Genomic DNA, 57,671 nt, shown 5'->3' with positions numbered 1-57,671 from the left:
TTAGGTTTAGAATATACAGACCTAGATTATACTAAATCTTTTGACTTCTCTCTGATGACAATAAATAGCATAAAAGAAAACGAGGAAAAATAACTTCACAACCGCTAAAGGTATTCGTAAGGGCTTCGCCGTTCGTATGCAGCGGATAGATAAATTTAGTCGAACTTACATCACATAAATATTAGTTTTAACTTACAATAGTTCAGTGAACTTTTTGGTGTATTTTAGTGACTTGGTGATTTTGTGGCTATTTTAAAATTATTGCCACCAATATACTAAAAAACAAAATATTACAAAAACACAATAATTAAACTTTAACGAACTATTAAACTTATTAATCATAAATTTTATAGCATGAAAAAATTATTATCAACCATCATAATTATAATGGTTTCTACAATTCTGAATGCTCAGCATTTCCCCGATAATAGCCTTGGTACGCTTAAAAAGTATAGCAAATCCGAAAACACTTTTACTTTCGAAACTACCAACGGGACTGCAATTCTAATGGTTTATAATCCTGAAATTATTCGACTCAGAGTTGTGAAAGATAAGATGGTGGGTGATGATTTTTCTTATGCGGTTATCGAATCTCAACAGCATTGTGCTATAAAAACATCTGAAACAAAAGAGTTTATAACTTTACAAACCGATTCCCTTCGAATAGAAGTAACAAAAAACCCCATACGCTTTAAATTTCTGACCTCCAAAGGTAAACTCCTGAATGAGGACGAACCAGCATTTGGAACAACTTGGGTTGGCGAAGAAGTTACAACCTTTAAGAAACTTCAGGATGGCGAAAAATTCATTGGCCTAGGTGAAAAAACTGGTAACTTGGATAGGCGTGGCGAAGGTTATTCCAATTGGAACAGCGATGTACCCGGATATCCCGTTTCACAAGATCCTCTATACGCAACATTTCCGTTTTACATTGGCATTCACCATGATGTTGCCTATGGAATTTTCTTTGATAACACCTTCAAAAGCCATTTCAGCTTTGGTGCATCAAATAACCGATTCTCAACTTTTGGAGCCGATGCTGGCGAAATGAACTACTACTTTATTGGAGGAAATAGCGTTGCCAAAATTATCGAAAACTATACTTGGCTTACAGGACGCATACCAATGCCTCCTGTTTGGGGCTTAGGATACCAGCAAAGTCGTTGGAGCTATTTCCCCGATAGTAATGTTTTGAACCTTGCGCATACTTTTCGTGATAAGAAAATACCTATCGACGTTATCTATCTTGATATTCACTATATGGATGCTTATAAGGTTTTTACATGGCATCCTCAACGCTTTAGCAAACCTAGTGCAATGATAAGCGAACTGAAAAACTTAGGGATTCATACAGCTGTAATCATCGATCCTGGAATTAAAGTGGAGAAAGGCTATACGGCTTATGAAGAAGGTATTAAGCAAAATATGTTTATTAAATATCCCGATGGCACTGACTACACAGCTCAAGTATGGCCCGGTTGGTGCAATTTCCCCGATTTCACTAAACCAGAAGCTCGCAAATGGTGGGGTAATCTTTTCAGTGGTAATGTATCGAATGGCGTTGAAGGTTTTTGGAACGATATGAATGAAATAGCCTCCTGGGGCGGTGGAAGAACTTCATCAATAGTAAGGTTCAATTGGGAAGGCAAAGGCGCATCGTATCGAGAAGGGAAAAATGCTTATGGATTGTTAATGTCTCGAAGCACTTATGAGGGTACACGGTCCCTTATGGGCAAACGCCCTTTAATCCTCACCCGCGCAGCATACTCTGGCGCACAACGCTATACAGCAATTTGGACAGGCGATAATGTTGCAAGCGATGAGCACATGATGCTTGGTTGTAGGCTTGTAAATTCACTTGGAATCAGCGGAATGGCCTTCTCAGGTGTTGATGTTGGCGGATTCTTTGGCAATGCCTCATCCAACCTCTTTGGTCGCTGGTTAAGTATCGGAACTTTTACCCCATTTTTCAGAGTGCATAAGCACTACGACTACAACATGTCCGAACCATGGTCGTATGGCTCTGAAATAGAAAACATTTCACGTAATTATATCTCACTTCGATACAGACTCCTACCCTACCTCTACTCTGCATTTTACGAAGCGCACAAATCAGGATTACCCGTTAGCAGATCGCTTGTAATCGACAATACTTTTGATGAAAAATGCTGGAACACGAACTATCAGCACCAATACATGTTTGGTTCCTCATTACTAATTGCTCCAGTTGAAAGCACAAAAGAGTTAACCAGTGTATATCTACCCAAAGGTACTTGGTTTGATTTTTTCACAGGTAAAAAATATCAAGGAAATCAAGAACATAAAGTTGAATGCCCTATTGATAAGTTGCCCGTTTTTGCAAAAGGGGGAAGTTTTATTCCAATGCAATCTATAATTCAAAATACATCAGAAAAATCGGATACTCTTTACTTACACGTTTTTAATGGTACAGATCATTCTGAATTTATCTATTACGAAGATGATGGTACTTCTTTCAACTATGAAAAAGGGAATTTCCTTACACGTACATTCCGATTTGACCCAATTGGAAATCAAATCATAATCGAAAAGCCTGAAGGATTATTTACAAGCAGATTCTCTAAAATTATTTTGATGATGCATGGATTTACAGGCCTAAATGATAACCTGAAAGTGAATGGTAAAATTACCAGCGTTCAAACAATAACAACAGATATATTAACCTCGCTAACGGATAAAGATCCTCTTTCTACTGGCAATGGTAAAAAATATCAACAAGAAGTGAAACGAATCGCACTTGAAAATACTTTGGATAAAGTAGTTATTACTTGGTAATTTTTAATGATTTTATTTATACAATTGGTCAAACTATTTGGTGTATTTTGGTGACTTGGTGATTTTGTGGCTATTTTAAAATTTTTGCCACCAATACACGAAAACACAAAATGTCTCAAAAACTATATGTTACAAATCAATAAAAATACTTTAACGAACTATTGTTATACGAACCTTAATTTAATACAACCCCAAGCATGATATCCAATAGAATAAAACTAGCAAATGATTTTGAATTATCACGAATAGTTCATGGGCATTGGAGATTAGTAAGTTGGAAGATGTCTAATCAGGAAATACTAAAACTTACCCAGCAAGCAATCGAGCTAGGAATAACCTCTTTTGATCATGCTGATATTTATGGCGATTACACCTGCGAGCAATTATTTGGTGATGCTTTAAACCTCAAAACCAATCTTCGTAAGGATATTCAAATTATCACAAAATGTGGTATAAATCTGATATCCAATAAATTCCCAGAGAGAAAAATAAATTACTACGATTATAGCTTCGACCATATCATCACATCAACTGAAAAATCATTATCCAACTTTAGAACTGATTATATCGACCTGCTCCTACTCCACCGTCCAGCACCCTTCTTTAACCCCGAAGAGGTTGCTAAAGCCTTTTCAACCCTAAAAAAGAGTGGAAAAGTACTTCACTTTGGAGTTTCAAATTTCACCCCCATTCAGTTCGAAATGCTTAATTCATATACTGATGAAAAACTCTTAACCAACCAAGTTGAGATTTCGCCTTACTGTTTGGAGCACTTCCAAAACGGGAATATCGATTTTTTCCTGAAAGAGAGAATTAAACCCATGGCATGGTCGCCCCTGGCTACTGGCAAACTAATTATCGCTCAGGATGAAAAGGGAAAACGACTTTTCAAGACTCTATCCGAAGTAGCCATAGAACTTAATGTAGATAAAGTAGATAAGGTAATTTACAGCTGGTTATTAAATCACCCTGTTTCCATTATCCCAATTGCAGGAACAAGCAAAATAGAGCGCATTAAACTGGCAATTGAGGCCTTAAATATTAAAATGAGTACTGAACAGTGGTATAAGATTTATAATGCTTCAACAGGGGTAGAAGTTCCATAAAATCATCAACATGAATTAATTCATCACTCTAATTTTATAATCAGATTTTTCATCAGCAATTGCAAAACCTTAGAAAAATATGATTTCAAAAGACCCATTTATCAACAATTTTGGGAAAATGCCCGATGGCAAACCTGTTCATATTTTTACACTACAAAATAACAATGGTGTAAAGGTTCAGATTACAGATTATGGGGCAAGGATTGTTTCATCGTGGGTACCTGATCGAAATGGGAAATTTGATGATGTTATACTAGGTTATTCGTGCTTGGATCACTATTTGAAGGGTCATCCTTACCTTGGGGCAACTATAGGAAGAGTAGCAAATAAAATAGGCAACGCCAAATTTGATATTGATGGAGAAACCTATTTTTTATCAAAAAACTTAGGAAATCACCATTTGCATGGGGGTAAAGTTGGTTTCGAATCCAATTTATGGGATATAGTTAATTATAATGATGGTGATATTCCTCATGTAGAATTTCAACTCATTAGCCCTCATGGTGATCAGGGTTATCCAGGAACATTAACTGCTAGAGTTAGATATTCACTGCTACAGAATAATTCCATTGAAATAAAAATGAGCGCTTTTGCAGATAGAACGACAATGGTAAATATGACAAATCATGCCTATTTCAACCTCAATGGAAGAGTTACTAATGATATTTACAAGCATAGAATTAAATTGTGGTCAAGCAATTTTCTCGAATCCGATAAGGATTTAATTCCAACTGGAAAAATTCTTAGTGTTAAGAATACAGTATTAGATTACAGAAAACTAACTGAAATAGGTCTTGGAATAAATCAAAATGTAGAACCTGTTTCAAACACCAAAGGTTATGACCATTTTCTTATCACCGAAAATTACAAAAAGGGAAGTACAAATATAATGGCTGAAATTCACCAATCTGATACTGGAAGGGCACTACAAGTCTTGTCAACTTTACCGGGTATGCAATTTTACACCTCCAACTTTCTAAACACTATATACCCCATTAGCAATGGAAAAGTTTATGGAAGACATTCCGCTTTTTGCATTGAACCTTCATATTTTGTTGATGCACCAAACCATCCCAACTTTCAAAGTATCAAATTAAACTCAGATGAATCCTACAATGAAACAATAGTATATAAATTCTCAACTATTTAATTCTCAAATCTAGAATACTCCCATGAATTGTGTAACATGCCTCGTTACAAGCACTTTTCTCTAATTTAATTTTTAACTCTCTTCCATCTACGGCATAAATTACTCTACCATTATGCACGTATCTTGCAACTGCTGAATAGTATTCGCCCGCTACTACACTCTTATAATAACTACTCAACGAGGTAGTATCTTCTAGAATAATCTCTCCATTATCAATTTTCCCACGATATAAAGTAATTGGAACATTTTGGTTGGATACATCGATTGTTATTTTTAACTCCAAATTAATATCTTGAGATAATGCTTCATAGCATTTATCGCAATCGACAATAAAAGTTGAATCCTCACAGGAGTAAGGTATCAACACTGAAATAAGAATAATAAATATCAAAATTCCACTTTTCATCCTAATCTAGCCAATTAATTCTCTTGTTATTGATTATTTTTTTGTACGTTGGAATAGTCATTATTAGCTGTAAACTAAATCGATTAAAATCTTTTACTTGAGTATTGTAATTGGCTATCTCCCACTTCCCAATCATCGTAAACAATTCTCTTTGATAGAAAAGACCTAAGCTTGGAGCAATAACCCATTTAGCCCCAGACCCTTTTTCTAATCCCCTATAGTAACTCCAGGTTAACTCATTGCTTAGTCCAGGTGTAATACCAACATTACCTTTTAAATAATTTCTTTTAAGCACAAAAAGATGTTGTAAAGAAAGGTAGAAAGCATATCTTTTCTCCCAAAGTTGGTAGAATGATGAATTTCTATATTCAAGTACTCTGCTTGAGAATGGTCTATATTTATACCCAAAATTAACCATCATCTTCGAAATCGACTCATATACACCACACCCAAAATCGACCATAAAATCATAACTACTTGATGAAAAACCAGTATAAAAATTAATTCTACTGATATTAGGTTTCAACTTTGTATTCAAACCTTTACCCTTAAGAAATGTTGATATATCATAATCACTCGATTCAACCGACTGCTGGTATAAACTCTTTGTTAAAATGGAATCTTTAGCTTTAGCCCCGAAATTAACAAGCATCTTAAACGCATCAATCGAGTTGTTTTTTATTGCAACTGATAATGCATTCGCTTTTCTAGAATTGACTTTATCAAGATCTGCTCCAGTATTATAAAGCATACGAATAAGTGTGGTATCATTAAATTGTGAGGCAACCATTAATGGAGTAATTCCAGTTTTATCAGGAAAGTTTATATCAGCACCTGAATTAATTAAAGTTTCAGTCACGCTATATGCACCAGCATAGGCTGAGGTCATTAGTGGTGTATTACCATCTGAATCTATAACATTGGGCTCTGCTCCATAATATAAAAGTAAATCCGTCATTACTGGATATCCTAAGCCCGCAGCATAGTGTAATGGATATAACCCATTTTTGTTTTGAATATCTATTTTGGCATTATTTTGAATTAGAAGTTCCGCAATACTATCGCTATTAGATCTAACAGCAGCAAACAGAGCAGTATTTCCATCATTAGGCTTACTGTTTACATCGACTCCCTTTTCAATTAGTAGCTTCGCTATTTTATAAGATCCGTTATCAGAAGCATACATTAATGCATTAACACCTTCTTCATTTGAGTAGTTTGGATTGGCACCATGCTCTATTAAATAGCTAACCGACTCATATTTTCCTGAATCGGAATTTATTACTAATAACTCATCTGGCGATGGTAAAAGATACAAATTACCCTCTATAGAAAAATAGTTTACATGAGCTCCATTTTTAAAAAGTATTCTAGCAATTTCAGAATAATTCATACTAGTAGCATACATCAAAGGTGTAACTCTATCGAATGAGGCCAAATTAGGATCTGCACCTGCCGTACATAGTGTTTTAACAAGTTCTAAATTATTAAGTTGTGTGGCAACCAATAAAGGTGTAAAACCATAAATATCCTTAACATTTAAATCTGCGCCAGCATTAATAAGCATTTCACTAATTTTATTAGCTTTAGTATGATGAATAAAAGTATCTATTTCTTCATCTATATTATTTTCTCCATTTAGCTTAAAATAGAGAAGATTATAACCAGTTGAGTATTGCAAAGGTGTTAGGTTAAATCGATTATTAACATTGACTTGTGCCTTATTCACTAACAAAAGATTAGTTATACTATCATTAAGTTGTTTAACTGCTTCAAATAATGCTGAACTCTTGTTTATTGTTCTATTATTGACATTTGATCCATTTTTTATTAATAATTCAGCTATATTATAATATCCTCTTTTAGCAGCAACAATTAAAGCATTAGTTCCATCGGAGTTTTTATAATTAACATCCGCTCCCTTTTTTATCAGTAAACTAGCAATATCAAAGTCTCCATGAAACGTAGCTAACATTAGGGCTGAATACTCAAACTGAATTGAATCTTTTTTATTAAAATAATTTGGATCTGCTCCTTTAAGCAATAAATATGAAACCAGTTGGTAATTTCCAGAATCAATACTTGAAAGAAAAAGTTCGTTTAGATTTGGACTATTTGCTAGGTTTAGCGAATTATTCTGTGAAAAAGAATAAAAAGGGTAAATGGCAAGGAAAAATAGAACCAATAAAAGGTATTTTTTAATGATCATGCTATGGTTTTTCTATAAAAAATTCAACAAAATTTATGCCATATAGCCAATTTATATCTTCATTATCATCTACTAAAGATATCCACTGTTTTTTATAGAAAGCATTTTTGTAATAATTTGTGGTTTTGAACAATTCTCTCCTTTTTTTTGTATCTTTACCGTTATAGAATTGTTTCACCTTAAAAACGATTTTATGTCATCACTTACAGGATTATATATAAAGGGAACGACCAAAACACCCGAAGTTGATTTTTCATCTGGTGTAATACAGCTTTCGGGCAGATCTATACCCGAAGATGCAGTTTCTTTTTATCAACCGTTAATTCGTTGGATCAGTAATTATATTGAAAATCCAGAAAAATTCACAAAAGTGAATTTTAGGATTGAATATATAAATAGTGGATCTAACCGTTTTATCTTTGCAATCTTTAAACTACTTGATGAGTGCTATATTAAAGGCCATGATATTTCTATTACTTGGTACTACGAAGAAGACGATGATACTATTAGGGGATTAGGAAAAGATTTTCAATCATTACTTAAGGTTCCAATAAAACTAATTGAATCTGTATAGGACTCCTATTGAATATGCTTAATTTAACAAAAAAGAAAATTGCCTTTCTAAAACCTTTCTGATAATTCCCAAGATGTAATTATGTATAAATGTTTGATATGTGGTTATCTCTATAACCCTGAGGATGGTGATCCTTTGCATGGAATTGAACCCAATACTAGATTTGAAGATATTCCAGATTCTTGGGTATGTCCAGTTTGTGGTGTATCAAAAGAACATTTTGAAAGGATAATGTAATTTAGGATATAGGATTAAACAAAAAAACTGCCATCAGGCAGTTTTTGTTTAGTTTATTGTTGGTATTTTAGATAAGACCTCTAATAGAAGATCCCAATATTTTTGTGTAGTTTGAATATTCAGTCGCTCATCAGGTGAGTGTGCACCTTTTATGGTTGGTCCAAATGAAATCATATCAAGATAGGGGTATTTCTCTAAAAACAAACCGCATTCCAAACCAGCATGAATAGCTCGAACAACAGGTTCTACCCCAAATAACTTTTTATATGCTGTTCTTGTAATTTTCAGTATCTCTGAGTTTGTATTGGGAGCCCATCCAGGGTAGCCTTCAGAGTGTTGTACATTTGCATTGGCCAATCTAAAAACACTTTCAACCATATTTGAAATATCGTGCTTTAATGACTCAACCGAACTTCTTTGGCTAGTTGTTACCAGTATTTGATGATCTTGAATAAACTTAACCGATGCAAGATTGGTTGAGGTCTCAACCAACCCTTTAAGCTGTCTACTCATTGAAATTACTCCATGAGGGCAAGCATATAAGGAATTTAATAAATCAAAATGAGTTGGCTCATCAATAACGAACTCAGGTAAATCATGATCTTCAATTGACACAATAATACCTGGTTCAACATCTTGAATCTCATTGATTATTTCTGATTTGTATAAATCAAAATCTTTTAAGAGAAGTGCTTTGTCATCAATATGAACCACAATAACCGCCCATGCTTCTCTTGGAATAGCGTTTCGTAAATTACCACCGTCAAGAACTGATAGTCTTAAATCAAATTTATTTGTACTCTTCCAAAGGAATCGAGTAATAATTTTTATTGAATTTCCTAATCCCTTTTCAATATCATCCCCGGAATGCCCCCCTTTCAAACCTTTAACAGTCACTTTAAAGGCAGTAAAGTTGCTAGGAACCTTCTCTTCATCATAGGCAAATGTTGCAACGGTATCGAGCCCTCCTGCACATCCTATAAAAAGTTCACCCTCATCCTCAGAATCAAGATTTAATAAAATCTTAGAATTAAAAAAGCCAGGTTTCATCTCAAAAGCACCCGTTAATCCTGTTTCTTCATCAACAGTAAAGAGGCACTCAATCGGTCCATGATTAATAGTTATTGAGGATAGTATTGCTAGCTGCGATGCGATACCAATACCATCATCGGCACCAAGAGTAGTTCCTTTTGCTTTAACCCATTCTCCATCAATAAAAGGAGTGATTGGATCTGTATTAAAATCAAAAACAGTATCACTATTTTTCTCGCATACCATATCTATATGGCTCTGCAATACTACAGGTTGTATGTTTTCAAAACCAGCTGTTGCTGGCTTTCTAATTACAACGCTTCCAGCCTCATCCTGGAAAGCCTCTAGGTTATGTTCGTTCGCAAAATCCATTAGATATTTTGCAATCCTCTCTTCTTTTTTTGATGGTCGTGGAATCTTGCAAATTTCAAGAAAGTACTTCCATATTTCCGCTGGTTGTAATTGTTCGATACGATTCATAGTATTACAAATTATAATGGGGTAAACTTAGTATTTTATTTTTCCTATTGAAAATTAGGATGGATTATTTTTATCTTTTTAAAGTTTTTTAAGATATATAAGGTCTCAATACACAATCATTAACCTGTATTTCAATTGCTTAAAATACAACACATATGATTTTAGTAATAATAATTGATAAAAAACTAATATACCATAAATATACTCTTCATTTTAAAAAAAGAAATATAATTTTGTGTCCAATTAGCAAAGTATTCTTAGATGATAGATCAAACAGAACTTAGGAATCTGCTTTCTACAGCAATTAATGCTTCGGTAAAAGCAGGTAAGTTAATTATGGATGTTTACAATTCAAATGATTTTCATGTAAATCTTAAGTCCGACAAGACCCCACTAACATTAGCTGATAGACTGGCTCATACAGAAATAGCAAATTCGCTCACCCAAACAAGAATTCCAACTTTAAGCGAAGAGGGTCGAAATATTTTATACGAAGAAAGAAAGGGCTGGGAATATTTTTGGTTGGTTGATCCTTTAGATGGCACGAAAGAATTTATTAAGCGTAATGGCGAATTTACCGTTAATATTGCTCTAATAATTAATGGATTTCCTATACTTGGTGTAATTTACGCTCCCGTTCTTGGCGATTTATACTTTTCTTTAAAATCAGAGGGTTCTTATAAAGCTACTTCGATTAAACCAATATCAAATTCCAATTTAAAATACGAAGAACTTAAACTTTCATCTGCTAAACTCCCAATAAATCAAAAACGTGATAAATTAACTGTTTTAGTAAGTCGTTCCCATATGAATCAAGAAACAGAGGAGTATATTAAATCTCTCGAAAAAAAATATGGTGAAATTAGCTACACTAATTGCGGTTCATCGCTAAAAATGTGCATGATTGCAGAAGGAGCTGCTGATCTTTATCCTCGTTTTGGTCCAACTTGGGAATGGGATACAGCTGCTGGACAGGCAATAGTTGAAGAGTCAGGATGTCATATAGTCTCGATGGATACAAACCATAGACTCCACTACAATAAGGAGGAAATTAATAATCCATGGTTTATTGTTAAGGCTAAGCAGGAAATTGGTTAACATTGTATAGATTAAACTTCAATACACATTACAAGTACATCATCTATCTGCTCATAGTCTCCCTTCCAATCATCAAAGAATTCTTCGATTTTTTGTTTTTGTTCGTTAATGTCCAAATTTCCTGAACTTTGAAGTAAATTCTTAAAATTTAAACTTCCAATCTTCGTTTTCCTATTTTTATTTAACTGATCCATATAACCATCTGTATAGAATACTATTCTATCACCAGCCTGAAGCTTTAGCTGTTTTTGAGTAAACGAATTTGTTTGATTTATTCGACTTCCGATTGAATATCTATCAGTTTTATAACGAACTAATGAATTGTCTCGAATATGATAGAAAGAACTGTGAGCCCCGCTATATTCAATAATATTATCTATCTTATTGTAGCAACAAACAATAATATCCAAACCATCTTTAATATCATGGCTAGCCATATTTCTATATAGGTTATTATCAAACTCATTTCGAATAAAAGATAAAATGTCTTTAGGATTTGATAACCCCTTAGTAATAATTGAATCTTTTAAGTAATTATAAGCAAGTATACTCATGAAAGCACCTGAAACACCATGACCAGTGCAATCGGCTACTGAAAAATAGATTTTATCCTGTTGTGGCCACATCCAATAAAAATCTCCACTCACAATATCCTTTGGTTTATAAACTATATAATGTTTTGAAAAGCATTGGCTAATTTGATCTAGATCAGGTAATAAAGCCTTCTGAATTCTTGATGCATACTCAATATTTTCAGTTAAACGCCTATTTGAGGCAAAAATTATTCTGTTTTTTGAATCAATCTGATCACGTTGATCTAATATTTCCTCATTCTGATTATTTAGGGTTATATTCAGATCTTCAAGTAAATCACGTTGTGCCTCAATTTCTTCCTTCTGGGTATTGATTTCTGTATTCTTAAGATGTAACTTTTGATTATCTTTCTTTATTGTTAGCCAAGCAAAACCAAGTAAGCATAATACTAAAAGAAGTAATCCTGAGATAGAAACAAAAAGTTTCTTTATTGATTTTTGTCTTTCCTTTTCAAATTTCTCGATAAGATTATTCTTGTTAAGTAGAGCTATTTCAGTTTCTTTAAGATCAGATTCATATTTAATCTTTAGTTCATCTAATTTATTAAGATTTTCAATACTCTTTAAAGAGTCACTGAAATTTGAATAACATTCGTAGTAAGTTAGAGCTAGGTTAATATTCCCACTTTTTTTATACAATTCATAAAGATGCTGGTAAGTTTCTTTAATCAGCTCAGCGGAATGAATTTTTTTGGCCATTGACAAACCTTGTTCAAAAAAACTTAAGGCAAAATTATAGTTCCTCAATTTTAAATGTGCACAGCCCATATTTATTACCGATGCTGTTTCACCGTTCAAATTATCGTTCTTATGAAAAATCTCTCTTGCTGTATTAAAATAGTTTAATGAAGAAGCAGTCTCATTAATGTTAATATAAAGTTGACCTATATTATTTAATGTTTTACCCTGATCATCAATATTTCCTAATTCTTTGTCTATCTCAAGAGATCTTAAAAGCATTTCAATAGCCTCTCCGTACCTATTTAGATTCTTAAGTACTATTGCAATATTGTTACACGCTTTACTAATTCCTCTTTTGCTTCCTTTCTTTTTATATATTTCATATGATTTGTTATACATTTCGAGTGCTTCAGGTAGTTTTTGCTGCGAATCATAAAGAATTCCAATATTGTTGTATGTATTGGCAACACCTAAACTATCACCAATTCTCACTTTTATATCAAGGCTCTTAAAGAATGCCTCGGCTGCATTAGAAAAATTACCTTTAGACCAATAAATACCTCCTAAAGTATTGTACCCCGATGCAAGATTTTTTAATTCATTTCGATATTTATATGATTTTATTACCTTAGAACAGAATAGAATAGCACTATCTTGTTTTCCCATATTGAAATAAGAACTCGCTAAAGATTGATTGGTTACTATTATATTTGTGCTATCATCAAGTTTTTCGAATATGCTTAATGATTTTTTAAAAAAAGTAGAAGAACTTTTGTAATCTCCATTTTTCAGACTCTTTAAACCAAAATAGTGATAGGACAATGCAATACCACGAGAGAATTTATTTCGTTGAGATTGGTATAGAATAATTTGAACCAACGAATCTGCTTTTTTTGAACCTATCAATGATGATTTTTGAAGTTCAGCTAATGATACCCTTAAAACTGATGTATCTGTTTTATGTCTTAAAATACGAGCATTAATGCTATCAATTACCTGAGGGTTAGTGCTTAATGGTAAAAGTATGTTGATTAGAATTATTGGTGCTATAACGAATTTGAGTATTGATTCCTTTAACATAGTATACGATTTCATAGAATAGGGAATAAAAATTATGTTTCTAAAAGTAGTATAAATAAAAAACTAGACAATGATATGATAACAGAGAAAAAACAAATTCATTAATGAATTTTGAAAACAAAAAAAAGGGTATATATGCCAAAAATAGTTGTTAAAAACTCATACACCTCTTGTTCTTATTGAGTTTACTGATACTCTATTGGAGGGTGTTTCAATATATGATGAAAAAAATTTCTTTATAAACCTCTCCACCCATTTGTGAGAGAGGATTTCTAAAGAAATTTTTATGAGATAAAAACAAAATCACCAACTAATTTTGGCATTATTACCAAAAAAAGAGTTGAAATACAATTGTATAACAACTCTTAATAAAGAAGAAACTAGAATTATATTTTTAAACGTTTTTCAATATCATCAATCTGACTCTTAAAACGTTTATCGGTATCCATTAAGTTGTTTACAGTTTTGCAGGCATGTAGCACCGTTGCATGATCTTTCCCTCCTATTATACTTCCAATAGTTGAAAGCGATGATTTTGTCATACTTTTTGAAAAGAACATAGCAATTTGGCGAGCCTGAACAATTTCCCGCTTTCTAGTTTTGGTTTGTAAAACATCAGACGGTAAGCCAAAATACTCACAAACAATTTTTTGAATATAATCGATTGATATCTCTTTTCGTGTGCTTTTTACCAGTTTATCAATCATCTCGGAGGTTAATTCCAGGGTAATCTCCTTTCGATTTAAAGTTGATTGAGCTAGTAATGAGATTAGTGCACCTTCAAGCTCTCTTATATTATTTGTTATATTTGAAGCAATGTATTCAATCACTTCCTCGGGAACAATTATTCCATCGTTATATATCTTCTTTTTAAGGATTGCAATTCGTGTTTCAAAATCTGGTGCTTGCAAATCTGCTGATAAACCCCATTTAAATCTTGATAGTAATCTTTGCTCAAGTCCTTGTAACTCAACAGGTGGTTTATCTGATGTAAATATTAACTGCTTTCCTGATTGGTGTAAATGGTTAAATATATGGAAGAAGGTATCCTGCGTTTTCTCCTTTCCAGCAAATTCATGAACATCATCGATTATCAAAATATCGATCATCTGATAGAAATGAAGAAAATCATTCTTATTATTATTTCGAATTGCTTCAACAAACTGAGTTTGAAATTTAGCAGCATTTACATAAAGAACAGTTTTTTCAGGGAATTTTTCTTTAGCCTCAATCCCTATTGCTTGGGCTAAATGAGTTTTACCTAAACCTGAGTTACCATATAATAATAAAGGGTTGAAAGCAGTTTTTCCTGGAGCATGAGAAACTGCTAATCCAGCCGAACGTGCGAGTCTATTACATTCACCTTCAACAAAATTTGCAAATGTATTGTCGGGGTTGAGTTGAGGATCAACATACAACTTTTTAATACCAGGAATAACAAATGGGTTCTTTATCTGATAATCTTGATTATTAGCAGGAATAGATACAGGCTTATTTTTAAGATCTGTTTTATTCTGTGTTGGAAATTTTACTGTATAAGGTTTGCTATTTGCAAAACTATTGTTCTCCATCACAACGCTGTACTCAAGCTTAGCATCTGAACCTAACTCTTTACGCAATGTTTTTCTAAGAATATCAATATACTGTTCTTCAAGGTACTCGTAAAAGAATGGACTCGGAACTTGAATTGTGAGTATACTTTTCTCCAATTTTACTGGAACGATTGGTTCGAACCAAGTTTTAAAGCTTACTGGAGAAACATTATCTTTAATTATTTGAAGGCAGCTATGCCAAACTTGCTGAAAATCTCGGATCATGCTAAGTATGAATTAAAAGAATTTGAAAGTTGTTTTTTTTGTTGTACAACAAATTTGTGAATAAAAAAATGAAAAAAAAAGTCCAAAACCTATTGCAAAAATGATTTTGAGTTTAATGAATTAGGTATCACCAAAATAATTTAATCAAAAAAATAAATATTTTTTATTACACTGATATACAGGTATTTATCATGTTGATAATGTAATTTTTTGGCTGTTAATGAATTGTAATTTTTCTTTATTTAAGAAATAAAAATCACAAAAAATAGAACTTTTTAATTTCTGTTTATGAATTTCATCAAAATTTTTAATCATTTGATTTTATGACACTTAACCTATCTTGGTTTTTTTGATTCAACATACTTAGTTCTACTCAAGTCTATTACGGAAAAGTTGATGTATCTTTTTGGGTTTTCTTTTACATCCTTTATTAGAAGCTCAAGACTTTTGGAAGCATTCTCGAGATTAAAGAAGAGAGTATCGTTATTTATGAGATTACCCAAAGTTCCTTTTCCTGAGTTTATTTTTGTTACAACAGCATTAAACTGCCGCATTGCAGAATCAACCTGTATCATCGTTGAAGCTATTTTTATTTTTGCCATTGTATCGCTTATAGCGGAAAAATTCTTAACAATTTTTGAAATATCCTTATTACTATTCTTAAGGTTCGAAGAAATAGATTCAACATTTGAAAGAATCCTACGCATAGTCCCATTGGGACTCATTGTAGTATCGAATTCAGCCGCTGTTTGATTTATACTGTAAAGAGCCTTGTTTAAATTCGCAAAACTTTGACTTAGCTGCACTCTATTTTCTTCGTTAAAAACCTCTGACATTATCTTTAAAGTTTTTTCTAATTCAACCATTAAATTTTCTGCCTTTTGTTTAACGGGTGCAATCTGATGTCCCAATTGATCTATTAATCCAGTTTCAATTTGCCCAGGTAAGGTATCCCCAGGGTTATGCAATTTGCCACCAGATATTACTTCGAGTTTAATGGCTTTGCCTCCAATAATACTCGTACTTATCATCTTAGCGATTGTATTTTCAGGGATTTTATACTTTTTTCCAACCAAAAGAGTAACCAGAAACCTTCCAGTATTACCTTCCTCAAATTTGATATTTTTAACCAACCCAACTTTAAAGCCATTAATAAGTACTGGGTTAGTATTCTCTAATCCATCAACTTGATTGAAAATTGTATAATAAATATTGTTGGGGCTAAAAATATTCTTACCCTTTAGAAAATTTATTCCCCAAAACATTGCAGCCAAACATAAAATAGCAAAAAATCCAATTTTTGCCTCGCGGGTTATTTTAATTTTCATCTGTACAAAATTTCATAAATAATTAATATAGAACTAGTTATTATTTCTCTTCGAATAATATTAATTACCTAGGCTCAGATGGAATGTCCATGTTTTGATCATTGCGCTTGGTGTTCTTTATCAACATGGACATTTCATATTAAATTGATATTTCTTTTAATGCGATATCGAGAGGAATGATTTTATTTCCTTTAACAGCTATTATAAACGCATCGGGAAATTGTTTCCTAATTTGCTGACAGTACTCAACAATTTCGGTATACTTCTTTTTACTACCAACAGTATACTTATATATACCATCAAAACCAATTTCATTAACCCCTTTAATATCTTTGAAAATTTTAGATGTTACTGGTATTTTCTTTCTGGATGAGGTGATTTGAACTTTAAAAATTATTTCTGCCTGATTGTTTTGTTCGTTTAATCTTAAGTTTGAGGTATCTTTTTCCTTTGTAAATTGTATACTTGAAGACATTAAACTTTGGTTATCAATACTCTTCTTATAATCACCAAATGCTTTAAAAATAGATGAAGCTATTAATTCTTGACCTGATTCGGTAGCAAGAAATGCTTCCTCCTTTATGTTGCTTAAAAAACCCGTTTCGATTAATACACTTGGCATTGATGATTTCCAAAGCACAAGGAATCCTGCTTGTTTTACACCTCTATCATGCCTAGTTGTGTGCTCTCTAAATTCCGTTTCAACAAGATTAGCAAATCGTAAGCTTTGATCTAAATGTGCATTTTGCATTAAGGTAAATATAATATATGATTCGGTTGACTTGGGATCATAGCCCTCGTATTTTGATGAGTAATCTTGCTCGTATGTAATAACTGCATTCTCTCGCATTGCTACATCAAGATTATCTTCTGACTTATGCAACCCAAGTACATATGTTTCAGTTCCATACGGACTCTTGCTTGGGTTAGAATTACAATGAATAGATATGAATAAATCGGCTTTGGAAGCATTCGCAATTGTTGTTCGCTCGTCAAGTGCAACAAATTTATCATCTTTTCGAGTGAAAATTACTTCTACATCCGGATAATTATTTCTTATAAAATTTCCTAATTTTAAGGCTATTGAAAGAGCTATATCTTTTTCACGCGTTCTGCTACCAAGTGTTCCAGGATCGCTACCTCCATGACCTGGATCGATAACAATTTTATGAATCCCATTGCTTTCTGGAGTTTGACCATTGGCATGAAAATTGAATAAAAAAGCTAACAAAGTAACATATACAAGTGTATATGTTCTAAAAAATGTTGATTTAAAAACAAAAAGCATTAACAACCTTTATAGTTTTTTGACTAGTTTTGAACCCTATTTCAAATTAATTAAACACAAAAATACTACATAAATTGCATTTGAGGCTAATTGTACTTTTTTTTCTTTTTAATTCATTGATTGGTTTCTCATTCGAAAAAACCGATCACGAAGTTTTTTATCATTCTGAACTTCAGCAAAAAGATTCTATTCCAATAAAAGATACTTCCGTAATAGCCAAGAAACAACCTTTAGAAGACCCCATTTTCTATAATGCCAAAGATTCAACCATTTACTCCCTTGACGGCAAAAAAATTTATTTGTTTGGTGATGGTGTTGTTAACTATCAAAAAATTGAGCTAAAAGCTCAATACATTGAATTTGATATGGAAAAAAAGGAGGTTTTTGCAAAAGGAATTCAAGATAGTACTGGTAAAGTACTAGGTAGTCCCGTTTTCAAAGATGGTGGACAAACGTATACAATGAGTGACATCTTCTATAACTTTAATTCAAAAAAGGCAAAAATAAATGGCGTAATTACTGAACAAAATGGAGGATTTTTACATAGTGATATTACAAAGAAAATGGAAGATAACTCTGTTAACCTTAAAAATGGAAAGTTTACATCTTGTAATCTCCCCCACCCTCACTTCTATATAGCGATGACAAAGGGAAAAGTAATTCCTAATGATAAAATTATTTTTGGCCCTTCATATTTAGTAATCGAAGATGTACCATTTCCTTTGGTTATACCCTTTGGTTATTTTCCAAATACAAGGGAACGTTCATCCGGAATAATAATACCTGAATATGGAGAGGAAATAATTAGGGGTGTATTCTTAAGGGGCGGGGGATTCTACTTTGGTATTAGTGATTATTTTGATTTAAAATTAACAACGGATATTTACTCTTTTGGATCATGGGCTGTTCGTTCTCAATCGACATACAAAAAACGTTATCGTTTTTCAGGTAATTTAGGTATTGATGTTTCAAAAAATATTCTAAACGATTCTACCCAATCAAATTCTTATAATATTGTATGGACACATTCACAGGATTCCAAAGCTAGTCCGAATTCAAACTTTTCAGCAAGTGTTAATTTTGGTTCAACTGACTACAACCATTTCAACTCATCAAACCTTACAGACTACTTAAGTAATCAGGTAAATTCAAGTATTAACTACTCTAAAACATTCGTTGGTACACCATTTCGAATGACTACTGCGTTTACTCACTCGCAGAATAATCGATCTAAAGTTGTAAGTATTGATTTTCCAAGAGTTTCACTTAGTATGGATAAGATTTACCCATTTAAAAGAGATTTAGAAGTTGGGGCACCTGCATGGTATGAAAAAATTGGATTTAGCGTAAATACTAGCATTGATAATAAAGTATCCGTAAAAGAAAAAAATCTGTTTAAACGAAGTGTTATTGATAGCATGAGTAATGGGATTAAACATGAAATTCCATTAATGACATCATTTAATTTACTTAAGTTCATTCAAGTAAGTCCAAGTGTAAATTACTCTGAATTTTGGTATGCTAGCACAATTAGAAAAAACTGGGTGGATGGTTCAGGTTCAATCCCAGGTAAAGTTGTAGAAGATACTGTTCCTGGATTTAGAAGGGCGTGGCAGTATAGTACAGGTGTATCCATGAGCACTAAGATTTATGGTATGTTTAATTTTGGAAAGGATAAAGCGATTCAAGCCATCCGGCATGTTTTAACCCCTACCTTTTCGCTCAGCTACAGACCTGATTTTAGCGATCCTAGCTATGGTTTTTACAAAACTTACCAAACTGATCAAAAGGGAAATACTGCAAAGTATTCAATTTTCGAAAGGGGGGTTTACGGTAGTCCTGGTGCAGGGAAATCTGGTATGATATCTTTTGGATTAGGGAATAATCTTGAAATGAAAGTTCGATCAACCAAGGATACGGTAAACAATTTTAAAAAAATTAAAATATTCGAAAATCTATCTTTCAATTCGAGCTATAACCTTCTTGCTGATTCGATGAAACTTCAGCCTATATCATTTGCAGGTAGTACACGACTTTTAGATAAAATTAATATAAACTTCAACGGAGTTCTTAACCCCTACGCTTTAAATGATAAAGGTGTGGCTTATAACACTTATGAACTCAAAACCAACGGAAAATTTGCTCGTTTAACATCCTTTTCTATTGGTGTAGATTTTTCATTAAATAGTGCAAAAAAGGATAAAAATTCGAATAAACAAACGCCTCCAGTAGATCTTCCACTTAATGGAGAACGGGATAATTCTTCGTTTGGGCAATCGATGAGCAGTAACAATATAACCACGCAAAGTGTTGATTTTGAAATCCCTTGGAATTTACGGATTAACTATAACTTTAACTACTCAAAACCAGCGTTTGAAAAGTCAACAAATCAAACATTAGGTTTTAGCGGTGATTTAAGTCTAACCCCAAAATGGAAAATTGGATTTTCTTCAGGATACGATTTTCAGATTAGAAAATTATCCACTACTTCAATCAACATTTATCGTGATTTACACTGCTGGGAAATGCGCTTGACCTTAATTCCATTAGGTTTCAGAAAAATGTATAGTTTTCAGATTAACGTAAAATCTGGAATGCTTCAAGATTTAAAGTGGACTAAGCGTGATAGTTATCTCGATAATCTGTAGATAATTAAATTGATTTAACCCAATTATTTAGTATTTGAAATCCGTAATTGGTTAGAATTGATTCCGGATGAAATTGAATACCCTTAATATTATACTTGCGGTGGCTTATTCCCATTATATCTCCATCTTTATCAACCGCAGTAATTTTTAACGGTGAATATTCGTCCGGGGAACTAACAACCCATGAGTGGTATCTTGCGCTTAAAAATTCTAGAGGTAACCCATTAAATAAAATCTCATTTTCATCAATCACGGAGGTTAATCTACTAATTCCATGATGTACATGAGGCATATTAATTAACTCCAAACCGAAAAACGCTCCTATTGCTTGATGACCTAAACAAATTCCTAAGATTGGTTTTATTGAACCCCATGTAGTCAAAATTTCATAAAGATTATGAGTTTCAATAGGTAAACCCGGCCCCGGAGAAAGCACAACACCATCATATGAACCTAAACTTGCAATATCAACCTTGTTACACCTAATGCATTCAACACTATTGCACATCTGTTCAAGGTAGTGGACAAGATTGAAAGTAAAGGAATCAAAGAAATCTATTACAACCACGTTCATAATTAAAAAAATCAGAATACAAATGAATATCTTTTTTATTAATTTCGTAAATTATTGTAATAAACAATTCATCATAAAATATCCATTTAAAACGGATTATTTTTGCGAACCGAAGTTAACTGAAGTTAACAGTTCATCTAAATCAATAAAACATGGATATTCAATTGTTGTTAAAAGTATTCACCTAGAAATCTATAAAAAACAACCAATTATATTCTTAACGTAAATTTTATTTTCATGAAAAAGATTATTAGTACCGATAAAGCACCTAAAGCAATTGGCCCTTACAGCCAAGCTGTTGAAGTAAATGGGACTCTTTATATTTCTGGTCAAGTTCCTATCGATCCTGCCATAGGAAAACTGATTGAAGGGGGCATCAAAGAACAAACTGAACAAGTAATGAAAAACATTGGAGCCATACTAAACGCTGCAGGTTTAAACTACTCAAATGTTGTAAAATCGACCTGTTTGTTAAGTGATATGGATAACTTTGCCGCTATGAACGAAGTGTATTCACGTTACTACACATCCGAAATGCCAGCACGTGCTGCTTATGGCGTAGTAAAACTTCCTCTGGGAGCGTTAATAGAGATTGAGACAATTGCTGTTAAGTAAAAAATAAGCCCATAAAAAAAGCCATCCTAAAAACGAAGGATGGCTTTCTTTTAAAATTAAAACTGGAATTATTCGGCAATAACATCAAAGTCAATTTTCACTTTTACTTCACGATGAAGCTTAATCTCTGCTGTGTAACTACCAATTTCTTTCAGTTGATCGTCCTGAATGCTAATTATTCTACGATCAATATCAAAGCCCTTTTGAGAGAGTGCTTCAGCAATTTGGATTGTGTTAACTGAACCAAATATCTTACCAGTTGAGCTTGTTTTAGCACCAATAGTAAGTTTAACACCTTCAAGTTTCTTAGCAATAACTTCAGCATCAGCTTTAATCTTAGACTCCTTATGAGCACGCTGTTTAATATTCTCAGCAAGAATCTTTTTTGCGGATTCGGTGGCTGTAATTGCAAATCCTTGTGGGATTAAATAATTACGAGCGTATCCGTTTTTAACCTTAACAACCTCGTCCTTGTTACCCAGGTTTTGAACGTCCTGTTTAAGAATGATTTCCATCTAAAAGTCCTCCTACTTAAATTATTTCAATAAATCAGTTACGAATGGCAATATTGCCAAATGACGAGCTCTTTTAACAGCAGTAGCAACCTTTCGTTGGAACTTAAGAGATGTACCAGTTAAACGACGTGGTAAAATTCTGCCTTGCTCGTTGAGGAATTTTTTTAGAAATTCGGGATCCTTATAATCAACGTATTTAATCTTATTTTTCTTGAAACGGCAGTATTTTTTCTTCTTTACCTCAACAGTTGGGGGTGTGAGATATCTGATTTCTGATTGATTCTGATTCATGATTTATACCTCCTTAGCTTTAGATTCAACTTTAGCGCTACGCTTCTTAATTGCGTATTCAACTGCATATTTATCCATCCTAAACGTTAAAAAACGGATAATACGCTCGTCACGACGGTACTGTATTTCCAGTTTATCAATCAAAGATCCTTCGGCTTTAAACTCAACTAAATGGTAAAAGCCAGTAGTTTTCTTTTGTATGGGGTAGGCCAATTTACGTAATCCCCAGTTTTCTTCGTGTACAACCTCACCTCCATTGTCGGTGATTACACTTTTGAATTTGGTAACCGCTTCCTTCATCTGGGCCTCAGACAAAACGGGAGTTGCAATGAAAACGGTTTCGTAATGATTTAACATAGATTAATGTAATTAGTTTGTAAAATAATGAGGCGGCAAAAGTAGGTATTTTTCCCTTAAGTAGCAATAATTGGATACAATTTTATTACGCATGAACTTTTCTGATTATGATACTATCTTCATAATCAAACTTAAATCATGGATTTTTTCACTATCTCCTAATTTTTCATATGAATAGATTAAACCCGAAACCAACTGGGCAATTGTTACCCGGTTTGAACAAGGCAGAAAGAATTCCTCTTTTATTTCAATATTCTGTTGATTAAGAAAGTGTTCAATTTCTCTTCGACCCAAAACAGAACCCTTATTAAACGGGTTAATATAAAAAAGAATTCTTTCTTGAGGGCTTTGTGATTGTGTTTCCTTAAATCTATCCCTATACGCTAGGATAAAGTTTTTGGGCAGATTAACAGTATAAATTGGTAAACCCAAACGTTGAGCAATGGTTGAATATAAAATTGCTAAAGTGATTGGTCCTCCTTTTTTGGTCTCAATCACCTGATTAATAAATTGGTTTTGAGGAGCAAAAAAATTAGATAGATTACTCGTAAAACCGTGAATATCGTATATAATATGATTAAGTATTTTTACCTTTTCTAAAGCCGTTAAATTCTCATTGAATTCTAACCAAATATCTTTCTTGATTCTCTCAATAGCATTTTCAATTTCATCAAATTCAGAATCTGGGTATTGGTATAACGAAAGGTAATAAGCTCCTTCTAATATGTCGGTTGCGCCTTCAGAAACCCATTTCGTGAGATTTGCTATCGTGCTATTAAGCTGAATTGTGTGTATTAACGTCTCAATTCTTTTCTGAACAAATTCACTAGACGAGGATTCCCATGCCTCTTCGAGTGCACCAACTATGGCGATTCCTTGATTAATTATGTTTGCAGAAATAACATTAAATACCTCCTTATCGGGATCATCAAGTAATACAATAAGTGCATTTAATTCTTTTGCATCCATAAATAATTGTTCAAAACACTATTATTCAGAAATCTTATTTAAGGTTTGCTCAATTAAATTTTTTATAGCGGGCTTGTAATCTTTGGTTGCATCTTTAATAACCCTATTTGCAATAATAGTGCAAATTGTAACCGATTCGTGTCCCATTAACTTTGATAGGCCATTAATTGCAGAGCTTTCCATTTCAAAATTGGCGATTTTTTTGCCATTATAGCGAAAAGATTCTATTTTTTCGTTTAAGGTTGCATCTGCAAGAGGTAATCTTAATACTCTTCCTTGTGGACCATAAAACCCTGGTGCAGAAATTGTAAGTCCCTTAATCGTAAACGATTCAAAAAGTTTTACTAGTCTCTCAGAAGATTTTGTAAAATAGGGTTTGGCGCACTGGGAATTCCAATTTGTATGCTTAAGAAATACCTGTTCCATTTCCAATTCACATACTTTATCCCTATTGGCATAAAAGTTAAGTAGTCCATCAAAACCAACACTAATTTCAGTTAACACATTACTAGCAAGGGGTATATCGGGTTGTAGTGCACCTGATGTTCCCAATCTAATTAGTGTGAGTTTTTTATGAGTTTCTTTAACTGTTCTAGTTTTCAAATCAATATTAGCCAGCGCATCAAGTTCATTTACTACTATATCAATATTATCAGTCCCTATTCCTGTTGAAACTACTGTGATACGCTTATTGTTGTAAAGTCCAGTTGTTGTATTGAATTCTCTGTTTGACACTGTAAACTCTTTTTTACTAAAAAAAGATGAAACAGTTTCAACCCTACCTGGATCACCAACCATTATTATGGTATCTGATATTTGTTCTGGGTGTAAATGGAGGTGAAAGATGCTCCCATCAGGATTAATTATAAGTTCGGATGGTTCAATTATTCTCATCGAATTGGTTTTTTATGATAATCTGCAAATGTAAAAAATTAATAGATTGCAGAGTGTAAATGTACTATAAATGCTTTAATTCAGTATTTTATTCTATTTTATCATCACCAATGAATCAGATTGAAAAATTGAGACTAAAAATTCTATCTTTGCAGAAAAAAAGCAATAAGATGATTCAAAGAACTCAAACCATATACTTATTGGTAGCAACAATTCTGATAAGTTTATATTTTTTCTTCCCATTTGCATCATTTATTCTTGAACAGGATATGTCGGTTTATCACTTGTCGATAAAAGGGCTTATTCCAGATGTTGGATGTCAAAAGGTATTGATTAGAGTAATTCCCTTAATTATTATATTATCTGTTATTATTGCCATATATATTGCCTCAGTGTTATTCTATAAACATAGAATGATTCAGATAAGATTATGTATACTTAACATTATCCTAATTATAGGTTTCCAGTGTTGTTTATACTATTTTACTAGAGTCTCTGCTCAACTCATTGGTAGTAAAACTTCTTATGGTATAATCTTTATTTTTCCTGTTATTTGCGCTATCCTAACTTACCTAGCAATCAGAGGAATTGCAAAGGATGAAGCATTAGTAAGATCCATTGATAGGTTAAGATAAACTAGCAAAAAAAACACCGATTAAGTCGGTGTTTTTTTTGCTAGTTCCATTATCGTTATTCATATCTTAGAACATCTGCCGGATTTCTCCGTGTAGCTTTTATTACCTCAAAACTTATAGTAACAAAAGAAATTATAGTAATAATTGCAGGTACTGCAACAAATAGATACGGGTTAATCTTTGTGTGGTAGGCAAAATTCTGTAGCCATTTATTCAGAGCAAACCATGAAATAACCCAAGCAATAATTGTTGAGAATACTATCAAACGTAATGTTTCAGAAGAGAGTACAGAGATAATGCTCTTTTCTTCAGCTCCTAAAGTTTTACGAATTGCTATCTCCTTTGTTCTTAATGATGTGGTAAAAGATACCATTCCCAACAAACCAAGACATGAAATAATAATTGCAAGGATAGAAAATGAAATAAGGATTATTCCTGTTCGTCTCTCTCCTTTATACATATTCGCAAGGCTGTCATCGAGGAAATAATACTCAAATGGGTACTCCGACATTTTTTCCCAAATTGCCCGAAGACCATTTATTGCATTCTGCACATTGTCAGGTTGAATATCGGCAATTACAACTCCCTCCCAGTTCCCAGGCATAATCGTTAGGGTAATCGGTGAAATACTAGCTTTTAACGATGCTATATGGAAATCCTTTACAACACCGACTATCCGCCAGTAATATTTTACCGAATTATCACCTCTAGAAGATATTAACCTCCGCTGTAAGGGATTTTCGAGCCCAAGCACCTTTGCTGTAGCCTGGCTTATTACAATAGCACTTGAATCGGTGGCTATGTCTGGGTTAAGAAATCTTCCTTCTACCAGCTGAAGTCCAAGCGTTTTTTCGTACCCGAATGAAATATAACCTCTAGGGCAAATATAGAGAGTTTCAGTATTTTCATCGCCCTCAAGGTTAAAACCGGTAAGGGAAAAATTACTGCCTGGTATTACATCACTATTAGCAATGCTGACAACTCCTGGTATTTTTAGAGCTTCTGCCTTAAAAGCATCTATGTTTTTCTTAAGTCCATCGGAGCGCTTTACTACCAGCTTATTCTCCTTGCTGAAACCAAGATTATAACTCTGCATAAACCGTAACTGCTTGAATATCACAGTGGTGGCTAGGAGTATGACTATACACACTGTAAACTGAGAGATAACCAGAATACTCCGAAGTAACCCACTTTTAGCCCCAGCCTTAACTCTCCCCTTGAGTACGCTAATAGGTTTGAACGATGCAAGAAATAGTGATGGGTAGAAACCCGATATAAGCCCTACAAGTACTGAAAAGCTGATTAAGCTTGGTATTATATACCATTTTGACAGGTATCCCATGGAAAGCTTAATCCCCAACAGGTTATTAAAGGATGGCAGCAAAAGCTCTACTATTAGCAATGCAATTGCCAGAGCTATAAAACTTACTAGAATCGATTCAGATAGGAATTGTATCACTAATCTTTTTGCATCAGAGCCAACCACTTTACGCAATCCAACCTCTTTAGCTCGTGTAGCCGAACGGGCTGTTGCTAGATTCATGAAATTGATACAGGCAATCAGAAGAATTAGGACTGCAGCTACCGATAAAATATAAACGTAAAGGCTATCCCCATTGGATTCAAACTCATCTGTTAAATTAGATGTTAAATGGATGCCTTTTAGTGGTTGGATAAAGTAACCATAATAGCTACCACTTTTCTCAAAAGCATCAAAGGTAATCTTTAGAAACATTTGAACCCGTGGCCCAATATATTTTGCTGCAAAATGGTGTAGTTTTTGCTCAAACATTTCGGGACTAGCCCCCTTCCTAAGTTTTACATAACTGTAAAATTCATTTACCGTCCATACCTGATTTTCACTTCGAAGGGGGTATGAGTTTATGGAGCAAAGGATTAAAAAGTGGAAATGGCTATTTGGTGGTACATCCTCCATAATACCCGTAATTTCATATAGGGTGGTATCCTGTCCCACTCGAATACTTTTACCAAAAGGATCCTCGCTTCCAAAATACTTTTTTACCGCAGTTTGGGTCATCACCATGGTTCTGGGGCGGGATAGAACCTTTTTAGGATCACCCTTAATGAGCTTAAAGCTGAACATCCCAAAAAGGCTTGAATCTGCAAAAAGGACTTGCTCCTCATTGAATTTTCTATCACCAGAACCTATTAGCCAATCACCCATCCTAGATAACCGAGTAACGCTTTCAATCTCAGGGCATTCGTTCATTATTGCGTTTGCCATTGGAGCACAAGTCAATGCAGATCTAATTGGATCTCCTTTAATCTTAGCTTTACGCGCTATTCTATATATTCGATCATAATCATTATTGAACCTATCGTAGTTAAATTCATTCAAGACATACAGGGTTATCATTAAACTCCCTGCAATCCCAATAGCAAGCCCTAAAATATTAATTATTGAATAAAATTTGTATTTAATAAGGTTTCGAAAACCAGTCTTTAAATAGCTATCAATTATGGTCATTACATTTTGATTTTCAGTTCAGAGTTCAAAACTTTTTGCTTTAACAATTTTAGAAATAAAAATTTAACGAAAAACAAAAACTCATTCTTTTTTTTACCTAATTGTTTTTCCTGTGTTTTACATACTCCAAATGATGGGTTGTAATAAGGTTTTCAAGCAGCTAAAGCTAGTTTCTAGAAGTTGAACGTAACTTGCTAGTTGACATAAAATGTCATCTTGAGCAGAACGAAGGATTTAATTATCCAATAGTTAAATGGTTGTTTTCTGCGTATCCATTGAAATTCAACTCGTTCAGCGTGGCAAAGTAACAATCTAACACAATGCCTCCTGTTATTCCTTTTTACCATAAAAAAACACTCCAAAAGTTAGACACAAAACTTTTGGAGTGCATATCAACTTTTTGAGACACCCTATTTTATTCGTACTTCCTCATGAGAAATTTTCCAAATATTCAAATTTTGAAACAGTCACTTTTTTAAGTTTATTTCTATAATTATTCATACTTTAGAACATCTGCCGGATTTCTACGTGTAGCTTTTATTACCTCAAAACTTATAGTAATAAAAGAAATTATAGTAATAATTATAGGTACTACAAAGAATAGGTATGGGCTAATCTTTGTATGGTATGCAAAATTCTGAAGCCATTTATTCAAAGCAAACCATGAAATAATCCAAGCAAAAACTGTCGAAAATACTATCAAAAGTAATGTCTCCGAAGATAGAATTGAGATAATACTTGTTTCTTCTGCACCTAATGTTTTGCGAATGGCTATCTCCTTTGTCCTTAGTGATGTGATAAAAGATACCATTCCCAACAAACCAAGGCATGAAATAATAATTGCTAAAATTGAGAATGAAATCAGTATTATACCAGTTCTTTGCTCGCCTTTATACATTTTGTTTAAGCTATCATCAAGAAAGTAGTATTCAAAGGGGAATTCTGATAATTTTGTCCAAATATCTTTCATACCATTAATTGCACTCTGTTCCCTTCCTGGTTCAATGTTTGCGATAACGATACCCTCAAAATTACCTGGCATAAAAGTTAATGCAACAGGCGAAATATTGGAACGAAGAGATTCAATGTGAAAATCCTTTACAACTCCCACTATTTGCCAATAACGGGGTGGTTGACCTGGTGACATTAACCTATGATTTAAAGGATCTTTAAGTTCAAGAACCTTAACTGTTGATTGGCTTATAATTACAGCATTTGAATCGGTAGGAATATCTGAACTCAGAAAACGACCTTCAACAAGCTGTAATCCAAGTGTTTTTTCAAGCCCTGGAGAAACAAAGGCTTGCTGAATTGTGTAAGTTGTTCCAGTATTAGCATCATTCTCGAGAAGGAATCCATTTAGGCTAAAGTTTTTTCCAGGCATTGCATTACTATTTGCGATACTAATAACTCCAGGTACTTTTAATGCTTCTTGTTTAAAAATATCCATATTTTTTTTCAAGCCATCTGAACGCTTTATTACCAACCTATTCTCTTTACTAAAGCCAAGATTATAGTTCTGAACATATCGCAATTGTTGATATAAAACAGCCGTAGCTAGGAGAATGCTTATACTTACAGTAAATTGTGAAACTACCAAAATTTTTCTCAACATACCGCTTTTAGCACCTGCCTTAACTTTTCCCTTAAGCACATTTATAGGGTTAAAAGCAGCAAGAAATAGTGATGGATATAAACCTGATATAAGTCCAACTATTAAAGAAAAGGATATTAATCCAGGCAATATATACCATTTTGCAAAATAACCCATGGTTAGCTTAATTTCAAGCAGGTTATTAAAGGCAGGGAGGGCAAGTTCTACGATTAGCAATCCAAGTATTAAGGCCAAAAAACTCACTAGTATGGATTCGGATAAAAACTGAAAAATCAGCCTATTTTTCCCAGAACCCACAACTTTTCGAAGACCTACCTCTTTTGCTCTTGTTGCCGATCTAGCAGTTGCTAAATTCATAAAATTAATACAAGCAATAAGCAAAATAAGAATTGCTACGACTGAGAAAATATAAACATATAGTATATTCCCATTCGTTTCTAGCTCTCCTGTTAATTTGGATGTTAAATGTATATCTTTTAAAGGTTGAATAAAATAGCCATAAGAATTCCCGCTTTTTTCAAAATCTTCAATTGAAAGATTTAGAATCTGTTTTAGCTGTGGTCCAATATATTTAACCACTAGATTTCTTAATTTTTGTTGAAATTCCTTTGGATCGGTACCTTTTTTAAGCTTTACATAATTGTAAAAATTATTTGATAGCCAGATAGGATTTTCGCTCTGCCTTGGATATGAATTCAATGAACCAAGAAGTAAAAAATGAAAATGACTATTAATAGGAACATCCTCCATAATTCCAGTGATTTCGAAAAGAGTAGTATCGTTCTCTACTCTAATACTTTTACCAATAGGATCTTCGTTGCCAAAATATTTCCGCACTGCTGTTTGAGTCATCACCATTGTCCTTGGGCGACTAAGAACCTTTTTTGGATCTCCTTTTAATAATTTATAGCTAAACATTTCGAAGAAGGAAGAATCTGTAAAAAGAAATTCTTCCTCATTGAATTTCCTATCGCCAGAACCTATCAGCCAATCCCCCATTCTACTTATTCTTGCAGTACTTTCAACATCAGGGATTTCATTCTTCAATGCCCTAGCCATAGGAGCACAAGAAACAGCCATATTAACTGGTTCACCCTTAACTTGACCTTTAAGTACTATTCTATAAATCTGCTCATAATCTTTATTGAACTTATCGTAACTAAGTTCATTTGAAACATATAGGACTATTAGCAAACTTCCTGCAATCCCAATAGCAAGTCCTAGTATGTTAATAAAAGAATAGAACCTATATTTACTTAGATTACGAAATCCCGTTTTTAAATAGCTATCAATAATCGACATAGTTTTAGTATTTTGGTATTTCGCTTGTTTATTCAACTAAAATGCCATCAATGCTATTTAATTGATAAACAATCACTATAAATAACCAATTAGTTAGTTTTAGTATACTAATTCGAACAGTTGATGTTCGCTATCGAACAATTGAAAATAGGTTATTAAGAACTAGTAGTATTAAAATAACACCTTGAATCAATTAGCTGTTGGGTTACTACTTTTCATTGCCAAAGTAAAGTAAACAGCAACTATTAAAGCACCCATACCTGCAATTGTAAACATTAATAATGGGCTAGCTCCATACCATATTAATCCTGCAAGGCTACTAGCAATTAAAGTGGCTAAACTCTGAAAACTCGTATAAAATCCAATAGCTGTAGCTGTATGTTCCTTGCTTGCTAAATTACTTATCCAAGCTTTGGATACACCCTCGGTTGCTGCAGCATAGAATGAATATAGTCCAAAAAGTAACGCAAAATGATATAGGGTCGATGCAAAACCAAACATCATGTAAACCAACGAGAATAAGAATAACCCAGTAATCATTATCCTTTTCATACCTAATTTATCTGCAAGCCAACCAGCAGGATAGGAAAGCAATGCATAAAGAAGATTATAGAATATATATAGACCTATCATCTGGGTATCGCTGAAACCCTGATGTTTAACCATCAACAAAAGAAATACATCTGAACTATTGAACAGGGCAAAAACCAGTAGACCGATTATAAGTAGTTTGTACTGGCTACTCCCAACCTTCCAGTATCCTAAAAACGAGAAAAAACCTTGTTTGATTTTAACTGGTGATTCTTTTTTTGGTTTAACTTTCTCCTTTAATAGCCATGTGAGGCTAATTGCAATTATACCTGGCAAAAAAGCAATAACAAATAACCAACGGTACTGCTCAGGGTAAAAGTAAAGGAAAATCAAAGCTATAAATGGCCCAATGGCAGCACCAAGGGTATCCATCCCTCGGTGAAAGCCGAATACCTTCCCTTTTGTCTCAGGAGTAGACTCATCGCTAAGTAAAGCATCACGAGAGCTGTTTCTTACTCCTTTTCCCAGTCTATCAAGGGTTCGGGAAAAGAAAATCCATATCGGGAATTGAAAGATTGCCATCATTGGCTTTGAAAATGCGCTCATGGTATAGCCCCAACGAACAAAGGGGACTCTTTTGCCAATTTTGTCAGATAAGTGTCCAAAATATCCTTTACTTATTCCTGCCGTTGCCTCTGCAAGTCCTTCGAGTATTCCTATTAGGATAACAGAAAAGCCTATTGATTTTAGGAAAACAGGCATAATTGGGTAAAGCATCTCGCTAGCGACATCAGTAAAAAGGCTCACAAATGAAAGGAGGATAATTGCTTTGGTTAAAAATTTTGGCATGATTATCAGGTAATTAAATAAATTGTAAATAGTTAATAATTAATGTGCTAAATCAATTTAGGAATTATTATTTTTATCACCTAATATTAAATATTTCTAAAGTGAAATTTAAAAAATGAATTGAAATGAAAAGAACTTGTTTTCAAATAATTTCGATTTTATTTCTGTTGGGCACATGGAATCATCTTATTGCTCAAGATAATCAAACTAAAAAAAGGACTGAAAGTGTTTCTCAATACGTAAATCCATTAATTGGAACAAAGGATATGGGGCATTGCTATCCCGGTGCAACAGCACCTTTTGGAATGGTTCAGCTAAGTCCCGATACCGACACTGCACAATACACCTATGGACAAGGCTATAACAAGGAGGTTTACAGATACTGCTCTGGTTATCAATACGATGATCCAACCATTGTTGGATTTTCGCATACTCATTTACATGGTACAGGGCATTCCGATTTAGGTGATATCCTAATAATGCCAACTACAGGCGAAATCAGATTAAATCCCGGCATTGTATCTAAACCAAACTCTGGTTACCGAAGCAGATACTCTAAATCTACCGAAAAAACTTCAGCAGGATACTACTCCGTTTTTCTTGAAGATTATAAGATCAAAGCGGAGCTAACCGCAACCGCTAGGGTTGGACATCATCGATATGTTTACCCAAAAGATAAGGATGCAAATGTAATCTTGGATCTAGTTCACGGAATTTATGGTTACGATGGGAAGGTTATTTGGGCATCAATAAGGGTTGAAAACGATTCAATCATCACTGGTTATAGGCAAACCAACGGTTGGGCACGAAATAGATTTATCTACTTTGCCATAAAATTTTCAAAACCATTTAAATCATTCGGGTTAAGAAACGATGAAAAGGAGGTTTATCGTGGATTCTGGCGGCGTTGGCAAATGGATAATAACTTTCCTGAAAGATCGGGTCATAAGGTAAAAGCCTACTTTACATTTGGAAGTATCGACACGCTTGAGGTAAAGGTTGCAATTTCGGGGGTTAGCACAATTGGGGCAATGGAAAATCTTAGGGCTGAAGTTGCATCCAATAATTTCGATAAAACTCTATCAAAAGTAAAAAACCTTTGGGAGCAAGAGCTCAGTAGAATACGGGTTGATGGAACAAATGATGAAAAGGTTAATTTCTATACAGCACTTTACCATTGCATGCTCTGTCCCACAATTTTTATGGATGTTGATGGGAAATACAAAGGGCTCGATGGTAATATTCATCAGGCAAATGGGTTTACAAACTACACCGTTTTTTCGCTATGGGACACCTTTAGGGCTTTTCATCCGCTAATGACGCTGCTCGAACCAACCAGAGCAGGCGACATGGTTAACTCCATGCTTGAACATTACAAGCAGAGCGTTCATGGGATTCTTCCCGTTTGGTCGCATTGGGGAAACGATAATTGGTGCATGATTGGCTACCATGCCGTTCCCGTTATTGCCGATGCCTATATGAAGGGTATCAAAGGGTTTGATAGTGAACTGGCACTAAAAGCAATGGTAAGCAGCGCAACCTACCTAAAATATGATGGAATTGATGATTATACTAAGTATGGTTACTTGCCAAAAGAAAGGAGTTCAAGTTCAGCCTCTGTAACCCTTGAGTATGCCTATGATGATTGGACAATCTACCAAATGGCAAACAAAATGGGCAAAATTGACATTGTCAGCACTTTCAAAAAGAGAGCAATGTCCTATGCAAATATCTTCGATACCAAAACTGGCTTTGCTAGGGCCAAGGATAAGGATGGGAAGTTTATTACACCATTCGATCCGCTCCAAACTCACGATATGGGCTTTATTGAGGGTAATGCGTGGAATTATAGCCTATTTGTTCCCCATGATATCAGTAATTTGATAAATCTATCAGGGGGAAAGGCCAGATTTACCCAGCATCTCGATTCCCTTTTCACAATGACTTTACCCCCCAAGTACTACGAAAATACCGAGGATATTGATAAAGTTGGGATTATGGGTAATTACGTGCATGGCAACGAGCCAAGCCACCATGTAGCCTACATGTTTGTTTATGCTGGGCAGCCTTGGAAAACTCAGGAGATTGTGCGTAACGTGATTAACAGGATGTACCTTAACAAACCCGATGGTCTTTGCGGCAACGATGATTGTGGGCAGATGTCCGCATGGTACATATTCAGCGCAATGGGTTTTTACCCAGTTTGCCCCGGAAGTAACCAGTATATAATTGGTGCGCCCTACCTACCCTATTTAAGCGTAACGCTTGAGAATGGAAAGGTACTAACCATTAAGGCCGATGGCGTGAATAATGAAAATAGGTACATTCAATCCGCCACACTCAATGGCAAACCACTTTTAAACGCTTGGATTACTCACACCGATTTGATTGATGGTGGGGAATTGGTTTTTAAGATGGGAAAAAAACCGAATAAGAAATGGGGCGTTGAAGGGAAACTATCACCATATTCAATGAGCAAGGATGTTTAAGTTAGAAAGATTTAAGACATAAGAAAACAGGGATGGTTATTGGTAGCTAATACCTCATCAAACCAAAAAATATCTTGTACAATTTAATCGCATTTTGCGATAATTTGTAAAACCATCCCTTTTCCACTTGGTAGTTGCTACTTTTCACTTACTACTCCCATCTAAATTCTCCACAAATCTATCTCAAAAAAATACTAATTTCTCATTTTCATGCTTTACATCTATGTTGCATAACAATAAAATACACAACATATTTCATACATATAATCAAATCAAAGGATTTACTTTTGTATCAATAAAAACAAAAAACCAAAATTATGCAATTATCACATATTGAACACATTGGAATTGCAGTCAAAAATCTTGACGAAGCAATTGCTTTTTATGAAAAAGTCTATGGACTTAAATGTTACAATGTTGAAGAGGTTAAAGATCAAAAAGTAAAAACCGCCTTCTTTATGGTTGGTCAAACAAAAATTGAACTTTTAGAATCAACCGATCCTGAAGGCCCAATTGGCAAATTCATCGAAAAGAAAGGCGAAGGATTTCATCACATGGCCTTTGCTGTAAAAAATATTGAAGGAGCATTAGAGGAGACCGAAAAAAACGGTGTAACCCTTATCGATAAAACTCCCCGAAAAGGAGCTGAGGGTTTAAATATTGCGTTCCTACATCCTAAATCTACCCTAAGCGTTCTTACCGAACTTTGTGAAGACAAGAATAAATAATCCCATGATAAAGCACACACAAAAATGAGTACAAGTCAGGAAAAGAAAATTCAGGAACTAATCGCCCTCCGCGAAAAAGCAAAACTTGGAGGAGGGGAAAAGAGAATTGAAGCCCAACACAAAAAAGGGAAATTTACTGCTCGGGAGAGGTTAAACATGCTTCTTGATGAGGGTAGTTTCGAGGAATTTGATATGTTTGTGTCACACCGTTGTATCGATTTTGGATTGGAGAAAGAATCATACCTTTCCGATGGTGTAGTAACAGGCTATGGTACAATTGATGGTCGTTTAGTATACGTTTTCTCACAAGATTTTACAGTTTTTGGAGGCTCTCTATCCGAAATGTTTGCAGCTAAAATCTGCAAGATAATGGATAAGGCTATGAAGGTTGGTGCTCCTGTAATTGGAATTAACGATTCAGGAGGTGCTCGTATTCAAGAGGGTGTGAATAGCCTTGGAGGTTATGCAGAAATTTTTGAACGTAATATCCTTGCATCAGGTGTAATTCCTCAGCTATCTGCAATTTTTGGCCCTTGCGCTGGAGGTGCTGTTTACTCACCAGCTCTCACCGATTTTATAATGATGAACAAGGATACAAGCTATATGTTTGTAACTGGTCCCAAAGTGGTAAAAACGGTTACGGGTGAAACGGTTACGTCCGAAGAACTCGGTGGAGCCTCTGTACATTCAACAAAATCAGGCGTAGCCCATTTTGTATCTGAGAATGAAGAGGAAGGCATAATGCTTCTTAGAAAGTTATTAAGTTATCTCCCCCAAAATAATCTTGAAGAGCCACCATTAGTTTCTTGTACAGATCCTATTGATAGGCTCGATGATTCATTGAACGAAATTATTCCCGATAATGCAAATAAGCCTTATGACATGAAAGATGTTATAAGTTCTATTGCTGATAATGGGGAATATTTAGAGGTTCAGCGTGATTATGCTCCAAATATTTTTATTGGATTTGCTAGATTTAATGGTCAATCGGTTGGAGTGGTTGCAAATCAACCAAAATATCTTGCAGGGGTACTTGATATTAATGCCTCACGCAAGGCCGCACGTTTTGTTCGTTTCTGCGATGCATTTAATATTCCCATTGTCACCTTGGTTGATGTCCCAGGATTCCTTCCAGGAACAGGTCAGGAATACAATGGTATTATTATTCATGGTGCTAAATTGCTTTATGCTTTTGGCGAAGCCACTGTTCCCAAAATTACAGTTATTCTCCGAAAAGCTTATGGAGGTGCATATGATGTTATGAGTTCCAAGCATCTACGTGGTGATATTAACTACGCTTGGCCAAGTGCAGAAATTGCTGTAATGGGTCCTAAAGGTGCTATTGAAGTTCTTCTAAGTCGCGAACTCGACAATATCGAGGATGAGAAGGCAAAAGTTGAACTTTTGGTTAGAAAAGAGGCAGAATACAAAGAGAAATTTGCTAACCCATACGTTGCAGCAAAATTTGGATACATCGATGATGTTATTGAACCCCGAAATACCCGTTTTAGGATAATAAGGGCATTACAGGCACTTGCAACCAAAAAGGATGTAAATCCTCCAAAGAAACACTCAAACCTACCATTATAATCAAACAAAATGCAAACTATGAAAATGTTAGCAAAGAAAATTGCATTCACAGTTGGGTTGGTAATCATTGGGTTTTTCAGTTCTGCTCAGAGTGTTGAAGCCAACCAGTTGAGTCAAGGTTCTGGTACTGGTATGATTTTAGCTTCGCTAATCATTGTTCTTCTTTTATTATTCGTTATGTACATTATTTTAAAGATAATAAATATATACACAGTTGGTAAGCAAAAGAAGAATAAGGAAGCAACTGCAGCACTAGAAGGCAAAACTGCAGTTCATGAGGAAATATCAGGTGAAGTATTTGCAGCAATATCGACTGCGCTTTACCTATACGAAACAGAGCAGCACGATCACGAGTCGACAATACTTACTATAAATAGGGCTGCTAAGAGCTACTCACCTTGGAGTTCAAAAATTTATGGTTTAAGACAAATCCCTCGAAAATAATCTTCAAAAACCGATCTTTTCATGAAAGAATTCAAATTCAAAATAAATGGTAATGATTACAATGTAAATATTACCAATATAGATGGAACTACAGCTGAACTGGAAGTAAACGGAACTCCTTATAAGGTTGAGATTGACAAGGAACTCAAGCAGACAAAAACGCCAAAGCTGGTTCGTGCAGCATCTGTACCATCCACAGATACACACCCAACATTAGCTAAAACACAAAGCCCTGGCGTTGCAACAACTGGTTCCATAAAATCTCCATTACCTGGGGTTATACTCGATGTTCATATCAAAATAGGAGATATGGTTAAACGAGGGCAAAAAATCCTTGTACTTGAGGCGATGAAGATGGAAAACAATATTGACTCTGATAAGGAAGGGCGTGTTACCGAGGTTAAAGTGAAAAAAGGTGATAACGTTCTGGAAGGTGATGTTCTGATAATTATAGGAGAATAAAAATGGAAAATTCGACTAGTATCGCGTCCCAACTACAGGGTAGTTTTCAACAATTCATCAGTTCTACCTCATTTTCGGGCATATCTTGGTGTCATTTCATTTTGATTTGTTTGGGTCTTGCTCTTATCTATTTAGCAATTGTAAAAGAACGCGAGCCACTCCTCCTTATCCCAATCGGATTTGGGATAATCATTGGGAATATTCCACTACCTCATGGGCTTCAAATTGGAGTTGATATACAAGGAAGTGTCCTAAACCAACTTCAATATGGGTTAACTCACGGGCTATACCCAGCCTTAATATTTTTAGGGTTAGGCGCTATGACCGATTTCAGTTCAATAATATCTAACCCTAAATTAATACTGATTGGGGCATTCGCACAATTAGGAATACTTGCTTCGTTTCTTATCTCCTCAAGTTTTGGACTCACCCATGCGGAGGCCAGTACAATCGGAATGATAGGAAGTGCAAATGGTACTGTGGCAATCTTCCTCTCATCAAAACTTACACCAGATTTATTGGGATCAATCGCAATTACCACCTACATCTTAATGGCACTTGTGATTGTACTACAACCTCCAATTATGAAATTTTTGACAACTAAAAATGAGAGGTTAATCAAGATGAAACCTCCACGTCAGGTCACACAATTGGAGAAGGTTCTTTTCCCTATATTTGGATTGCTGTTAACCGCGTTTGTTGTTCCAGCTTCATTACCTTTACTTGGAATGCTTTTCTTCGGAAACCTATTAAAGGAGAGCGCAGTAACAAAACGTCTTGCCGAAACCGCCAAAGGTCCAATGATTGATATAATCACCATTCTTATTGGATTTACGGTTGGTATATCGGTTCAAAGTAGCATTTTTAGTTCAAATAAGATTATTTGGATTATATTGATTGGAACAATATCATTTATCGTTTCAACGATTATTGGCATAATCTTCGTAAAAGTTCTAAACCTATTCCTCAAGCCCGACAATAGAATTAACCCTTTAATCGGAAATGCTGGTGTTTCTGCTGTACCTGATAGCGCAAGGGCATCGCAGATTGTGGGCTTAGAATATGATAAAAACAACCATTTACTAATGCACGCAATGGGACCTAGCGTAGCAGGCGTGATAGCTAGTACTCTCGTAGCGGGTGTCCTAATAAGCTACTTCATCTAACCTAATAGAGAGAAATCCCAGAATTTTTCTGGGATTTCTTTTTTAGTTGTGCTTACCAAATATTTATCATTTACCTTTCCTTTCTCTCAACCTCTTTTCCCAATTCCAAGCAGTAAGTAAAGCATCATCCAAGGTATGCTGCATTTTCCAACCGAGTTCGGCTTGTGCAAGTGAGGTATCAGCCCAAACTTTCTCAACATCCCCTAACCTACGTCCTACAATCTCATAATTCAGCTTAACGCCACTTACTTTTTCAAAAGTTTTTACTATTTCAAGCACAGTTACACCTTTCCCTGCGCCAATATTGAAAAATTCAAACCCGCTCTTATTCTTATTATCCTCAAGCCTTTTAAGTGCAAGAATATGTGCTTTCGCTAAATCAACTACATGGAAATAATCGCGAATTGCTGTTCCGTCAACGGAATCATAGTCGTTTCCGAAAATCTGCAATTTTTCTCTTAGACCAATTGCTGTTTGTGTAATAAAAGGAACTAAATTATCTGGCTTACCAAGAGGTAATTCACCTATTTCTGCTGATGGGTGGGCACCAATTGGGTTAAAGTATCTCAGAGCAATTCCTTTAATGTTAGTTTTTGCCTTAATAGTATCACTTAAAATATCCTCAGCAATTTTTTTAGTATTTCCATAAGGCGAAAATGCTGGCAAATAAGGTGAATTCTCTGTAACGGGAAGTTTTTCTGGTTGCCCATAAACAGTGCAAGAACTAGAAAAAACGATATTCCCTCCTCCGCCTCTTTGCAATAACTGTAATAGATTAATTAGCGAAAATATATTGTTGTGATAATACTCCAAAGGTTTTTCAACGGATTCTCCAACTGCCTTTAATGCTGCAAAATGAATAATTGAATTAAAGCCATTGTATTTATCAAATAGGTTTTCCATTTGAGAAAAATCGGAGCAATCAGCTTTAATAAACTCGGGTCTTACACCCGTAATCCTTCGAATTCCCTCTATTGAATCAATACTTGAATTGCAAAAATTATCAACTATTACAACATTATAGCCAGACAGAATCAACTCAACAGCAGTGTGCGAGCCAATGTAACCAGTCCCACCAGTAAGTAAAACATTTTTCATTACTTTTTTTGGTAAATATAAAAAATTCAACCCATACAATTTTACACTAAAATATATAGTTTATTCACTAAATGAATAATAAATTAGTATTTTCGTAATCAAAAATAAAATCAATTTATGGATAATCAGATTCAAAACCAGAGACCTACTGATGAAATTGATCTCTTAGAACTGTTCAGCAGAATTGGATTAGGGATAAAGAAATTTTCCTATTGGATTCTTGAGCTTATTAGATCCTTTTTTTTGCTACTAATTAGAAAGTCAATATGGATATTATCCTTTTCTCTTATTGGAGGATTTGTGGGTTACTATTTCTATAATACTACCCCAAGGTTCTATTCATCAGAAATGGTTGCTCGTTCTAATTCAATGAACAATAGTGTTATTGTTAATTCAATCAATTTACTTAACGATCTATTCGAGAATAAAAACTATAATGCACTAAGTAGTTATTTAGGTACTTCGTCTAAGGAGGCAGAAAAGATTAGATCTATTGAAGCATTTTATGGAATAGATATCAATAAAGATATAATTGCTGATTATATTGATTATAATAAAACCTATAACCCCAAAGATACAACACAAAAAAGGTTATCCGATGTGTTTTATTTAAGAATTAGTGTATATGATGAATCCATTTTCTCAAACGTAAGAGACGGAATTAAGAAGTACATAAGTACAAATCCGTTTATTCTCCAAAATAATGAGGTAAGGATACAGCAAACAAAAAGTATGATTACAGAATATCAAAGTGAAATCAATAAACTTGATAGCCTCCAAAAAGTGCAGTATTTTGAAGTTCCCAAAATGCAAAAAGGGGGTAATAGTCAAATGATTGTACTTAATGAGAAAGAAGCAAAACTCTACCATAATGATATTTTAAGTCTATATAACAGAAAATTATCTCTTGAAAAAGAACTTGTCCTAAACCCTGACCCAATAACAATCATTCAAGATTTCACCCAACTTTCAAAAGCAGAAAATCCTCTTATTAAATTTTTAAAAACTTGGATATTAGTTTTTGCAATATTTGGATTATTATCTTCTCTTATTTGGCAATTGCGAACTAAAATTTGGTATCTTATTAAAAATCAGTAATACTAAAAAAGCGGGATAATCCCGCTTTTTCTTTTTTTAGACAAATTATATAGTTATTATTCTGTTTCTTTAAAGCAGAAGAATAAACTGTAGAATAATACAAAGAAAATAACTCCTGCAACACGTTCAAGCATTGATTCAAACAAAAAATTAATGCTAAGTATTCCAAGAAACATCAATTCAATAAAGTTATTTCCCTTTCTAATCAATCGAAAAATAGGATATATAAAAAGTAATAGAAGGGAAAAAAAACCAACAAATCCTAAACCAATAAGTGTTTCTAAAAACTGATTATGTGCATTATATCTGGATTTTAAGCCATCTATCATATTTCTTTTTTCGTATTCGTTTTGTAATACGCTTTTAGCATCTCCAACACCATAGCCTAATATAGGTTGTTTTATAATTAAAGAAGGTACACATTTCCAAATACCAATCCTTTCATCAAATACCTTATTTACATAATATCTTATAGAGGTTCTACTTTCATAAATATTCTTATTTGTCTTATCTATCTGATTTATTCGTTTGTTCATTCCAATAACTACTATTAAAAAAATAGGAATAACGGATATCACTATAATTTTTAATAGTATACCAACTTTTTTATGGGAAATCCATGTAAATCCAATCACTTCAACTATAGATGTTGCAAATAAACCAGTTCTAGATGATAGTAAATAGATCATAAATGTGAAATATAGAATAATAAAAATGTAAAATAATGCGAACTTTATTCCTTGTTTATTATTTTTAATAAGCAAAAATAGTATGGCTATTGAAAATGTAAAAAACATAGATAGGTACGAAGGATGATTTAAAAAGGAGAATCTGTAATATAAAAAATAATTCTCCCACCAGAATTCTTTAGGAATTGGATTAAAAATTAATCCAGATGCGTCAAATGAGACTGAGTTACTAAATGCATTAGTTATACAAATTAAACTAGATACTAAACATCCTATTAAAAAAATATTAAGAATTTTAAGAACTGTAATTCTACTCGAAACCGTATATGTTACAAAAAATAGCGGAAAAAATAAAAGTGATAACTTTTGCTGCACGTCAAGCAATCCATATTGCCAGTTATTAGAATAAAAAACACTCAATAGGTGTAATAACCAAAAAAATATAAGAAGTTGAGAGTATCTATTACCTTTAATTCTTTCTATCGATTTTTTCCAATCACCACTTATTAGCCAGCAAAGTATAAGTAAAGGGATTAAAAAAATTGATAGTCTAATCCAAATGGGAATAAAAAAAACTATCATCAATATTAAAAAAGACGATAGTTTTTTTAAATTGTCTAGAATTATATCAGAAAACATGTATTAAGAATATTTCATAGAATTTAATCCCAATGTTGAGGATGTAAGAGTATTATAACCTTTTTTCCTGGTTGGATTGTATCAAAATTTACCTTTCCCATATACCACATCTTTCCATTTTCCCTATTAGCATCGGCAAAACGATAATCTGTTATAAATTGATCCCCATCGTAGTCAAGATTGTAACTACTAAGATCATCCTTTTCAATCTTCTTATATTCACCATAAATTGGAACATATTCCCAGTTATAAAAAAGACCTTCACTTGAACCCTTTGTATGATTCCAAAAATAAGAATTAACATAATGATATTGGTAACAGTAATCTCTTCCATGAGCAACAGCTCCATATACATTAATACCATTTGCTCTCATCCAATCTAACTCGTCTTTTAAATATTTTCGAGAATCAATGTTATAAACTATCTGAAGGGTTACCAAATCGTTATGCAAACCAATTTCATGTCCAAAATCGTTTTGTATCTTTTGTAGATATTTAATTATTTTATCATTCCGTTTAAAATAATTTAATTTTGTAACTCCATAATAACCTGCACTATGAAGAATATAATAGGTTGATTTTATCCCATATTTTTTCTCCAAATAAGCAAATTTTATTGCTGCATTTATATTATCATCTATATCGTACCTAAAAGATATAATAACCTTATCATTAGAAGTTGCACTAGAGAACTCCTTCTGAGTAACAATCTTGAAATGATTTGATGACGACAGATACCTTAAAAAAGCATCATAGGTTTTTAAGTTTAAATTTGGGTCGTGAATATGAAATCCATTATCAACACTAATAGCATCTGAAATTCTAATTATTTTTGTCGAATCAAGATATATTTTATCATCTTCCTCTTTTTTACAGCTCCAAAATAGGAATAATGCAAAAAAGATAAATAAAATTCTATTATTACTGATCATAAAAATTTTCGGTATAAAATTTCGTAAATATAATTAATTCAATAACAGTATAATCTCGTATTAATCACCTGTTATTTCAATAGTTTTTATAGGAAAAGGGTCAAGAACAATTTACGCCTTAAAACTAATCAATTCACTGTATACATTCTCAAATTTTTCAAAAAGAATTTTTCTATTGAAGTGCTGATTATAGTACGTCTTCGCATTAACACCCATTTGAGCTAATTGGTTTGTGTCCATATTAGACATTTTTTCAGTACTTTGAGCCAGCATAGTATAATCACCTGATTCACATGAAATCCCCGCTTTGGCCTCAGTAATTATCTCAGCTCCTTCTCCATTCAACATTGCTAAAATTGGTTTTCCAAAAGCTAAGTAAGATTGAACTTTTGCAGGAACAGTTAAACTGAGAATCTTTGAATTTTTGAGTGAAACGAGCATAGCATCTGCATGGCAAAAAAAGTTGGGCATTTCTTCTGAAGGATAACTACCGAGTAAGTGAAAATTAGATGTTAATTGTCTTTTATCAATCTCATCTTTAAGCCATTGCTTCTTTCTACCATCTCCAAGAATAATCCAATGAATTTCTTTGTTATACCTAACAATTTCTGCAGCATTAATAATTGATTCGAAATCTTGGGCAACGCCTATATTACCTGCAAACATTATTTTAAATCCAATTGGCATTAAAGAAGCAAATTTTGATTTTTGAATTGCTTCAGATAGATATAATTCCTCAGCCCAATTCGGGAAATAAACAATCTTGCTCATTTCAACATTCTTTTCACATATAGAGTGTGAAAAAGAACGCGATGAAATAAATATTCTATCAGATTTTTTATAAATATACTTAACTAATAAAGTCAGCAATTTGATTACACTCGAATTTCTAATATTACTCGCTTCTTCAACACTTTCAGGCCATAAATCTAAAACCCAAAAGAATATAGGTATTCGAAACCTTTTCTTTAAAATAATAGCGGGAATACCAACTGTAACTGGAGAAAGCTGATGAACAAGAATCAAATCATACTTACCTTTAACTCTAAATAAAGCGCAAACACTTGCAAAAAAAGCAAAAGATAAATAATTGATAAATAGCCTTACTCCTCCACTATTTCCTCGTGTAATTAAAGGCGATCGAATTATCTTTATTCCATTGTAAAATTCTATTCTTCTATTAAAAAAAGTGTACCCTTCATAAAATCTTCCAGAAGGATAATTAGGTTTACCTGTAAGTACTGTTATCTCATGACCTCTTTGAGACATTCCAACCACAAAATCGTTAATTCTAAAGTTTTCTGGCCAAAAATATTGGGATACAACAAGAATTCTCATTCTATTTACTAATTGACCAAACTACACGATTAATATAATCCGTATAGGAAAGAATTATTCTGACAACTTTATCTGAAACATTTGGCATGGAGTAATCCGAAACAAGCCTAAGAGTGCGAGAATCACCTCTGGTCTGCTTTGTAAGGACAGATAAACCCTGCATTATTCTTTCACATTTTAATCCAACCATCATAACAGAAGCCTCCTCCATTGCTTCGGGTCGTTCATGTGCTTCACGTAAATTTAATGCTGGAAAATTCAAAATTGATGATTCCTCCGAAATTGTACCACTATCGGATAAAACAGCAAAAGCACTCATTTGAAGTCTTATATAATCAAGGAAACCAAGAGGTTTACTTAGTATGACGTTTTTATGAAAATGTATATTCTTACTATCAATCTGGTTACGAGTGCGAGGATGTGTTGAAACAAGAATAGGCATAGAGTATACTTCAGCAATTGTATTAAGGGTATTAACTAATTCATTAAAATTTAGCTCAGAGTTGACATTTTCTTCCCTGTGCGATGAAACTACAAAATACTGACCCTCCTTCAGCCCTAAATCGTTTATGATATTTGAAGATTTAATTTTAGGTAAATAGTAATTTAACACCTCAAACATTGGGCTACCCGTTTTAATAATCCTATCAGCAGGCAACCCTTCTCTGAGCAAATACTCACGAGCAATATCGCTATATGTTAAGTTAATATCACTGATATGATCAACTATCCTACGATTTGTCTCTTCAGGAACGCGTTGGTCAAAGCATCGATTTCCAGCCTCCATGTGAAAAATAGGGATCTTTCTCTTTTTAGCAGGAATCGCACACAAACAGCTATTGGTATCACCTAATACTAAAAATGCATCTGGTTGTTCCTTTTCTAAAATTGGATCAATATTTATAATGATTTTTCCAATTGTTTCAGCAGCATTAACACCGGCAGCATTTAGGAAATAATTGGGTTTACGCAGTTCCAGATCGTTAAAAAAAATTTCGTTTAACTCATAATCATAGTTTTGCCCTGTATGTACAAGTATATGTTCTATTGATTCTTCTGAATCAAGTTTACTCAGAACTCTTGATAGCCTAATAATTTCAGGACGAGTTCCAACCACTGTTAAAATTTTAAATTTCTTCATATTAAACCTTTTCAAAATACGTATCGGGTTTATCCTTATTAAAAGGCTCATTTGCCCAAAAAAAAGTTATCAAATTCGTTGTTCCAATATTTGTTATTGAGTGTGTATACCCCGGTAAAATATCAACTACTTTGGGCTCTTCGCCACAAACTCTGAACTCTGCAGTTTCATTTGTTAATATATGCCTGAATTTTATGACCGCCTCCCCTTCTATCACACAGAATTTCTCATTCTTTAAGTGATGAAAATGATTTCCCCGGGTAATCCCTGGTTTTGTTTTTGATATAAATATCTGCCCTAACGAATTTGATTTTATCAATTCAAAAAGAAATCCTCTATCATCAGTATGTTTTATCAATGGATATGATGCTTTTTCCAGCAAAGTATACGAAAGATATGTAGAATGTAATTTCTTTTCAAAATCATTATTCATATTGGGAATAATCCCAGTTTCAGATATTCTCTTAAAAGAATAAATAAGATCCGCTAGTTCTCCAAGAGTTATCTTATATGCTGGTGTAACAGAAAGTATTTCAACTGAAGAACGATTTTTTCTGCTGAAAAGGATATCTAAAAAATCCTCAATAATATCATCAACATGAATTAATTCTAATTCCTTGTTCTTGTCTGAAATAGTTATATCAATTTCATTAGCGATATTGTGGCAAAAAGTAGCAACTACAGAATTGTAGTTTGGTTTACACCATTTTCCAAATACATTGGTTAAACGATAAATATAACCCAAGCCTCCTTTTTCACGGTATCTTAGAATATGACTTTCTGCCTCAAGTTTACTAACTCCATAAGGATTATCAAGTATAGCCTGAGTAGTGGAACTAAAAACTATAGGTGTAATTTTTTTTAAATCAATCAATGTATCAACCAGTACCTGTGTTAATTCAGCATTACCCTCCTTAAATTCTTCAACTCTAGTAGGTCTATTAATACCCGCTAAATGAAAAACAAAATCAACTTGATTTAAGTAATTCTTTAATAAACTTATATCATCATCTATATCGAACGTAAGAACTTCAATACCCTCAGTATATTTTAGGTTGATAAGTAAATTCTTACCAATAAAACCATTAGAACCCGTTATAAGTACTTTTTTCATTGCCACTTTTATTTAACTCATTCTTTACGTAATCCAATTTTAATAGAAGTTCCTTAATTTTTGGGATAGTCAAAATAGTTGTATTATGCGATGTATAATCATCTTTTGCCGATGTTTCAACAATGCCTTCAACAAAAAAGCTATCATAATTCAGATCCCTGTTATCGGAGGGAACACGGTAATAATCACCCATATCCTGAGCTTTAACCATCTCTTCCCTACTGAGTAGGGTTTCATAAAGTTTTTCTCCATGTCGAGTTCCAATTACACCTATTCTACTTTTTGATTTAAAAAGTTCAATTATCGCCTGGGCTAAATCACCAACAGTGGAAGATGGTGCTTTTTGTACAAAAATATCACCTGAATTACCATGTTGAAATGCAAAGAGAACTAGATCAACAGAATCATCAAGAGACATTAAATAGCGTGTCATTGCAGGATCTGTAACGGTAAGGGTTTTATTCTCTTTTGCTTGTTGAATAAAAAGAGGAATCACTGAGCCTCTTGATGCCATCACATTTCCGTATCGCGTACAACAAAAAACAGTTTCTTCACTTATTCTACTGCTTGCTATGATAATTTTCTCCATCATGGCTTTTGAGATACCCATTGCATTAACCGGGTATACCGCTTTATCAGTGCTTAGTGATACAAACCTTTTAACACCACTTGCTATTGCAGCATTGGCTACATTTTCACTCCCCAATATATTTGTTTGAACCGCTTGACTTGGATAAAACTCGCACGAAGGAACCTGTTTTAGGGCTGCTGCATGGAATACATAATCAACACCAACCATAGCGCTTTTAATACTACTGTAGTCCCTAACATCTCCAATGTAGTATTTGATTTTCTTATCATTATAGTAGCGGCGCATGTCATCCTGTTTCTTCTCATCGCGAGAGAAAATTCGAATTTCCTTTATTCCCGTATTAAGGAATCGATTTAAAACAGCATTACCAAACGATCCCGTGCCACCAGTTATTAGTAAAGTCTTATTGTCAAACATAATCCAAAATATTTTAGATACTAAGAATTCATCTTAATAGTCTCATTCAATAATAGTTTTCCAAAAAAATAAAAAATTCTCTTTACAGAACTATTACTATGAGTTAATGCCGTTACACATGAATTATTTAAACCGTATGATTCAATGTCAAATATATAATTTTTATACATTTCTAGAAGAGCCCCTTTAATTGAAGCAAAATAGAAAATGGTATTTCCATTCCAGATTACACTATTAATCTTTTTTAAGGACGAGAAATGATATATTATTAAAGGGACATCATTCAGGTAAAATTGTCCATTTACTGATTTAACTCTATAATTTGCAATATTCCATGGAGCAGCATCTACTCCTATATTCTCTATGACCATAATTTCAGGATACCTACTTAACCAAGTATCAAGAAAAATTTGATCGGAGAAAAATTTTAAAGGATAACCTGGCTGATTGGGATACCAATTGTCACATTCAGATTTCCAATCCGACAAGCATCTTCGTCCAACTTCGTTGTTCCTAAATAAATTAACTCCAACATTAAACCGCCCGTAGTTCTTTGATAGTAAATTAAAAACTGGATGAAATCTATGCGAACAAATAGCAATAGATGAATCCCCTATCTCTTTATACAAAGGATCTAGTGAACTGAAAACATATACATCGGCATCAAGGTAAAGCAGTAAATCAATATTTGGGTTATTATCTAGTATGTATAGGCATATATTTGGGGTTGCTGAGAAATAGTATTGCTTCCTATCCTCATATTTATCCTGCGATGTATTAAAGTGTTTATTATAAGTTGCTATTGAAATTGGTTTTAGGTTATCAAACTTTAAATCTGAAAGATATGTAAATGTTTGATCATCAAAAGCCAATACATATAGGATAAAATCGCTATGAAATCGTTTTATAGAATTATATAATGCAAGCCCTCTGGGTAAAAAATTAAAATCGAAATATGTACAAATATGCTTAGTATCAGTCATAAACCCTAATATTTATTTAACACTTCCACCACTCTATAGATATTATCCTTTGTATGGAAAGTTGAAATAGGCAAACTAAGTGTTGTAGCATGTATCTCTTCAGATATTGGGAAGCTAAGGTGTTTTAAAAATCCTAATGCTATTTGCTTATTTGGAGCAACAGGATAATGAATTTCCGTTTTAATATTGTTCTTCAATAGGTATGCTTTTAAATCATCCCTTTGCTTATGCCGAATATTGTAAATATGAAAAACATCAAAAAAATCAGCCTCTTGAACTGGAATAATAAAATCTGTTTTTAAATTTTTTGAGTAAATTGAAGCTAAAGTTCTTTTATGCTCATTTATTTCATCTAAATGCTTTAGTTTGATGCTTAGAAAAGCTGCTTGTACTTCATCTAACCTAGAATTATATCCTATATATTGATTGTAGTACTTTTTACTCGAACCATAATTTCTAAGCATTCTTAATTTCTCGTCAAAAATTGGATTGTTAGTAGTAACTGCTCCCCCATCGCCTAAACATCCAAGGTTTTTAGTGGGATAGAAACTAAAAGCAGCCATGTCGCCAAAACTACCTGCTTTTTTTCCTTGGTGCATCGCACCATGTGCTTGAGCACAATCCTCAATTAGGTAAAGTTTATGTCTTTTACAAATATCAAGAATCGGATCCATATCACAAACTTTACCATATAGGTGAACGATCATTATAGCTTTTGTTTTGGAACTGATCGCCTCTTCTATTTTGTTAGTATCGATATTATACGTTGTGATATTTGGTTCAACCAAAATTGGTACATGACCGCTATGTATAATCGCTAATATAGTAGCAATATAGGTGTTTGAAGGTACAATTATTTCTGAACCATCCTCAATATCAAGTGCTTTAATGGATAATATTAAAGCATCTAATCCAGAAGCTACACCTACACAATGCTTCATATTGTTATATTCGGCAAACTCTTCTTCGAATCGTTTAACATTCTCCCCTAAAATAAACCATCCCGATTCGAGTACATTGCTGAAAGCATTTTTATACTCTTCGAAATAGGGCTGATTTAATTTTGCTAGATTTTCGTACTCAATCATCATACTTCTGGAAAATATAGTCATTCTCATCATAATACTCTGATGCAAATACCATAAGTATTGCATCTTTAGAAAAATCATACATTTGATGCCAATCCTGTGGTTCAAGGATCAAACATGTGGAAGGCCTATCAAGGTTAAATACGTCCGTCTTTTTACTATCATTATTGTATATTTTACATTCTCCTTTAATACAAATTGCAGCCTGAATGGTTCTATGATGCCGATGACCTCCTCGAATAGAGTCATCAACTCCATATATGTAAAAAACCCTTTTGATCTGAAATGGAAGAACTTTTTCAATAACTGTGAGATTTCCTCTTTTATCAGTAAATGTTTTAAGATCTATTAAATAGGCCATGAAATTCTTTATTAATCAGAGATAATATATTTCTTTTTCTTTAATTTATATAAAAATCCTTTAAACTCAGAAGGAATATTGGCTCTTCCTAAAGTATCAAACTCAATAATCAATTCGTATTCAGATTCCAAAAAACTTAATAGCTTTTGTTTATTAAAAAACCAACATGGGTAACTTGCTTTATAGATTGCTGGATTTACCTTCTGTATCGTAATCCGATCATCTCCTCTTAAAAATTGCGTTCTATCAAATAGAATATAAGGAATTCTTTTAACTTTAAGCAATTCAAGTAGTTCATAGGGTTTCTCAATATACTGTAATACACTTGAAAGTAGAACCACATCTACTTCATTATCTTTTATGCAATCATCAATAGTATAATAGAATTTTAATTTATCATCAGAAAATTGCTCTAGCCCAACTTTAACAAAATTTGGCTGTTCCACAATACACCACTTAACATCATTTAAATGGTCAAGGAATAGTTTATTCTGATAGTAACTGCTACCGAGAGATCCTCCAAAATCGAGAACAGTTAAATTTCCATTATTTTGAGCAGCAATCCACATTAAACTTGACAGTACAGGGTAAGAATATTGAATTTCGTTAAAAATAAATGAGTCTCGTTCATATACAGCCTTACCAGACTTTACCATCATTGTGGATTCTCTAACCTTCTCAAGAATTAACTGAGAGTTATATCCAAAACATAATTTGCTTGCTTTATCCCATGAAGAATAGTTTCCATGCCAACCATAAAACAATCCGCTTAAAAATCTAATGAATATCGGCGGTAAAAAATCTTTAATTAAATCTTTAATCATTACTTTTCTATTTATTAAGAAAAGATTGATAGTCTCTAACACGATCCTTGGCTATTATATCCCAACTATATTTTTCTCTAATCTTCTCTACCCCAAACCTCGAAAAACGATTACGAATTTCCTCATCCTTCATCTTCATTAAAACTCTCACCAAATCATCAACATCATTCTCAATATAGGTCAACCCATTCCCTTCAATTCGTTCTGTTGCTTTCACTAAATTACTAATTATAATAGGTAATCCACAGGCTGTTGCATCTATCATGCTCGTTGACTCCTGCCTAGGCCAAATACCAATGTCTGCAATTCGATAATAATCAGGCAATTCATGATATGGAACAAATTTATGAATATAACAACCTTTTAAACTTTTTATTTCATTCAGTTGAGGACCGTCGCCAAGAAAAATCGCTTTAAAGGGTTCATTCAATTCAACAAGTTTATCAATTGCTTTAGCAAGGCATAATGGGTTTTTACCTTCGGTAAATCTACCTGTGTAGATACATAACAGTTCATTGCCAGAAAATCCGAGATCATCTTTTCGTTTAACTTTCTCAGACAGAGATTCAGCATTCAAACTTGATGGATGAAAATAATCCGTATCTACACCCAAGCAAGCAAGTTTTGCTTTATTCTTTGGTATGCCATAAAAATTTATTGCAATTTCTAACGCATCAACAGTAGCAGGGTAACAACGTGATGTTATAAAACTTATCATTTTGCCCGGAAGAGTTCTTGTAAAATAGAATGATATTTTATGAATCAATGTTGAAGTATCTTTCTTATACAGAGGAAAAACAGATGCAACAATATGATTCGCCGTAAAAAATTTATATTTAAAGAATAACTTATAATAAGCTCCCTGTAAAGTCAGAAATGAGAAAGCATCAAATGTTTGAACAATATCTGGATTTATTTCTTTTAGTTTTTTTCTAATACTCTTCAAGTATATTTTTTTTTGTATTGTACCAAAGGGTAATCGATGAAGCATAAATCCATCAAGTTCACATGTACCTTCCTTCTGTATCCGATCTCCAAGATACAATTTATAAATTTTATCATAATTTGGTTCATCGTAATATACCTGAGCAGTAGATGTAATTACATGTACCTCATGCCCTAATTTTGCTAATGCTTTGGGTAAACAATTCTCTATATACCCCATCTTATCGGAATACCAAATTGAAAGAATTACAATTTTCATTTTTTACTAAACTGTATTTTATTCATTAATAATATCTTCTCTTCATATTTAATAACTATGTAAAGCATCAGAATTGAAGCTGTGAAAGAACAAATCAACTCAATTATAACATATATCACAATAAAATTACTAAAATCATAATCTTTAAAAAATACTAGAGAAAGGATAGATAGGAAATAAAAGAGTTGCCAGATACTCAATAATCTGATTTTATTCATAGAGATGAATATGCTACTAAAAGTGGCCAATAAGAAGTTAAGTGCGTATGACCATACAAGGATTTTTGAAATTTTTCCTGAAAACTCCCATTTCTCTCCAAAAATAAACTTAAATAGTTCAACACCAAATAATGATATTATTACAATCTCAACAACTGCAATTGCAGTTACTATTCCGAGTATTGGTATAAGTTCTCTTTTAATACTTTGAAAATTCCTGTACTTTTCCGATATTCTTTGAAGAAGAACATTTGATAAAGAAGTTGCAACAAGAGCTAAGGGTATTGAAAGTAATAATTTAGACATATCAAAGAAACCAGCATTCTCGGAAGAAAAATATTTATTAATAAAAATTGCAGGCAATAAAAAACTGCAAGCACTCATAAAACCTGGTATCAAATTAAACTTAGGAAAATCTGAATATTTGATTATTACATACTTTATTTTACGCCAACTGATTAGTTCAATTGCTAAACCACACTTAATCCCTTGAAATAGACCTATAATTACATTTGATAATTGTCCAACTATGTCACCTAGAATTAGACCTTTAGAAAAGCCACTAAACGCAAATCCAGATTGCATAGCTCCTTCGAATCCCCTTCGGGTAAACTTATTTACTGTTATCGCAAAAAAACTTTTCTTCCGAATTAGCCAGTAATTAATGCTTTGATATGCATTGTACAAAAAAGTACCTAATGGAACAAAATAAAGGTAAGCGGAATAATCAATGGAAAGATTTATTAATCTTAGAATACTGCCCTTCCATATCATTATCACAATCAGTAAAAAAACATTAAAAATAAAATTTAAAAATAATGAAAGAATAAGAATATTTACAGCATCCTTATCCCTTTTAGGAAGAACTATAGCCATCTCAAACTTAAACGATGAAAGCACTATAAGTATTCCTACTAAACCAAGATATACTGCAAAGGCTCCAAATGTTTCAGGGGTGTAGTGTCTACTTAAAAAAGGTCGAAGAAAAATTGGTATTAACTGGGCTATTACTGTTCCAGAAATTAAAATGGTAGTATTTCTAAGTAATTCTGATTGAAGTAATGAACGCCAGATTAATATGCTTCTTTGAATCAATTTAATTTGTATCACTTAGTAGTAAATGGAAATTTTTTGTCTACTAATCTTGTCAAAAAGTATAGAAAAAGTAAACTTAAAAAGTAAATAGGGATTTGAGTCACTACAAACTTTCTGTAAATAAATATCATTAAAATAATTATCGCATTTATTAAAATTAAAAATAAATCTACCATACCGTGTGAATAACCAGCCTGAACAATTCTCTGGTAAGCATGCTTGCGATGCGCTTGACCCAATTTTTCTCCATTGCGCCATCTTCGAAATAGAGTAAGAGTGGCATCAAACCAAAAGGGTGATGATAACATTATCCAATTTAAAATAGAAAATCTAAAAGTATTATGGAAATAAATACCCAGTACAATTAAAATAAAGCCTAATTGCGTACTACCAACATCACCCATAAAAATTTTTGCCTTTGGCCAATTCCAAAATAAAAAACCAGAAATACAAGCAATAAGTAAAATATTAATAATATTACCTGAATAATAAAAAAGAATAATACTAATAATTATAGCCTCTATCGAAGCAAAGCCATCAACCCCATCCATAAAGTTAAATAGATTAATAAACCATACCATCCCAATTATAGCCAGAGGATAAATAATAAATAAATAATTTATTTCTATTCTCGGAATAATTAATGGACGTAATCCGTTCAAAAATACAAAAGCCAAAATTGCAGAAGCAAATTGTACAAGAAGGCGTATAAATGGTTTAAGATTGATTAAATCATCAATAAGGCTTACAATAGCTAATAAAATTCCACTCAACAAAGCAAAATACAAATTCTGTTCAAGAACTTTAAACCAAAAAAGAATAGAGATTCCCAAGTACCAAGTAATAACAATTGATATACCACCTACCTTTGGCGTTGGAACATCATGCAGACTCCTCTCATTGGGAAATTGAATAAACTTATACCGAATGGCTAATAGTCTACTTATATATGTTATTGCAAAGGATAGAATCCCGAGACATCCAATTAAAAGATAAATTTTCAATTAGGTAAAGTTATTAGTTCAATAATTCGTTATATTTTTATAATATTCTGATAATCAATGTATAATTCAATTTCACTCAATATGACTTAAGTATAAGACTGTCAATTTTTTGCCATTTAGAACAGAGTCAAGAAATGAAAACATAATTGATTATTTTTATTGATATATGCTAAATATTAAGTATGGTTTTACAAATTGATTCTGCAGCATTTCCATCCCCATAGAAATTTGGATATTGTAATTTTCCAGAATGATAGTACTTTTCAAATGATTTAATTATTATTTCTTTATTTGTATCAGCAAGGACGGCAGTGCCATTGTTAACTAGTTCTATCCATTCAGTTTCTGGACGAATAATAATGCATGGCTTTTGAAAAAAATGAGCTTCTTTTTGCACTCCACCAGAATCGGTCATTACTAATTTTGCATTCTTTTCCAAAAGAATCATATCCAAAAAAGAAACAGGTGGAATAATTAGTAAAAGTTTCTCTCTATTAATTTCTTTATTTATTCTTGAATTAAATGTATTTTGTAATATTTTTTTTGTTCGAGGATGAAGAGGTAAAAGCACCTTAATTTTGTACGTTGAGGCTATTTCAATTAATGAAGTGAAAATTGCCTCCAGTCTTTCAGGGTTATCAGTGTTATGATCTCGATGAATAGTAGCTAAGACAAATTCTTCTGATAAAAGATCATTGTCATTTAATATTGATGACCGCTTATCCGCCACTTTTGCAAAGTATAAACTATTATCATACATAATATCACCAACATGAAAAACTCCAGGATTATCGATAGTAAAAGGCGCTTTATTTTCTTTAAACCCCTCCTGCATTAGGTTTTTGTATCCTTGTTCTGTAGGGGTAAATAAAAATGTTGAAACATGGTCGCATAAAATACGATTTATTTCCTCTGGCATTAATTTATTAAAAGATCTCAACCCTGCTTCAATATGTACAATTGGAATGCGAAGTTTAGATGATGCAATTGAAGCAGCTAAGGTTGAATTGGTATCACCGTAAACAATTACATAATCAGGTTTCTCAATTAAAACTATTTCTTCGATACCTTTAATCATTCCAGCAGTTTGAATCCCATGTGATGTAGAACCAATATTAAGATTATACTGAGGTTGAGGGATGTTTAATTCATCGAAGAAAACAGAAGACATATTTTGATCATAATGTTGACCTGTATGAACTACAATGTCTTCAATACAATCAGAAAATTTCGATTTAATAATTCTACTTACCGCGGAAGCCTTTATTATTTGCGGTCTAGCACCTATAATGTTTAATATTTTCATTTGAATAAAGAAATTAATCTCATTTAATAATTTTTATTAAAACCTAATTAATGGAATTTCTCTTTTTTATGAATATAATGAACAAAAAATGGTAGTATCATAAAAAATCCCATAATAGGAGGATCAAAGGGATTTCCACCACTAAAAAAGGTAAAGAAATAAGTAATCAAGAAAAAAATAAAAAACAAATAATACTCTTTAATATATTTTATATAATAATAAAAAACTTTATATAATAGGAATAAATATAATAATAAACCAATTATTCCAGAATAAAGTAATATATATAAAAATGGATTGTGAGGATAATCTGACTTTGTTTTATCTTTCAGAAAATAGTAACCATACCAGTTTAAAAAGTTAAAACCTCCACCAAATATTTTTTGTTTCCAATTATATTCTTTTGTAAATATTTGCCAGGCAAATTTCCAACGTGAAATACGATCTTCACCAAAAGATTCTGTATAAAAACCTGCTTTTATATTTGACTTTAAAGGATGATAAGTTGTATCTTCTGACACATATTTCGCAATCCAGTTTCGAAGTATATCGGGGTCATTAGGTATAAAAAGATTAACAAATTTTATAAAACTCAAATTAAGTATACTCGATTTATTTAAATTATCAGTAAATACAAATTTTTTGTATATGTCTGAATTTGTAATTCTATTGTTATCTATACTATTTAAATATTCAAGTTGTTGTGATGGTAATAAAGTTAAACTGTCTTTGGGTATTATTTGGTACACAGGATATGCAAAAATAACATAGCCTTTAAGTGTAGAAAAATCTTTTACCAACGCTTTTAAAAAATATAAATTTACAGAAATCTCTCCTATATCACAATTTGTTGAAAAAGAAAGTTTCTGCCAAGTCCCTTTACTATTTAAATCATATGAATCATTAATTTTGCCATATACCTTTCCATTAGCTTGTATACTTACCCAATTTCCATTGAAGTCATTTGAAACAAAACAGAAAACAGAAGCATTTAATTTACTCTTCTCTTTAACATAAGAAATTCCAACAGTTGTAATTGAATATGCTTCACCATAATTCACAAATGCATTACAAGTACTATCCATTAAATATCCTTTACTATCAAATGGAACAATATCAACATTTTTTCCCGTTAAAGGAAACATTATTTTATGAATTCTTAAATCTCGCCAAGAATATGGATCCTTGGGATCAAAGTTTCTATACCAAATATCTTCATTAAAATCTGTTAAAGAATTGTTTTTTTGTAAAAAATAGATGTTCCTGTAAATTTTTGAAGAAATTTTCTCCATAACAGTTTTTGTATCTTTAGTACCGAGAAATTCAAGGGTTCTATATTTAAAATTAAAATTAGTATGAAAAACAAACAAATATATTACTCCTAAAAAGATAAATAATGCTACAAAATAGATATTAGAATTTCTCCCTAGTTTCTTTAATTTAATAGTCTTATTAAAAAAGAGGTAGACTTTAAC

General features: G+C 33.0%; 49 protein-coding genes (1 of these 49 running past the window's edge). 17 read left to right on the top strand and 32 right to left on the bottom strand.

The window, feature by feature from the left end; genetic code table 11:
* From HOO91_20465 to HOO91_20450, 4 genes are all read left to right on the top strand, one after another.
* Nucleotides 1-93 carry the 3' portion of a Fic family protein gene (locus HOO91_20465; GenBank protein ID NOU19940.1) on the top strand. 696 nt of this gene lie to the left of the window's left edge, so 93 of the gene's 789 nt are visible here — the last part of the coding sequence; its start codon lies beyond the left edge, outside the window; the stop codon is at nucleotides 91-93.
* A gap of 261 nt (nucleotides 94-354) precedes the next feature.
* Nucleotides 355-2,814 carry a glycoside hydrolase family 31 protein gene (locus HOO91_20460; GenBank protein NOU19939.1) on the top strand — a complete coding sequence of 820 codons (2,460 nt, stop codon included), beginning with the start codon at nucleotides 355-357 and terminating at the stop codon, nucleotides 2,812-2,814.
* A gap of 197 nt (nucleotides 2,815-3,011) precedes the next feature.
* A complete protein-coding gene (locus tag HOO91_20455; protein ID NOU19938.1) occupies nucleotides 3,012-3,920 on the top strand; it encodes an aldo/keto reductase in 909 nt (302 codons plus the stop codon).
* A 79-nt stretch (nucleotides 3,921-3,999) separates the two neighbouring features.
* Nucleotides 4,000-5,070 carry a galactose mutarotase gene (locus tag HOO91_20450; GenBank protein NOU19937.1) on the top strand — a complete coding sequence of 357 codons (1,071 nt, stop codon included), beginning with the start codon at nucleotides 4,000-4,002 and terminating at the stop codon, nucleotides 5,068-5,070.
* Here HOO91_20450 and HOO91_20445 read toward each other — a convergent pair.
* Both HOO91_20445 and HOO91_20440 read right to left on the bottom strand, forming a co-directional pair.
* The gene (locus HOO91_20445; GenBank protein NOU19936.1) at nucleotides 5,063-5,476 is read right to left on the bottom strand and encodes a hypothetical protein; all 414 of its coding nucleotides are present in this window, start codon (nucleotides 5,474-5,476) and stop codon (nucleotides 5,063-5,065) included. The two genes, HOO91_20450 and HOO91_20445, sit on opposite strands and share 8 nt — an antisense overlap.
* Nucleotide 5,477: 1 nt before the next feature.
* Nucleotides 5,478-7,685 carry a hypothetical protein gene (locus tag HOO91_20440; protein NOU19935.1) on the bottom strand — a complete coding sequence of 736 codons (2,208 nt, stop codon included), beginning with the start codon at nucleotides 7,683-7,685 and terminating at the stop codon, nucleotides 5,478-5,480.
* 193 nt (nucleotides 7,686-7,878) lie between these two features.
* On the opposite strand from HOO91_20440, the gene HOO91_20435 reads away from it, so the two are divergent.
* Nucleotides 7,879-8,259, top strand: a complete 381-nt coding sequence (locus HOO91_20435; protein NOU19934.1) for a DUF1987 domain-containing protein — start codon at nucleotides 7,879-7,881, stop codon at nucleotides 8,257-8,259.
* A gap of 81 nt (nucleotides 8,260-8,340) precedes the next feature.
* Nucleotides 8,341-8,496: a rubredoxin gene (locus HOO91_20430; protein ID NOU19933.1), complete on the top strand. Its 156-nt coding sequence runs from the start codon at nucleotides 8,341-8,343 to the stop codon at nucleotides 8,494-8,496.
* A gap of 48 nt (nucleotides 8,497-8,544) precedes the next feature.
* On the opposite strand, the gene HOO91_20425 is transcribed toward HOO91_20430, so the two are convergent.
* Nucleotides 8,545-10,008, bottom strand: coding sequence for an aminoacyl-histidine dipeptidase (locus HOO91_20425; GenBank protein ID NOU19932.1), 1,464 nt, complete (start codon nucleotides 10,006-10,008; stop codon nucleotides 8,545-8,547).
* Between the two features lie 261 nt (nucleotides 10,009-10,269).
* On the opposite strand from HOO91_20425, the gene cysQ reads away from it, so the two are divergent.
* Nucleotides 10,270-11,106: a 3'(2'),5'-bisphosphate nucleotidase CysQ gene (gene cysQ, locus HOO91_20420; protein ID NOU19931.1), complete on the top strand. Its 837-nt coding sequence runs from the start codon at nucleotides 10,270-10,272 to the stop codon at nucleotides 11,104-11,106.
* A gap of 11 nt (nucleotides 11,107-11,117) precedes the next feature.
* On the opposite strand, the gene HOO91_20415 is transcribed toward cysQ, so the two are convergent.
* The 4 genes from HOO91_20415 to HOO91_20400 form a co-directional block, all read right to left on the bottom strand.
* Complete coding sequence (locus HOO91_20415) at nucleotides 11,118-13,475, bottom strand: tetratricopeptide repeat protein (protein NOU19930.1); 2,358 nt, start codon at nucleotides 13,473-13,475, stop codon at nucleotides 11,118-11,120.
* A gap of 371 nt (nucleotides 13,476-13,846) precedes the next feature.
* Complete coding sequence (dnaA, locus tag HOO91_20410; GenBank protein ID NOU19929.1) at nucleotides 13,847-15,277, bottom strand: chromosomal replication initiator protein DnaA; 1,431 nt, start codon at nucleotides 15,275-15,277, stop codon at nucleotides 13,847-13,849.
* Nucleotides 15,278-15,612: 335 nt separating this feature from the next.
* The gene (locus HOO91_20405) at nucleotides 15,613-16,605 is read right to left on the bottom strand and encodes an MCE family protein (GenBank protein NOU19928.1); all 993 of its coding nucleotides are present in this window, start codon (nucleotides 16,603-16,605) and stop codon (nucleotides 15,613-15,615) included.
* Between the two features lie 139 nt (nucleotides 16,606-16,744).
* The gene (locus HOO91_20400; protein ID NOU19927.1) at nucleotides 16,745-17,893 is read right to left on the bottom strand and encodes an N-acetylmuramoyl-L-alanine amidase; all 1,149 of its coding nucleotides are present in this window, start codon (nucleotides 17,891-17,893) and stop codon (nucleotides 16,745-16,747) included.
* 116 nt (nucleotides 17,894-18,009) lie between these two features.
* On the opposite strand from HOO91_20400, the gene HOO91_20395 reads away from it, so the two are divergent.
* Complete coding sequence (locus HOO91_20395) at nucleotides 18,010-20,541, top strand: LPS-assembly protein LptD (GenBank protein ID NOU19926.1); 2,532 nt, start codon at nucleotides 18,010-18,012, stop codon at nucleotides 20,539-20,541.
* A 4-nt stretch (nucleotides 20,542-20,545) separates the two neighbouring features.
* On the opposite strand, the gene HOO91_20390 is transcribed toward HOO91_20395, so the two are convergent.
* A complete protein-coding gene (locus tag HOO91_20390) occupies nucleotides 20,546-21,115 on the bottom strand; it encodes an aminodeoxychorismate/anthranilate synthase component II (protein NOU19925.1) in 570 nt (189 codons plus the stop codon).
* A gap of 237 nt (nucleotides 21,116-21,352) precedes the next feature.
* Here HOO91_20390 and HOO91_20385 point away from each other — a divergent pair, with 237 nt between their 5' ends.
* Nucleotides 21,353-21,730 (top strand): RidA family protein, encoded by a 378-nt coding sequence (locus tag HOO91_20385; protein NOU19924.1) that lies wholly within the window; start codon nucleotides 21,353-21,355, stop codon nucleotides 21,728-21,730.
* A 68-nt stretch (nucleotides 21,731-21,798) separates the two neighbouring features.
* Here the strand turns inward: HOO91_20385 and HOO91_20380 are convergent, their stop codons facing one another.
* From HOO91_20380 to HOO91_20360, 5 genes are all read right to left on the bottom strand, one after another.
* Nucleotides 21,799-22,245: a 50S ribosomal protein L9 gene (locus tag HOO91_20380; GenBank protein ID NOU19923.1), complete on the bottom strand. Its 447-nt coding sequence runs from the start codon at nucleotides 22,243-22,245 to the stop codon at nucleotides 21,799-21,801.
* Between the two features lie 21 nt (nucleotides 22,246-22,266).
* A complete protein-coding gene (locus tag HOO91_20375; GenBank protein NOU19922.1) occupies nucleotides 22,267-22,536 on the bottom strand; it encodes a 30S ribosomal protein S18 in 270 nt (89 codons plus the stop codon).
* Between the two features lie 3 nt (nucleotides 22,537-22,539).
* Nucleotides 22,540-22,893 (bottom strand): 30S ribosomal protein S6, encoded by a 354-nt coding sequence (locus HOO91_20370; GenBank protein NOU19921.1) that lies wholly within the window; start codon nucleotides 22,891-22,893, stop codon nucleotides 22,540-22,542.
* Nucleotides 22,894-22,998: 105 nt separating this feature from the next.
* Nucleotides 22,999-23,862, bottom strand: a complete 864-nt coding sequence (locus HOO91_20365) for a hypothetical protein (protein ID NOU19920.1) — start codon at nucleotides 23,860-23,862, stop codon at nucleotides 22,999-23,001.
* Nucleotides 23,863-23,883: 21 nt separating this feature from the next.
* Nucleotides 23,884-24,756 (bottom strand): nucleoside phosphorylase, encoded by an 873-nt coding sequence (locus HOO91_20360; GenBank protein NOU19919.1) that lies wholly within the window; start codon nucleotides 24,754-24,756, stop codon nucleotides 23,884-23,886.
* Between the two features lie 170 nt (nucleotides 24,757-24,926).
* Here HOO91_20360 and HOO91_20355 point away from each other — a divergent pair, with 170 nt between their 5' ends.
* Nucleotides 24,927-25,391, top strand: a complete 465-nt coding sequence (locus tag HOO91_20355) for a DUF4293 domain-containing protein (protein NOU19918.1) — start codon at nucleotides 24,927-24,929, stop codon at nucleotides 25,389-25,391.
* Nucleotides 25,392-25,446: 55 nt separating this feature from the next.
* Here the strand turns inward: HOO91_20355 and HOO91_20350 are convergent, their stop codons facing one another.
* The 3 genes from HOO91_20350 to HOO91_20340 form a co-directional block, all read right to left on the bottom strand.
* Entirely contained in the window at nucleotides 25,447-27,879 is a 2,433-nt protein-coding gene (locus tag HOO91_20350; GenBank protein NOU19917.1) for an FtsX-like permease family protein, read from the bottom strand.
* A gap of 493 nt (nucleotides 27,880-28,372) precedes the next feature.
* Nucleotides 28,373-30,796, bottom strand: a complete 2,424-nt coding sequence (locus tag HOO91_20345; GenBank protein NOU19916.1) for an FtsX-like permease family protein — start codon at nucleotides 30,794-30,796, stop codon at nucleotides 28,373-28,375.
* Nucleotides 30,797-30,985: 189 nt separating this feature from the next.
* On the bottom strand, nucleotides 30,986-32,176 hold the full coding sequence (locus tag HOO91_20340) for an MFS transporter (protein NOU19915.1): 1,191 nt from the start codon (nucleotides 32,174-32,176) through the stop codon (nucleotides 30,986-30,988).
* Between the two features lie 125 nt (nucleotides 32,177-32,301).
* Here HOO91_20340 and HOO91_20335 point away from each other — a divergent pair, with 125 nt between their 5' ends.
* The 6 genes from HOO91_20335 to HOO91_20310 all read left to right on the top strand — a co-directional run bounded on the left by HOO91_20335 (nucleotide 32,302) and on the right by HOO91_20310 (nucleotide 39,055).
* Entirely contained in the window at nucleotides 32,302-34,665 is a 2,364-nt protein-coding gene (locus HOO91_20335; protein NOU19914.1) for a glycoside hydrolase family 92 protein, read from the top strand.
* Between the two features lie 317 nt (nucleotides 34,666-34,982).
* A complete protein-coding gene (mce, locus tag HOO91_20330; GenBank protein ID NOU19913.1) occupies nucleotides 34,983-35,393 on the top strand; it encodes a methylmalonyl-CoA epimerase in 411 nt (136 codons plus the stop codon).
* A 24-nt stretch (nucleotides 35,394-35,417) separates the two neighbouring features.
* Complete coding sequence (locus HOO91_20325) at nucleotides 35,418-36,983, top strand: acyl-CoA carboxylase subunit beta (protein NOU19912.1); 1,566 nt, start codon at nucleotides 35,418-35,420, stop codon at nucleotides 36,981-36,983.
* Between the two features lie 18 nt (nucleotides 36,984-37,001).
* Nucleotides 37,002-37,427, top strand: coding sequence for an OadG family protein (locus HOO91_20320; protein ID NOU19911.1), 426 nt, complete (start codon nucleotides 37,002-37,004; stop codon nucleotides 37,425-37,427).
* Between the two features lie 21 nt (nucleotides 37,428-37,448).
* Nucleotides 37,449-37,889 (top strand): biotin/lipoyl-binding protein, encoded by a 441-nt coding sequence (locus tag HOO91_20315; GenBank protein ID NOU19910.1) that lies wholly within the window; start codon nucleotides 37,449-37,451, stop codon nucleotides 37,887-37,889.
* Between the two features lie 2 nt (nucleotides 37,890-37,891).
* A complete protein-coding gene (locus HOO91_20310; GenBank protein NOU19909.1) occupies nucleotides 37,892-39,055 on the top strand; it encodes a sodium ion-translocating decarboxylase subunit beta in 1,164 nt (387 codons plus the stop codon).
* Between the two features lie 66 nt (nucleotides 39,056-39,121).
* Here HOO91_20310 and galE read toward each other — a convergent pair whose 3' ends face one another.
* Nucleotides 39,122-40,153: a UDP-glucose 4-epimerase GalE gene (gene galE / locus HOO91_20305; protein NOU19908.1), complete on the bottom strand. Its 1,032-nt coding sequence runs from the start codon at nucleotides 40,151-40,153 to the stop codon at nucleotides 39,122-39,124.
* A 117-nt stretch (nucleotides 40,154-40,270) separates the two neighbouring features.
* On the opposite strand from galE, the gene HOO91_20300 reads away from it, so the two are divergent.
* Complete coding sequence (locus HOO91_20300; protein ID NOU19907.1) at nucleotides 40,271-41,251, top strand: hypothetical protein; 981 nt, start codon at nucleotides 40,271-40,273, stop codon at nucleotides 41,249-41,251.
* A 56-nt stretch (nucleotides 41,252-41,307) separates the two neighbouring features.
* Here HOO91_20300 and HOO91_20295 read toward each other — a convergent pair whose 3' ends face one another.
* From HOO91_20295 to HOO91_20225, 15 genes are all read right to left on the bottom strand, one after another.
* Nucleotides 41,308-41,940 (bottom strand): O-antigen ligase family protein, encoded by a 633-nt coding sequence (locus HOO91_20295; GenBank protein NOU19906.1) that lies wholly within the window; start codon nucleotides 41,938-41,940, stop codon nucleotides 41,308-41,310.
* Between the two features lie 662 nt (nucleotides 41,941-42,602).
* Nucleotides 42,603-43,511 (bottom strand): hypothetical protein, encoded by a 909-nt coding sequence (locus tag HOO91_20290; GenBank protein ID NOU19905.1) that lies wholly within the window; start codon nucleotides 43,509-43,511, stop codon nucleotides 42,603-42,605.
* A 111-nt stretch (nucleotides 43,512-43,622) separates the two neighbouring features.
* Nucleotides 43,623-44,849 (bottom strand): glycosyltransferase family 4 protein, encoded by a 1,227-nt coding sequence (locus HOO91_20285; GenBank protein NOU19904.1) that lies wholly within the window; start codon nucleotides 44,847-44,849, stop codon nucleotides 43,623-43,625.
* Nucleotide 44,850: 1 nt separating this feature from the next.
* Nucleotides 44,851-45,990, bottom strand: a complete 1,140-nt coding sequence (gene wecB / locus HOO91_20280; protein NOU19903.1) for a UDP-N-acetylglucosamine 2-epimerase (non-hydrolyzing) — start codon at nucleotides 45,988-45,990, stop codon at nucleotides 44,851-44,853.
* Nucleotide 45,991: 1 nt separating this feature from the next.
* Nucleotides 45,992-47,104 (bottom strand): SDR family oxidoreductase, encoded by a 1,113-nt coding sequence (locus tag HOO91_20275; GenBank protein NOU19902.1) that lies wholly within the window; start codon nucleotides 47,102-47,104, stop codon nucleotides 45,992-45,994.
* Nucleotides 47,076-48,113 carry a polysaccharide biosynthesis protein gene (locus tag HOO91_20270; protein NOU19901.1) on the bottom strand — a complete coding sequence of 346 codons (1,038 nt, stop codon included), beginning with the start codon at nucleotides 48,111-48,113 and terminating at the stop codon, nucleotides 47,076-47,078. The genes HOO91_20275 and HOO91_20270 overlap by 29 nt, the downstream gene beginning before the upstream one ends.
* 20 nt (nucleotides 48,114-48,133) lie before the next feature.
* Entirely contained in the window at nucleotides 48,134-49,096 is a 963-nt protein-coding gene (locus tag HOO91_20265; GenBank protein ID NOU19900.1) for a hypothetical protein, read from the bottom strand.
* Nucleotides 49,097-49,101: 5 nt separating this feature from the next.
* Nucleotides 49,102-50,184, bottom strand: coding sequence for a DegT/DnrJ/EryC1/StrS family aminotransferase (locus HOO91_20260; GenBank protein ID NOU19899.1), 1,083 nt, complete (start codon nucleotides 50,182-50,184; stop codon nucleotides 49,102-49,104).
* Nucleotides 50,177-50,545, bottom strand: a complete 369-nt coding sequence (locus HOO91_20255; protein ID NOU19898.1) for an FdtA/QdtA family cupin domain-containing protein — start codon at nucleotides 50,543-50,545, stop codon at nucleotides 50,177-50,179. The genes HOO91_20260 and HOO91_20255 overlap by 8 nt, the downstream gene beginning before the upstream one ends.
* Nucleotides 50,546-50,556: 11 nt before the next feature.
* Entirely contained in the window at nucleotides 50,557-51,369 is an 813-nt protein-coding gene (locus HOO91_20250) for a methyltransferase, TIGR04325 family (GenBank protein NOU19897.1), read from the bottom strand.
* A 7-nt stretch (nucleotides 51,370-51,376) separates the two neighbouring features.
* Nucleotides 51,377-52,573, bottom strand: a complete 1,197-nt coding sequence (locus HOO91_20245) for a glycosyltransferase family 4 protein (GenBank protein ID NOU19896.1) — start codon at nucleotides 52,571-52,573, stop codon at nucleotides 51,377-51,379.
* A complete protein-coding gene (locus tag HOO91_20240) occupies nucleotides 52,570-53,901 on the bottom strand; it encodes an oligosaccharide flippase family protein (protein ID NOU19895.1) in 1,332 nt (443 codons plus the stop codon). Before HOO91_20240 ends, HOO91_20245 begins: the two co-directional genes overlap by 4 nt.
* Complete coding sequence (locus HOO91_20235; protein NOU19894.1) at nucleotides 53,898-54,890, bottom strand: glycosyltransferase family 4 protein; 993 nt, start codon at nucleotides 54,888-54,890, stop codon at nucleotides 53,898-53,900. The genes HOO91_20240 and HOO91_20235 overlap by 4 nt, the downstream gene beginning before the upstream one ends.
* Nucleotides 54,891-55,059: 169 nt before the next feature.
* Entirely contained in the window at nucleotides 55,060-56,196 is a 1,137-nt protein-coding gene (gene wecB / locus HOO91_20230) for a UDP-N-acetylglucosamine 2-epimerase (non-hydrolyzing) (GenBank protein NOU19893.1), read from the bottom strand.
* Between the two features lie 47 nt (nucleotides 56,197-56,243).
* Nucleotides 56,244-57,671, bottom strand: a 1,428-nt coding sequence (locus HOO91_20225) for a hypothetical protein (protein ID NOU19892.1), incomplete at its 5' end; no start/stop codon positions are given.

Source organism: Bacteroidales bacterium (assembly GCA_013141385.1).
In the GTDB taxonomy this organism is placed as follows: domain Bacteria; phylum Bacteroidota; class Bacteroidia; order Bacteroidales; family Tenuifilaceae; genus UBA8529.
This window is presented reverse-complemented; position numbering and strand designations above follow the sequence as displayed.

What these genes read in the sequence shown, in the direction of transcription:
- HOO91_20380 (NOU19923.1), bottom strand. Translation starts at nt 22,245, where the DNA reads ATGGAAATCATTCTTAAACAGGACGTTCAAAACCTGGGTAACAAGGAC.
- wecB (NOU19893.1), bottom strand. Translation starts at nt 56,196, where the DNA reads ATGAAAATATTAAACATTATAGGTGCTAGACCGCAAATAATAAAGGCT.
- HOO91_20350 (NOU19917.1), bottom strand. Translation starts at nt 27,879, where the DNA reads ATGACCATAATTGATAGCTATTTAAAGACTGGTTTTCGAAACCTTATT.
- HOO91_20425 (NOU19932.1), bottom strand. Translation starts at nt 10,008, where the DNA reads ATGAATCGTATCGAACAATTACAACCAGCGGAAATATGGAAGTACTTT.
- HOO91_20310 (NOU19909.1), top strand. Translation starts at nt 37,892, where the DNA reads ATGGAAAATTCGACTAGTATCGCGTCCCAACTACAGGGTAGTTTTCAA.
- HOO91_20450 (NOU19937.1), top strand. Translation starts at nt 4,000, where the DNA reads ATGATTTCAAAAGACCCATTTATCAACAATTTTGGGAAAATGCCCGAT.
- HOO91_20260 (NOU19899.1), bottom strand. Translation starts at nt 50,184, where the DNA reads ATGATTGAGTACGAAAATCTAGCAAAATTAAATCAGCCCTATTTCGAA.
- HOO91_20340 (NOU19915.1), bottom strand. Translation starts at nt 32,176, where the DNA reads ATGCCAAAATTTTTAACCAAAGCAATTATCCTCCTTTCATTTGTGAGC.
- HOO91_20320 (NOU19911.1), top strand. Translation starts at nt 37,002, where the DNA reads ATGAAAATGTTAGCAAAGAAAATTGCATTCACAGTTGGGTTGGTAATC.
- HOO91_20345 (NOU19916.1), bottom strand. Translation starts at nt 30,796, where the DNA reads ATGTCGATTATTGATAGCTATTTAAAAACGGGATTTCGTAATCTAAGT.
- HOO91_20290 (NOU19905.1), bottom strand. Translation starts at nt 43,511, where the DNA reads ATGATCAGTAATAATAGAATTTTATTTATCTTTTTTGCATTATTCCTA.
- HOO91_20430 (NOU19933.1), top strand. Translation starts at nt 8,341, where the DNA reads ATGTATAAATGTTTGATATGTGGTTATCTCTATAACCCTGAGGATGGT.
- wecB (NOU19903.1), bottom strand. Translation starts at nt 45,990, where the DNA reads ATGAAGAAATTTAAAATTTTAACAGTGGTTGGAACTCGTCCTGAAATT.
- HOO91_20300 (NOU19907.1), top strand. Translation starts at nt 40,271, where the DNA reads ATGGATAATCAGATTCAAAACCAGAGACCTACTGATGAAATTGATCTC.
- HOO91_20360 (NOU19919.1), bottom strand. Translation starts at nt 24,756, where the DNA reads ATGAGAATAATTGAACCATCCGAACTTATAATTAATCCTGATGGGAGC.
- HOO91_20415 (NOU19930.1), bottom strand. Translation starts at nt 13,475, where the DNA reads ATGAAATCGTATACTATGTTAAAGGAATCAATACTCAAATTCGTTATA.
- HOO91_20375 (NOU19922.1), bottom strand. Translation starts at nt 22,536, where the DNA reads ATGAATCAGAATCAATCAGAAATCAGATATCTCACACCCCCAACTGTT.
- HOO91_20245 (NOU19896.1), bottom strand. Translation starts at nt 52,573, where the DNA reads ATGAAAATTGTAATTCTTTCAATTTGGTATTCCGATAAGATGGGGTAT.
- galE (NOU19908.1), bottom strand. Translation starts at nt 40,153, where the DNA reads ATGAAAAATGTTTTACTTACTGGTGGGACTGGTTACATTGGCTCGCAC.
- HOO91_20445 (NOU19936.1), bottom strand. Translation starts at nt 5,476, where the DNA reads ATGAAAAGTGGAATTTTGATATTTATTATTCTTATTTCAGTGTTGATA.
- HOO91_20390 (NOU19925.1), bottom strand. Translation starts at nt 21,115, where the DNA reads ATGAACGTGGTTGTAATAGATTTCTTTGATTCCTTTACTTTCAATCTT.
- HOO91_20255 (NOU19898.1), bottom strand. Translation starts at nt 50,545, where the DNA reads ATGGCCTATTTAATAGATCTTAAAACATTTACTGATAAAAGAGGAAAT.
- HOO91_20455 (NOU19938.1), top strand. Translation starts at nt 3,012, where the DNA reads ATGATATCCAATAGAATAAAACTAGCAAATGATTTTGAATTATCACGA.
- mce (NOU19913.1), top strand. Translation starts at nt 34,983, where the DNA reads ATGCAATTATCACATATTGAACACATTGGAATTGCAGTCAAAAATCTT.
- HOO91_20315 (NOU19910.1), top strand. Translation starts at nt 37,449, where the DNA reads ATGAAAGAATTCAAATTCAAAATAAATGGTAATGATTACAATGTAAAT.
- HOO91_20325 (NOU19912.1), top strand. Translation starts at nt 35,418, where the DNA reads ATGAGTACAAGTCAGGAAAAGAAAATTCAGGAACTAATCGCCCTCCGC.
- HOO91_20285 (NOU19904.1), bottom strand. Translation starts at nt 44,849, where the DNA reads ATGAGAATTCTTGTTGTATCCCAATATTTTTGGCCAGAAAACTTTAGA.
- HOO91_20435 (NOU19934.1), top strand. Translation starts at nt 7,879, where the DNA reads ATGTCATCACTTACAGGATTATATATAAAGGGAACGACCAAAACACCC.
- HOO91_20335 (NOU19914.1), top strand. Translation starts at nt 32,302, where the DNA reads ATGAAAAGAACTTGTTTTCAAATAATTTCGATTTTATTTCTGTTGGGC.
- dnaA (NOU19929.1), bottom strand. Translation starts at nt 15,277, where the DNA reads ATGATCCGAGATTTTCAGCAAGTTTGGCATAGCTGCCTTCAAATAATT.
- HOO91_20295 (NOU19906.1), bottom strand. Translation starts at nt 41,940, where the DNA reads ATGATCTATTTACTATCATCTAGAACTGGTTTATTTGCAACATCTATA.
- HOO91_20265 (NOU19900.1), bottom strand. Translation starts at nt 49,096, where the DNA reads ATGACTGATACTAAGCATATTTGTACATATTTCGATTTTAATTTTTTA.
- HOO91_20405 (NOU19928.1), bottom strand. Translation starts at nt 16,605, where the DNA reads ATGAAAATTAAAATAACCCGCGAGGCAAAAATTGGATTTTTTGCTATT.
- HOO91_20460 (NOU19939.1), top strand. Translation starts at nt 355, where the DNA reads ATGAAAAAATTATTATCAACCATCATAATTATAATGGTTTCTACAATT.
- HOO91_20270 (NOU19901.1), bottom strand. Translation starts at nt 48,113, where the DNA reads ATGTTTGACAATAAGACTTTACTAATAACTGGTGGCACGGGATCGTTT.
- HOO91_20250 (NOU19897.1), bottom strand. Translation starts at nt 51,369, where the DNA reads ATGATTAAAGATTTAATTAAAGATTTTTTACCGCCGATATTCATTAGA.
- HOO91_20355 (NOU19918.1), top strand. Translation starts at nt 24,927, where the DNA reads ATGATTCAAAGAACTCAAACCATATACTTATTGGTAGCAACAATTCTG.
- HOO91_20275 (NOU19902.1), bottom strand. Translation starts at nt 47,104, where the DNA reads ATGAAAAAAGTACTTATAACGGGTTCTAATGGTTTTATTGGTAAGAAT.
- HOO91_20440 (NOU19935.1), bottom strand. Translation starts at nt 7,685, where the DNA reads ATGATCATTAAAAAATACCTTTTATTGGTTCTATTTTTCCTTGCCATT.
- HOO91_20385 (NOU19924.1), top strand. Translation starts at nt 21,353, where the DNA reads ATGAAAAAGATTATTAGTACCGATAAAGCACCTAAAGCAATTGGCCCT.
- HOO91_20365 (NOU19920.1), bottom strand. Translation starts at nt 23,862, where the DNA reads ATGGATGCAAAAGAATTAAATGCACTTATTGTATTACTTGATGATCCC.
- cysQ (NOU19931.1), top strand. Translation starts at nt 10,270, where the DNA reads ATGATAGATCAAACAGAACTTAGGAATCTGCTTTCTACAGCAATTAAT.
- HOO91_20370 (NOU19921.1), bottom strand. Translation starts at nt 22,893, where the DNA reads ATGTTAAATCATTACGAAACCGTTTTCATTGCAACTCCCGTTTTGTCT.
- HOO91_20400 (NOU19927.1), bottom strand. Translation starts at nt 17,893, where the DNA reads ATGCTTTTTGTTTTTAAATCAACATTTTTTAGAACATATACACTTGTA.